Raw genomic sequence first — 42,565 nt, forward strand, 5'->3', positions numbered from 1 at the left:
CGCCGGCGGGCCATCAGGGCGGCGTTGGTCTGTTCGGTATGGTGCTGCATATCACTCCTGCAAGGTTGGTCGTTGATCAAGTGGCATGAATGTAGAAGCATTGCAGCGTCAGTACCATATACAGTTCAGTCTCTTTTGATGATGTACTGTGTCGCCACGTTCGCCTGTACATACAAACCCTAATACGCATCCATGTTCACGCTCAATCCGCAGAGTTCGACGCCACTGGTGCTGCAAATCGTGGCCGGCTTTTGCGCGGCGATTGACGAGGGTTCGCTGCGGCCGGGTGCCAAAGCGCCGTCCATCCGGCAGTTTGCCAATACCCACAACGTCAGCGTATTTACCGTGGTGGACGCCTATGACCGGCTGGTGGCGCAAGGCTATTTCACCTCAAGGCCGCATTCCGGGTTCTTTGTCAGGCAGCGCCCGGCGTCAAGCGCGGCGCCGCCAGGGCACGCCCCGAATTTCAGCTTTGACTCGATGTGGTACCTGCGCCGGATCTTCGAAAACCGGGCGCTGCGCATAAAGCCCGGCTGCGGCTGGCTGCCCGGCGACTGGCTGTTTCAGGAGGGGATGCGCCGCAGCCTGCGCAGCCTGGCCACGCAGGACGTGGACCTTGGTGGCTATGGCGAGCCCAAGGGCTACCCGCCGCTGCGCCAGCTGGTGCGCGACCTGCTGGCGGAGCAGGAGATTGCCGTCAACTCGGAACAGGTTCTGCTGACCCAGGGCTCGAGTCAGGCGATGGACCTGGTGGCACGGCGGCTGGTGCGCCCCGGTGATGCGGTCTTGGTCGATGACCCGGGCTACCCCAATCTGCTATTCTCCTTGCGCTTTTTAGGCGCCAAGCTGATCGGCGTGCCGCGCACCCCGACCGGCTACGACTTGCTGGCACTGGAGCGCCTGGTGATTGAACACCGGCCCAAGCTGTTTTTCACGCAGCCACGCCTGCAGAGCCCGACCGGCTCCATCGCCCAGCTGTCGCACCTGCACCGCGTCATGCAGCTGGCCGACAAGCACGATTTCCTGGTGGTGGAGAACGACATTTACGCCGATCTGGACCCCGAACCCCGGCCCTCGCTGGCCAGCCTGGACCAACTCAGCCGGGTGATCTACATCAGCAGCTTCTCCAAAACCATTTCGCCCAATATCCGCGTCGGCTACCTGGCGGCCAGCCCGGATTTGCTGGAGGACCTGACGCAGCTCAAGATGATCTCGGGCTTGACCTCGTCGGAGTTCAGCGAGCGCCTCGCTTATGGTGCGTTGCTGGACGGGCGCTGGCGCAAGCATGTGAAAAGTGTGCGGGAGCGCCTGGTCAAAGCGCATCTGGTCGCGGCATCGCGTCTGTTGAAGCTTGGTTTCGAGATTTTTTGCGAACCGAAAGCCGGGATTTTTCTCTGGGCCAAACACCCGGCGATTGCGGATTCCGCCGAGCTGGCCTACAAGGCCGCCGAGCAGGACATTTTTCTCGGGCCGGGGCATTTGTTCAGTCCGGATCTGCAACCCAGCCCGTGGCTGCGCTTCAATGTGATCTTTTGTGATGAGCCCGCCTTGTTTGACTTCCTGGCGGCTCAGTGCCAAACGACTTGATCACCTAAAATCAAAGCCTTTGACGCGCGCACCGCAAGGTGCTGTGAGTTTGTCGTTCACCGCTGTCATTCCCCAACACTGAAAACCAGGTCTCTCAAGCCATGAACTCAACCGTCGCCCCCGCCTCCGTCGCCGACATCCGCAAGATTTTCCTCGACTTCTTTGCGTCCAAAGGCCACACCGTGGTGCCGTCGAGCCCGCTGGTGCCCGGCAACGACCCGACGCTGATGTTCACCAACTCGGGCATGGTGCAGTTCAAGGATGTGTTCCTGGGCAGCGACAAGCGCTCTTATGTGCGCGCCGCGTCGGTGCAAGCCTGCCTGCGTGCCGGGGGCAAGCACAACGACCTGGAAAACGTGGGCTACACGGCCCGGCACCACACGTTTTTCGAGATGCTGGGCAACTGGAGCTTTGGCGACTACTTCAAGCGAGAGTCGCTCAAGTGGGGCTGGGAACTGCTGACCCAGGTCTATAAATTGCCCGCCGACAAGCTGTGGGCCACGGTCTACATCGACGACGACGAGGCTTATGACATCTGGACCCAAGAAATTGGCCTGCCGCCCGAGCGCGTGGTGCGCATCGGCGACAACAAGGGCGCCAAATACGCCTCTGACAATTTCTGGATGATGGCCGACACCGGCCCCTGCGGCCCATGCAGCGAAATCTTTTACGACCACGGCCCCCACATCCCCGGCGGCCCACCCGGCAGCCCGGAGCAGGACGGCGACCGCTACATCGAGATCTGGAACCACGTGTTCATGCAATACGACATGCAGCCAGACGGCTCGGTCAAGCCGCTGCCGGCGCCGTGCGTCGATACCGGCATGGGGCTGGAGCGCCTGGCCGCCATCCTGCAGCATGTGCACAGCAATTACGAGATCGATATTTTCGACGCGCTGATCAAGGCCGCGGCGCGCGAGACCGGCTGCAGCGACCTGGGAAACAAGAGCCTGCGCGTGATCGCCGACCACATCCGCGCCACCGCCTTTCTGGTCAGCGACGGCGTGCTGCCAAGCAATGAAGGGCGCGGCTACGTGCAGCGCCGCATCATCCGCCGCGCGATTCGCCATGGCTACAAGCTGGGGCAAAAGACGCCGTTTTTCTACAAGCTGGTGCCGGACCTGGTCGCATTGATGGGCGAGGCCTATCCGAGTCTGGCCGCCCAGTCGCAGCGCATTGCGCAGGTGTTGCAGGCCGAGGAGGAGCGCTTTTATGAGACGTTGCAAAACGGCATGGAAATATTGGAAACGACCGTTTACGGGATGGAATGGAATCGCATATCGGACGCGAAAATTGAGAAATTGCCTGGGGAAACCGCATTCAAGCTTCATGACACCTTTGGCTTTCCACTCGACCTGACTGCAGATGTCTGCAGAGAATGGGAAATTGAAGTGGACGAGGCCGGCTTTCATGCCGCCATGGAAAAGCAGAAAGCGCAGGGCCGTGCCGCGGGCAAATTCAAGATGGACCGCGCGCTCGACTACAGCGGCGATAACAATGATTTTGTCGGCTATGAGCGCCTCACGGAAGTTACAAAAATAGTAGCACTCTATATGGACAGCATGCCGGTCAATGAGCTCAAAGCGGGGCAAGCCGGCGTGGTGGTGCTTGCCGCCACACCGTTCTATGGCGAAAGCGGTGGCCAGGCCGGCGATCAGGGCAACATTTTTTCTGACGGCGCGATGTTTGAGGTCGCTGACACGCAAAGAATCAAGGCCAGCGTGTTTGGCCACCATGGCGTGCTCAAAAGCGGCGCGCTCAAGCTCGGCGATGAAGTCACGGCGCACGTCAACGCCAGCCTGCGCGCTGCCACCCAGCGCAACCACAGCGTGACCCACCTGATGCACAAGGCGCTGCGCGAAGTGCTGGGCGCTCATGTGCAGCAAAAAGGCTCACTGGTGACGCCCGAGCGCACGCGCTTTGACTTCGCGCACAACGCGCCGGTCACGGACGAGCAGATCCGCGAGGTGGAAGCCCGCGTCAACTTTGAGATCCTGAGCAACGCGGCAACCCAGTCGCGCGTGATGGACATTGACGCGGCGCAAGAGAGCGGCGCCATGATGCTGTTTGGCGAAAAATACGGCGAGTCGGTGCGCGTGCTCGATATCGGCAGCAGCCGCGAGCTGTGCGGCGGCACCCACGTTGCCCGCACCGGCGACATTGGCCTGTTCACGATCACGGCAGAGGGCGGCGTGGCGTCGGGCGTGCGCCGCATTGAGGCCGTCACCGGCATGAACGCTTTGAACTATGTGCAGAACATGGAAAACATGCTGGGCGGCGTGGCCGGCTCGCTGAAGGTCACGCCCCATGAGGTGCCCGCGCGCGTGAGCGCCATGCTCGACCAGGTCCGCACCCTTGAAAAGGAACTGACCGCACTCAAGGGCAAACTGGCGTCGACCCAGGGCGATGAACTGATGACGCAAGCGGTCGAGGTCAACGGTGTCAAGGTGCTGGCGGCCCAGCTCGTGGGCGCCGACATCAAGACCCTGCGCGACACCATGGACAAACTCAAGGACAAGCTCAAGACCGCCGTCATCGTGCTCGGCGTGGTCGAGGGCGACAAGGTCCAGGTCGCGGTCGGTGTCACGCCAGATACCACCGGCAAAGTCAAGGCCGGGGAACTGGTCAACTTCGTGGCAGCGCAGGTCGGCGGCAAAGGCGGCGGCAAGGCGGACATGGCCATGGCCGGTGGCACCGAGCCCGCCAAGCTGGCCGCGGCCTTGAGCAGCGTGCTGGGCTGGGTGTCGGCCAAGCTGTGACCAGATCGCTATTAATTACGTAGCTATTCATGCCCGCTACATGAGGTCTAGAGCTCGATTTAGCGTATAGACTTGAGCATCGACGGATCGCCCTGTGGCTCGCTGTCGCCGCCCTGCTGACGGGCCCGAGCGTGCAGGCCCAATCCGCCATCCATGCGCAACCGGGCCGGCGGCGCACTTTTGACGTCACCACCCGGGTTGACACCGCCACGCCGCACGGTGCCACCCAGGTCTGGCTGCCGACCCGGTGCGTCAACAGCAACTGGCGCCAACCGCTGCAAACCGGCTTCAATTACCCAATCAGTGCCAAGGCAATCTATACCTGACCAGGCAGTGCCACGGAGTTTGCGAGTTGTCACATTCTTGTCACATAATGTTCATATAGTCAGCGAGTGTCCAGAGATTCTCTTTCACTCAACATAGAAAGTATCCCGATGAAAACCAGTTTCAAAATTGCTTTGCTCAGTGCAGCCAGCATCACTGCCCTGTCTTACGCCGGCTCGGTCAGCGCCCAGGAAATCACGGGTGCCGGCGCCAGTTTCCCGGCCCCCGTCTACGCCAAGTGGGCGGCCGATTACAACAAGGCCACCGGCGTCAAGGTGAACTACCAATCCGTTGGCTCTGGTGCCGGCATCAAGCAGATTGACGCCAAGACGGTTGATTTTGGCGCGTCCGACATGCCGCTAACCGACGAAGTGCTGGCCAAGAAAGGCCAGTTTCAGTTCCCCACCGTGATTGGCGGCACCGTGCCGGTGATCAACATCAAGGGCATTGCTCCCGGTCAGATGAAGCTTGACGGTCAGGTGCTGGGTGATATTTACCTCGGCAAGATCACCAAGTGGAATGACGCCGCCATCAAGGCGCTGAACCCCACCCTGGCGCTGCCAGATGCTGCCATTGCCCCGGTGCGCCGGGCCGATGGTTCCGGTACGACCTTCAATTTCACCAACTATTTGAGCCGCGTTCATGCCGAGTGGAAGGCCAAGGTCGGTGAAGGCACGGCGGTGAACTGGCCTGTGGGCGCAGGCGGCAAGGGCAATGAAGGGGTGGCGGCCTTTGTCAATCGTTTGCCCAACTCGATCGGCTATGTCGAATACTCGTACGTCAAACAGAACAAGATGACTTACACACTGATGAAGAATCATGACGGTGTCTTCGTTGCGCCTGATGATGAAAGCTTCAAGGCTGCCGCTGCCGGTGCCGACTGGAACAAGTCGTTCTACCAGCTCATCACCGACCAGCCCGGGAAGAATGCCTGGCCCATTTCGACGGCCACCTTCATCCTGATGCACCTCAAGCAGGACAAGCCCGCCAATGCCACCGAAACGTTCAAGTTTTTCGCCTGGGCGTTCAAGAACGGCGGCAAGATTGCAGCTGATCTGGATTACGTGCCCATGCCCAGCAACGTGATCCCAACGATTGAGAAGGCTTGGGGCCAAGTGACCGACGCCGCCGGTAAGCCAGTGGCCTTGAAGTAATCGATTCAGTTATTTCAAAAGGGGTGGGCGTGTCAACTACACTTTCGGCGAACCAGATTCTTCCAAACCAGTCTGCCAAGTCCTCTGAACGTGCTATGACACCTCCTTCCCCGCTGAAAGTGGCCCGCTCCGGCCCGATGGCGGACCGCATCTTTGGCTGGCTGGCCAAGGGTGCGGCCCTATTTACGCTGGGCATGCTGATTGCCATTCTGGCGTCGCTGACGATCAGCGCCTGGCCCGCCATCGAAAAATATGGTCTTGGCTTTCTCACCAGCACCACCTGGGACCCGGTCACAGAAGAGTTTGGTGGCCTGGTGATGATTTACGGCACCTTGATGACCTCGCTCATCGCCTTGCTGATCGCCGTGCCGGTGAGTTTTGGCATCGCCCTGTTCCTGACTGAGATGGCGCCGGCCTGGCTCAAGCGCCCGCTTGGGACCGCAATTGAACTGTTGGCGGCGATTCCGTCCATTGTCTATGGCATGTGGGGCTTGCTGGTGTTCAGCCCGGTGCTGTCAACCTATGTGCAGCAGCCCCTGCAGGCCGCGTTTTCTGACGTGCCCTACCTGGGCGCTTTTTTTTCCGGTCCCCCGGTGGGCATCGGCATTCTGTCGGCCGGCATCATTCTGGCCATCATGATCATTCCGTTCATCGCCGCGGTCATGCGCGATGTGTTTGAGATCACGCCGACCCTGCTCAAGGAGTCCGCGTATGGCCTGGGCGCCACCACCTGGGAAGTGGTCTCGACCGTGGTGCTGCCCTATACCAAAGCCGGTGTCATTGGCGGCATCATGCTGGGCCTGGGGCGGGCCATCGGCGAGACCATGGCGGTCACCTTTGTCATTGGCAACTTCAACCAACTCGATTCGCTAAGCCTGTTTCAGGCCGCCAACAGCATCACCTCGGCCCTGGCCAATGAGTTTGCCGAAGCCGGTGAGGGCCTGCACCAGGCCTCGCTGATGTACCTCGGGCTGGTGCTGTTTTTCATCACCTTTGTGGTGCTCACCCTGTCCAAACTGTTGCTGGCTCAGCTCAAAAAGAACGAAGGGGCCAAGACATGAGCACCAGTGAACGGCTGCTGCAGTCGCAGGCGCTGGAACAGACCCGGCTGGCCCGTTATGCGCAGCGCAAATTGGTTAACCGGGTGGCGCTGACGCTGTCTCTGCTGGCGATGGCCTTCGGCTTGTTCTGGCTGGCCTGGATCTTGTTTGAAACCATTCGCCTCGGTGTGAGCGGACTCAACCTTGCCACGCTGACCCAGATGACGCCACCGCCCAACGACGTCGGCGGCCTGGCCAACGCCATTTACGGCTCGTTTCTGATGGTCTTGCTCGCCACATTTGTCGGCACCCCAATTGGCATCATGGCCGGCATTTACCTGGCCGAGTTCGAGCCCAGTGGCTGGCTGTCCAGCATCACGCGCTTTGTCAACGACATCCTGTTGTCGGCGCCCAGCATTGTGATTGGCCTGTTTGTCTATGCCGTGGTGGTGACGCGCTTCAAGTCATTCTCTGGCTACGCCGGCATCATGGCGTTGGCGCTGATCGTGATTCCGGTGGTCATTCGCACCACCGAGAACATGCTGCAACTGGTGCCATCGGGTTTGCGCGAAGCCGCCTATGCGCTGGGCGCACCCAAATGGAAAGTCATTATCAGCATCACCTTGCGCGCATCAAGGGCCGGGGTGTTGACCGGCATCTTGTTGGCGGTTGCCCGTATCGCCGGTGAAACCGCGCCCTTGCTGTTTACCGCCCTCTCCAACCAGTTCTGGACATCGAGCCTGAGTGGACCGATGGCAAGTTTGCCGGTCACCATCTTCAAGTTCGCCATGAGCCCGTACGAGAACTGGCAAAAACTGGCCTGGGCCGGCGTCTTCATCATCACCATGGCGGTGCTCGGGCTTAATATTTTGGCCCGGGTGTTGACCCGCGGCAAGCACTGAGCTCGTCCGTGTTAAAAAATTCCAGAATCGACCCAATACCATGACTGCTGCCACCGCAACCGCGGAGATACCCAAGATCTCCGTCAAGAACCTCAATTTCTTTTACGGCAAGTTTCACGCACTCAAGAACATCAGCCTGGAGATCCCGGAACACAAGGTGACGGCCTTTATCGGCCCGTCCGGCTGCGGCAAATCGACCTTGCTGCGTGTTTTCAATCGCATGTTCGAGCTGTACCCGGAGCAGCGTGCTGAAGGTGAAATCTTGCTCGATGGAGAAAATCTACTGACCAGCAAAAAGGACGTGGCTCTGTTGCGGGCCAAGATCGGTATGGTGTTCCAGAAGCCAACGCCGTTTCCAATGTCGATTTTCGACAATATTGCCTTCGGCGTGAAACTGTTTGAGTCGCTCAATACCACCGACATGGAAGAGCGCGTTGAGTGGGCCTTGCGCAAAGCCGCCTTGTGGGGTGAGGTTAAAGACAAGTTGACTCAGAGCGGCTCCAGTCTGTCGGGCGGACAACAGCAGCGGCTGTGCATTGCGCGCGGCATCGCCATCAAGCCCGAGGTGCTGCTGCTTGACGAGCCCTGCTCCGCACTGGATCCGATCTCGACCGCAAAAATCGAGGAACTGATCACCGAGCTCAAGAGCGACTACACCGTCGTGATCGTGACCCACAACATGCAGCAGGCAGCGCGCTGCAGCGATTACACCGCCTACATGTACTTGGGCGACCTGATGGAGTTTGGTGCGACCGAACAGATATTTTTCAAGCCCACGCGCAAGGAAACCGAAGATTACATCACGGGAAGGTTTGGCTAGACCTGAGATATTGTGGGACAGACCGCAGTGACACGACGTGAACAAGCGCTGTCCCCAACTGATCGTCGGCTGTCCGCAAGCGCTGTCCCCAACTGATTAGAAGGAACCACCATGCCAGAAAAACATCTCTCCACCCAGTTTGACAGCGAACTCAGCGCGGTCTCGACCCGCGTCATGGAAATGGGCGGCTTGGTGGAGTCGCAGATCCATCAGGCCATCTTTGCACTGTCTCAGTTCAGCGTGGAAGTGGCCAACCAGGTTTCTGCCACCGAGCCGCGCGTGAACATGATGGAAATCGAGATTGACCGCGAACTCTCCAGCATCATTGCCCGGCGCCAGCCAACCGCGCGCGATTTGCGCTTGTTGATCGCGATCTCCAAAACCACCGCCAACCTGGAGCGCGTCGGCGATGAGGCGGAAAAGATTGCGCGCATGGTGCGCTCCATCCTGCAAAGCGGTGGGCCCCGTTCGCTGCCGGCCAATGAACTGCGGGTGGCCGCCGACATGGCCTCGGGCTTGCTGCGCAAGGCCCTCGATGCCTTTGCCCGCCTCGACACGACTGCGGCGGTGGCCATCCTGAAGGAAGACGATCTGATCGATGAGGAGTTCAACGGCTTTGTGCGCAAGCTCATCACCTACATGATGGAAGACCCACGCATGATTTCGCCCAGCCTGGACTTGCTGTTTCTGGCCAAGGCGCTGGAGCGCATTGGCGACCACGCCAAAAACATTGCCGAGTTCATCATCTACGTGGTCAAGGGCGCTGACATTCGTCACACCTCGATGGAAGAGATTGAGTCGGTCGTGCGATGAGACAGCAGCTGATTGTGGAAGATGAGCCGGCGATCGCCGAACTGATTGCCGTCAATTTGCGCCACAACGGGTTCCGACCCACCTGGGCGATGGACAGCACCAGCGCCCAGCGCGAGTTGGATGACGTGCTGCCCGCTGTGATTCTGCTGGACTGGATGCTGCCCGGCGAGAGCGGCCTGACGCTGGCCAAACGCTGGCGCGCCCACCCGCGCACCAAGGCGGTGCCGATCATCATGTTGACCGCCCGTGGCGACGAGTCGGACCGGGTGACGGGTCTGGACGCTGGCGCCGATGACTACATTGCCAAGCCGTTTTCCACCAAGGAGTTGCTGGCCCGCATGCGCGCCGTGCTGCGCCGACGTGCCCCGGAGCAGGTCGCCAGTGCGGTCAGCGTGGGCGCCTTGTCGCTGGACGCCTCGACCTACCGCGTCACCTTTGCTGGGCAGCCGCTCAAGCTCGGGCCCACTGAATTCAAGTTGTTGACGTACCTGATGAGTCACGCCGAACGCGTCCACAGCCGCGGACAGCTGCTCGACAAGGTCTGGGGCGACCACGTCTTCATTGAAGAGCGTACCGTCGACGTGCATGTCAAGCGTCTGCGTGAGGCGCTGGGTCCCCAGGCCGGCCCAATGATCGAGACCGTGCGCGGCGCCGGCTACCGGCTGACCGCGCAATCAACACCGCCCGCGGCGGCGCGGGCCAGCGTGTGAGTCGACGCCAGTTCCGCGCAGTTCGTCGCTAGCGGCCCCAACCGTCATGTTCTGGCGTTTTTTTTCCTTCATCGCCTGGCAACTGCTGGGCGGCCTGGCCGGTTGGTATGCGACCTCATTCACGCGTGCGGCCACCAGTGAACTGGTGGGCACCCTGGCCGGTGTCGTGTTGAGCGGCGCCGCCTGGTTTCTGATGGATACGTCGCGCGGCGTGCGTTTGCTGCACTGGTTGCGCGTCGGGGATGCCTCCGAGGTGGCCATGCGTACCGGCTTGTGGGGGGAAGTGTCAGACCGGGCGCGGCGCCTGATTCGCGCCCGCGAACAGATGACGCAGGAGAGCCAGCGTCGGCTGCAGGATTTTCTCTCGGCATTGCAAGCCTCACCCAATGGCGTGCTGCTGCTCGATGCGAACGGGCAGATTGAATGGCTCAATCAAACGGCCGCCGCACATTTTGGTCTGGATGCGCAGCGCGACCTGATGCAGCACCTGGGCAACCTGGTGCGCGACCCCGGTTTTGCCAGCTACTTTGCCAAGCGCGATTTCCGCCATGTGCTGACCATGCCGGGGCGCGAAAGCACCCCAGCGCGGCCGGTCAAATTGTCGGTCCAGCTGCACCCCTATGGCGAGGGCCGTCTGCTGCTGCTCTCCAGCGACATCACCGCCGTCGAGCAGGCCGAAGCGATGCGGCGGGACTTTGTCGCCAATGTCTCGCATGAAATCCGCACACCGCTGACGGTGCTGGCCGGCTTTGTCGAAACACTGCAGACCCTACCCCTCAACGACGAGGAACGCCAGCGCTATCTGGCCCTGATGGCGCAACAAGCCGAGCGCATGCAAAGCCTGGTCAATGACCTGCTGGTGCTCTCGCGGCTGGAGGGCAGCCCGCTGCCGAGCGACACCGAGGGCATCGCCGTGTCCACCCTGATAAGTCAACTGGAGCAGGATGGCCGCGCCTTGTCAGCCGTCATGAACCCGAGTTGCGAACCCATGCACGAGCTGAAGTTTGAGAGTCTACTTTCGGGCGAGATCATCGGCGCGCCCAGTGAATTGCTCAGCGCGCTGGGCAACCTGGTGAGCAACGCCGTTCGCTACACGCCCAGCGGTGGAAAGATTGAGGTGCGAGCGAGGCTGCTGGCCGACGATCGGGCTGAATTTTCGGTCTCGGACACCGGCCCCGGCATTGCGCCGGAGCACCTGCCGCGCCTGACCGAGCGCTTTTACCGGGTCGACCGCAGCCGCTCGCGCGACACCGGCGGCACCGGACTGGGCTTGGCCATCGTCAAGCATGTGGCGCAGCGCCACGGCGGCGAGTTGATCATTGACAGCACACCGGGCAAAGGATCAGTGTTCAGGATCATCTTCCCGGCCAGCCGCGTCAGACTGCCAAAGGAGCTTCCTGCATCGCCTCCAGCTGCTCCTGGAGCATCTGCACCTGACCCTGCCAGTAGTCGCTAGAGCCAAACCACGGAAAGTTGATGGGAAAGGTCGGGTCGCTCCAGCGCCGCGCCAACCAGGCGCTGTAGTGAATCAGGCGCAAGGTGCGCAGCGGTTCAATCAGCGCCAGCTCGCGCCGGTCAAATTCGCGGAATTGTTCGTAGCCGTCCACCAGGGCACCCAGCTGGCGCGTGCGCTGCTGGCGGTCGCCACTGAGCAGCATCCACAGGTCTTGCACCGCCGGGCCGCTGCGGGCGTCATCCAGATCGACAAAGTGCGGTCCCGGCCCGGCGCCTGGGGCTGAGTCAAGCGGCGTCCACAGGATATTGCCCGGGTGGCAGTCGCCGTGCAGGCGGAGTTGCTTGATGGGCTCAAAATAAGGATCATTTTGGCCTCTAGCCCCCGTCAAACATGCGTGAGTAGCTATCACATCAAGAGCAACTTGCGAGGCCTTGGCCCACTGTGACTGCACATCCAACGGCACCTGGTCATGGCCCAGCAGCCACTCGCGCGAGTCGATGCCAAAGCTTTGCAGGTCCAGCGCCGGGCGGCTGACAAAGGGCTTGGCGGCACCCACGGTATGAATGCGCGCCAGAAAGCGGCCAATCCATTCAAGGACCTCCAGGTCGTCCAACTCGGGCGGTCGGCCACCCCGGCTTGGGGCTACGCTGAAGGCAAAGCCGCCAAAGTGATTGAGCGTGCGGCCGTTCAGCAGCAGCGGCCCGACCACCGGAATTTCAGCGTCCATCAGTTCGGCGGAAAACGCATGTTCTTCCAGGATTTGCGCCTCGCTCCATCGCTTTGGCCGGTAGAACTTGGCGACGACCACCGCGCCATCCTCCAGGTGCAGTTGATACACCCGGTTTTCGTAAGAGCTCAAGGCCAGCAGCCGGCCGTCGCCATACAAGCCGACGCTTGCCAGCGCGTCCATCACCACGTCGGGCGTGAGTGATTCATAGGCATGCGGTGCGACAGGTGAGGGTGAGGGTGCAGACATGCTGCCATTGTCGCGTCTGGCGCGGCGGCTCGCAAGGCTGAGTTTTCGGTCATGTCGGTGTGCCGGAAGGCACCGGCAAATGCCTGGGCGTCAGGGCGCGGCGACAACACCTACAGTGCAAAGCACAGCTGCTGGTCCAGCCAGAGGGCCGATTCTAATTAGCAGGGCCCAGATGAGATAAGGTATGCGACAGGCACGCCACCGGCAACCCCACCTGGAATCACCAAGTGCCGCGGAGAGTACACCCATGTTTGACTACATCATCGTTGGCGGCGGCTCGGCCGGCTGCGTGCTGGCCGCGCGGCTCAGCGAAAACCCCGACATCACCGTGGCCCTGCTGGAGGCGGGGCCGGTTGACAGCAGCGTGCTGATCCACTGCCCAGCCGGGCTGGCGGTCATGGCGCAAACCGGCCAGGCCAATTGGAAAGTTGCGACGGTGCCGCAGCCCGGCCTGAACGGCCGCCAGGGCTACTCGCCGCTGGGCAAGGTGCTGGGGGGTTCCAGCTCCATCAACGCCATGATTTACATCCGCGGCCAAGGCCAAGACTACGATCATTGGGCCGCCGAGGGCAACGCGGGCTGGGGTTATAACGAGGTACTGCCCTACTTCAGGCGTGCCGAGCACAACGAGCGCGGTGGCGACGCCTTTCATGGCAGCGAGGGTCCGCTGAACGTGATGGACCTGCGCTGTCCCAACCGCTATAGTCAGGCGTTTGTGCAGGCCGGCCAGCAGGCGGGGTATCCACACAACCCGGACTTCAATGCCGCGGTGCAGGAAGGCGTTGGCATGTACCAAGTCACACACAAGAATGGCGAGCGCTTCAGTGCTGCCAAGGCCTATCTGACGCCCAACCTCGCGCGCCCCAACCTGCAGGTGCTGACCGGCGCCCACACCATGCGCATCTTGCTGGAGCGCAAACGCGCCGTCGGGGTGGAGTTTCAGCACGAGGGCCACGTCAAGCAATTGAGATGCCACCGCGAGGTGTTGCTGTGTGCCGGTGCACTGCATTCGCCCCAGCTCCTCATGCTTTCAGGCATTGGCCCGCATACCCACCTGCTTGAAATGGGGATCGCCACGCAACACGACCTGCCTGGCGTCGGCCAGCACTTGCACGACCACGTCGACGTGGTGCAGGTGGTGAATGCACCGCGCGCCAAGGATTTGCCAGGCATTTCCCCGACTGGGATAGGGCGCATCCTCAATGGCATTTTTGATTGGCGCCAGCACCGCAGCGGCATCCTCACCACCAATTTTGCCGAGGCGGGGGGGTTCATCAAGAGTCAGCCGACTGAGGCAACGCCCGACCTCCAGCTGCACTTTGTGATCGGCAAGCTGCTCAACCACGGACGCAGCGTCGTGTTCGGCCACGGCTTCTCGTGTCACGTGTGCCTACTGCGCCCACGCAGCCGTGGCAGTGTCAAACTGGCCAGCAAAGACCCGCTCGCCGCACCCTTGATCGACCCCAATTTCTTGGGCGACCGCGATGACATGGATCGCATGGTGGCGGGCTTTAAATTGGCGCGCCGGATTCTGGCGCAACCGGCTCTGGCGGCCTTGGGTGGGAGGGAGCTCAAAGCCTCGCTCCACGCCCAAAGTGACATCCAGATCGAACAATTCATTCGTGACTACGCTGACACCATCTATCACCCCGTGGGCAGCTGCCGCATGGGTCACGGACCGCTGGATGTGGTGGATGCACAGTTGCGGGTGCGTGGCGTGGAAGGCCTGCGTGTGGTGGATGCCTCCATCATGCCCAGCGTGGTCAGCGGCAACACCAACGCGCCGGTGATCATGATTGCCGAGAAGGCGGCAGACATGATCAAAACGGCGCCGGCACCTTGATCACACCCGGTAACGATCGGCGGTGCCGCTCAATTTGGCGAGCAGCGCGGGCGCGATGGCCGTCAGTGGCAACACTTCGTCGGCGGCACCATGCAGAATCGCTTCACGCGGCATCCCAAAGACGATGCAGGACGCCTCGTCCTGCACGAAGTTATAGCTGCCGGCGTCCTTCATTTCGCGCATCGCCTTGGCACCATCGTTGCCCATGCCGGTCAGCATGACCCCATAGGCATTGCGGCCCACGACGCTGGCGACTGATTTGAACAGCACCTCAACCGACGGTTTGTGCCGATTGACCAGCTCGCCATCTTCCACCACCGCCACATAATTGGCACCACTGCGGCTGACCCGAAATTGCTTGCCGCCGGGTGCGATGTAGGCGTGGCCCGGCAAGATGCGCTCGCCGTTGACCGCCTCCTGCACGGCAATCTGGCACAAGCTGTTCAGGCGCGCGGCAAAGCTGGTGGTAAAGCCCGGCGGCATGTGCTGCGTGATGACGATGCCGGGCGAGTCGGCGGGCAGACGTGTCAGTATTTCCTTGATCGCCTCGGTGCCGCCAGTGGAGGCGCCAATGCAGATCAACTTCTCGGTCGAGACGCGGCCGATGGATGCGACCGGGGTGTGAACGGCCACCGTCCCGCCCGCCAACGTGGTCGAACCAGCAGGCGCAGCGGGCGCGCGTCTCACATGGGCGCTGGCGGCGATGCGTACCTTCTCCACAATTTGGTCCGACAACTCGCTCAAGCCACTGGCCACGCCAATTCTGGGCTTGGCCACAAAATCAACGGCACCGAGCTCCAGCGCCTTCATCGTGATTTCGGCGCCCCTCTCGGTCAGGGTCGAGACCATCACCACCGGCATCGGCCGCAAGCGCATCAACCGCCCCAGGAAATCAATGCCGTCCATGCGCGGCATCTCGATGTCGAGCGTGATGACGTCCGGGTTGAGTTCGCGAATCATTTCCCGCGCCACCAGCGGATCATTGGCCGTTCCAACACACTCCATGTCCTTTTGCCGATTGATGATCTCAGCCAGCAGGCTGCGCACCAAGGCCGAATCATCGACCACCACGACGCGAATTTTTTTCAAGTCAATGTCCTCAGAACAGATCCACCGAGCCACCCGACGTTGCCTTGACCACGGTGGCTGCATTGCCCTTGCGTTCTTCCACGGCCAGCGTTTCGGGGTGCGAATGGGCCAGCCGCTTGACCAGCACCTTGCCCGTCACCGGGAAGAAGCAGACCTTGCGTGGGTGAATATCCAATACATCCTGCGACACCACCGGGATGCGTTCCGTGGCCAGGTAGTCAAAGACAAATTTGGTGTTGCGTTCGCCCACGTTCATGGTGGTAAAACCCGCCATGACGGCCGCGCCGCCGAACACCTTGGCCTGCATCGACTCGCGCCGAGCGCCCTTTTTCAGCAACTCGTTGATCAGCAATTCCATGGCGTACGAACCATAGCGACCAAAACCGTCGACGCTGTCCCCATCAGGCAGCATGAAATGGTTCATACCCCCAGCGCGCACTCTCCCGTCCCAGATACAGGCCGAAATGCATGACCCCAAGACGGTCATGACGACCAAATCTTCGGTGGACACAAAATACTCACCCGGCAGGACCTTGACCGCGTCATATTGGAAATGATGATCACGGTAAAAAAAGGTCGCTTCGCCAGGGTTGCGGGCCTGCGCCTTGAGCTGATCAACGCGCGACATGGCACCGCCCGCTGAGACTGCGGACGCAGCAGCCACGCCTGAAGCGCGAAGCGACGAAGGAGCCATGCCAGATCCAAACATATTCATGTGTGCCTTGCAATCATTGGGCGTGGTCGCAGTTGAGGACGCCACCCTCGGAGCACGAATAGTTAACGACGTTCATAGACGGTCTTGCCTCTGAGAACGAACAAATCGCGCGACTCGCTGAAATTCTCAGCGTGTCCCACAAACAGCAAGCCCCCGGGCGCCATAACGCGATGAATGCGCTCTAACACCTTGCGTTGCGTTGGCGCATCAAAATAAATCATGACATTTCGGCAGAACACCACATCAAACGGCTGGCGAAACGGCCAGTCATCACGAATCAGGTTGACGCTGATAAATTCAATCATGCGCTGCAACTCAGGCTTGACGCGGGCCATGCCTGCGTTGCCACCCTTGCCGCGCAGAAAGAAGCGCTGGATTCGCTCCTCACTGAGGCCCTTGAGACCCTCCAGGCGATAAACCCCTTGCGCGGCAGAAGCCAGTACTTTGGAGTCAATGTCGCTGGCCGTCAGCATCAAATTCGCCTTGGGACCCAGCGACTCCAGGGCGGTCATGATGATCGAATAGGGTTCTTCACCCGTTGAGGCGGCATTGCACCAAACGCGCCAGGCCGCGCCTGCAGGCCTGGATTTCAAGTGGCTGTCGAAAATCTCAAAATGATGCTGCTCACGGAAAAAAGACGTCAGGTTTGTCGTCAGGGCATTGACAAACTCCTGCCATTCGGGGCCATCATTCGTCTCCAGCCAGCCCAGGTATTCTTTGAAGCTCTGGTAGCCGGTATCGCGCAGGCGCCGTGACAGACGGCTGTACACCATGGCATGCTTACCGTCATGCAGACTGATGCCCGCGCGTTGATAGATCAAGGCCTGCACCCGATCAAAATCAGCATCCGTCCAGGCGAATTCACGCCCCTGCATGTCGGCACCCGCGGTGTCCGAAGCACTCCCCACTGGCATGGGCACGGTGGCGTTCAGACGAGAAGCTGTTTTGACTAGCACCATGCGGTGAAGCACCCTAAAACACAAGGTGAGCGTTTTTCACGCGACATCAGGTGCCAGTTCCATGTCGACGCCAGACATTAATTTTTCGATATCCAGCAGTATCAACATGCGGTCGCCCAGCGACCCGAGCCCCAAGACGGCGTCGCTGTCAATCACACTGTCCACATCGGGTGCCGCCTTCAGGCTCTCGGCGGGCAGTTCCATCACATCGCTGACGGAGTCCACCACAATTCCGACGATGCGGCTGTGCAGATTGAGAATAATGACCACCGTGAAGGAGTCGTATTCAGCCTTGGAGCAATGGAACTTCAAGCGCATATCGACGATCGGCACAATCGTGCCGCGCAGATTAACGACCCCTTTGATGAAATTGGGCGCATTGGCAATGCGCGTAGGCGGCTCATAGCCGCGGATTTCCTGCACCTTCAGAATATCAATGCCATATTCTTCCTGGTCCAGCCGGAACGTCAAATACTCGCGCGCTCCCGCTGCTGTCATTTCACCCAATTTTTCCATTGCACCCATTGTGTTCTCCTGCTGTTTGCGCGTTCAATGGCGCGAGCGACGCACCAGCGCACCGGTATCGAGAATGAGCGCCACCTTGCCGTCACCCAGAATCGTCGCGCCGGATATGTTGGGCACCTTGCGATAATTGGATTCCAGGTTCTTCACCACCACCTGTTGCTGACCCAGCAATTCGTCGACCAGCAAGGCCACCCGACTGCCATCCGCCTCAACCACCACCATGATGTCGCTCGACTTGTCAAAATCAAAGCGCGGCACCTGAAAGACCTTTTCGAGCTCAATCACCGGCATGTATTCATCGCGCACTTTCACCAGGTGTGCGCCCTGCCCGACCGTGCTCACGGCATCCGACTTGACCTGGAACGACTCCACCACGGAGGACAGCGGCAAGATGTAAACCTCGTCACCGACGCCGACCGACATGCCGTCCATGATGGCCAGTGTCAGCGGCAGCCGAATCGACACCTTCATGCCGTAACCCTCAGCCGAATCAATCTCGACTGTGCCATTTAAAGCCGCAATATTGCGCTTGACCACATCCATGCCAACCCCACGACCCGACACATCGGTGACCACATCGGCAGTGGAAAAACCGGGGGCAAATATCAGCATCCAGACTTCAGCGTCGGTCATTTGATCCGACACATCCATGCCACGCTCGCGTGCTTTGGTCAAAATCTTCTCACGCGACATGCCATGCCCGTCATCGCGCACCTCAATCACAATGGAGCCGCCCTGATGGGCTGCTGACAGCGTGATCGTGCCAGTCTCAGACTTGCCGGCGCGCAGACGATCAGCGGGCATTTCAATGCCGTGGTCGCAACTGTTGCGCACCAGGTGCGTCAACGGATCGGTGATCTTTTCGACCAGGCCTTTGTCCAGCTCTGTGGCCTCACCCTGCGTGACGAAATCAACCTTTTTGCCCAGCTTGTTCGCCAGATCACGCAACATCCGCGGGAAGCGGCTGAACACGATCGACATCGGAATCATGCGGATCGACATCACCGACTCCTGCAAATCGCGGGTGTTGCGATCCAGATCAGTCAGGCCCGTCAGCAGCTGCTGGTACAGCGCCGGGTCAAGTGCCCGACTATTTTGCGCCAGCATGGCCTGTGTAATCACCAGCTCGCCCACCAGGTTGATCAACTGATCCACTTTGCTGATGGCCACCCTGATCGTCGCGGCTTCTGGCTGAACGGCTGGGCTTGCAGCTTTGGCCACCGCTTGCGCCGGAGTCGCCAACCCGCTGGGCCCGGCCGTCACACCCGTGGTGGCGGCGACAGGAACAGGGGCGCCAGGCGCACCATCAAAGAAACCAAAACCTGGCAGTGGGGCCAAGGGGGCTCCTGGCGGCGGATCATCATAGAGCGATGTTTCGGGCAAACCCGCTGCGCCATCGAACAATCCGTAGCCCGTCTCAAGTACGACAGCGGCGGCGTCCTCCAGCTCCTTGATAGACACCTGTTCCCTTGAAACGTGAAAGGCAAACAAATCCAGTAAATCGGCGTCGGTCGATGAGGTTTCAACGGCAAAGACCCGTACGTCAGCCTGGTTGCAGGCCACCACCGTGATCTCACCCAAGCCCTCGATATCACGAAACAGTTCCTTGATGGCATCGGCTTGGGCCGGGTGGTCCAGGGGGCCAATTCGAATTTCAAGCGAGCGTGCTGCGGTCGATGGCTGGCTGGTCGGCGCCAGCACCGCCATGGAGGGAACCGCCGGTATGACAGGCATGACCACCGGTGTCGGCAGCGGCTGCTGGAGCGCAACGCTCGGTATTGCCGGCACGGTCTCTCCGACAACCAGGGCCTTGATGCGGCGCACCAAATCGCCGGTGGGGGGTGCATCGCCTTCTCCCCCAGCTTGATGACGCGCCAACAACTCGCGCCCGGCATCCGCTGATTCAAGCAGCACGTCAACCATGGCAGCGTTTGGCTGCAGTTCATGGCGACGCAAGCGATCCAGCAACGATTCCATTTGATGCGTCAACTCGGCCACGTCCGAAAAACCGAAGGTAGCAGCGCCGCCTTTAACGGAATGGGCGCAACGAAAAATCCCGTTCAACTCCTCATCATCTGCCGTTTCAAGATTCAGGCTGAGCAGCATCTGCTCCATCAAATCAAGATTTTCTGCGGCCTCTTCGAAAAATATCTGATAAAACTGGCTGAGATCAAAATCCCCCGCCGGACTATTTGTTTCCTGGTGCGCTTCCGCCATGTGAATCTCCTGTGTTCCTTATGACAACCGAACTATCTATGAACGTCCGTGGACGCGTCACTTGATCACTTTTTTAATGACCTCAAGCAGTCGAGCCGGATCGAACGGTTTGACCAACCAACCGGTGGCCCCGGCAGCCCGCCCGGCCTGCTTCATCAGGTCGCTTGACTCCGTGGTCAACATCAGGATCGGAACGGTTTTGAACTGCGGATGATCCCTGAGCTTTCGGGTCAACCCGAGTCCATCAAGTCGGGGCATATTCTGGTCTGTCAGGACCAGATCGAACGACTGGGCCTGCGCTTTTTCGTAGGCATCAATACCATCAACCGCCTCCACCACTTGGTAGCCGGCCCCGGTTAAGGTGAACGACACCATCTTGCGCATGGACGGCGAGTCGTCAACAGCGAGTATTAAAGACATGTAAGGCTCCGACTATTTCAGTTTGGGGTAAATGGGGGGGGGAGACGATCAAAAAAGCTCAATGGAACCAGCGTCCATGGCATCCTGGGTGACCGGGTTGGGGCGTTCCGGAACATCCTCAACAAACGGCACCGCCTCGCCATCTTCGAGCCCCATGGACTCGGACGCCAGGCGGTAGGCACAACCTTGAAGTATCTTGGACGTATGAACGATCAACTGTGACGCCATATCCTGAAACTGCAACTCGGTCACCGCCGCTCGCAGGGCGCTGCGAACGGCATCGAGCGCCGCGGACTCGGTCAGCATGGGATCAGCAAGATTGGCGCTGGCACAGGTGAACCGCTCCATCAGGTTTTCCATCGTATGCACCAGCAGCCCGTCAAGACGGCTTAAATCATGCACCACCACCAGCAACGAATCCTGCACCTCTGCCACCAACATGACAGGTAACTGCACGGCGGGCACTGAATAGCTTGTCTGATTTGCTTGCATTCTTGTATCCAATCACTTCACCGAAGCATCGCGTTAGCCTCGATTGAGGTCACGGTTTTTGGCAGGCTCAACTTTCCGCATGGCGTGCATTAACGGGCGAGTCCAATATTAAGGCAATTTCAAGGCCAGTTCGGTCAAAATAGGCAACGAAGAGACACCCTTTTATGAATTTATACGTGCCTGTCAGGATCGCCGCGCATCTCAAACAATGATACCGTTCACCATGTCGCATGAATCTCTCCTCCCGAGCCCCTTGCGAATCTTGCATCTGGAGGACTCTGCGCTTGACCATGAGCTCGTCAAACGGGCGTTGCTCAGGTCACACGAGCCCTGTCAGCTTGAGCGGGTAGAGTCTCTGAACGAATTTGAACGCCTGGTCAGAGATGTTGAGTTTGATGTCATCCTGGCGGACTATCGACTGCCTGGCTTTACGGCGCTGGACGCCTGGCAGATCCTGCAGCAACAGACCGAACAACCGCCCTTTGTCTTGCTGTCTGGGGCCATCGGTGAGCAGGCGGCCGTTGCCGCCATCAAGACCGGCATCAGCGATTACCTGGCAAAAGATGATCTGAGCCGACTGGCGCAGGTCATCCGCCGTGCAATCGAGGTTCACAGCATTCGACGGGCCAAAGAACTGGCCGACAGCGAGTTGGCCCGATCAGAGAAGCGACTGGCAAATTTCGCCGAACACCTGCAAATGACGATAGAGCAGGAGCGCGCTGCGATTGCCCGCGAAATTCATGATGACATTGGTGGCGCGCTGGCCGCCGTACGCTTTGATCTTTCCTGGATTGGCCGTCACACAGCCGACCCCCTCACCCAGCAACACGTCACAGCGGCCACCGACATGCTGCAGCAGGCAATAGGGGCGAGTCAACGCATCATGATGAACTTGCGCCCCGCCATACTGGATCAGGGTCTGGTCGCCGCGGTTCAGTGGCTCGCCGGCAGTTTTACGAAACGTACGGGCATCAAAACTGTGGTGCATGCAGCACCAGAAACAGGCGCCTTGTCCAAGGCCATCCGGTTAGTCGCCTACCGCACGGCCCAGGAAGCTTTGACCAATATCGCCAAACACGCAGCGTGCAGCCAGGTCATGATCGACCTGTCAGATGCAGAAAATGTATTGACGCTTGAAATCAAGGACAACGGCAAAGGCATCTCGCCCGCCGAGCTCAACAAGCCACAGGCGTTTGGGGTCAGGGGCCTGCACGAACGCGCCAGAACCGTGGGCGGTTGGCTCGACGTCAGCACCCATCTTGGCCGCGGAACTTCAATCATTTTGTCCGTTCCCTTGGCGCAATCCGATTCAGAGACCCACGAGGAAGCTGCTCCAGATGATTCACGTTATTCTTTGTGACGACCACGCGATGGTGCGTCGCGGCATCCGCGACACGCTGGCAGAGGCGGTTGATATTCAAGTCACCGCCGAAGCCGCCAGCTATGCTGAAGTTCGCGAGGCCATGCGTCACTCGGCCTGTGACGTGCTGGTCCTCGACTTGAATCTGCCCGGTCGAGGCGGCATGGAAGTTTTGTCCAGCCTGAAGGAAACCAATTCAGCGATCAAGGTGTTGATCGTCTCCATGTACCCGGAAGACCAGTATGCGATTCGGTGTCTGCGCGCTGGCGCGCAAGGTTACCTGAACAAGGCTGGCGACCCAGCCGACCTGATCAACGCAGTGCGAACCGTGGCCCAGGGCCGAAAGTACGTGACACCCGCAGTCGCCCACATGCTGGTCGAAAGCCTGAGCACGCCCGACAACCAAACCCTGCATGCCGCATTGTCAGAGCGCGAACTGCAGACCTTGCTGAAAATTGCCTCGGGCAAGCGCCTCGCGGACATCGCCAAAGAACTGATGCTCAGCCCCAAAACCGTCAGCGTCTACCGGGCCCGGGTGCTGGAAAAACTCAAACTCACCAACAACGCCGAGCTCACGGTCTACGCCATTCGCAACGAGTTGGTCTGAAACCGCGCCCACCCCAAGCGGCACGGTCAGAGGCGGAACCAATCATGCGGCTATTTGCCGGCAAAGATGTCAATCGCCCGATCCATCAGCGCCATAAGGGGTTGATCCAGCATGGGCAAGGTCGCGGCAATGCCGATCATGCCAACGGTCAAGGTGACGGGGAAACCAATGGCAAAAATATTCATTTGTGGCGCCACCCTGGAGACGATGCCAAGCGCCAGATTGGCAAACAGCAGCATGCCGATCATCGGCAAGGCAATCCACAACCCGCTGGCGAACAAGTCCGTCCCGAAATCATAAATCTTCATTTGCCCGATGGCTTCAAGAAAATTCTGATCGACTGGAAATTTATCAAAACTTTTGATCACAGCCATCAAGACCATCAAATGGCCGTTCATCACGACGAACAAAAAAGTGGCCATTTGTCCAAAAAAACGTGCCACGGCGCTGGATTGGGTATTCAGGGCTGGATTGAAAAACGAGGCAAAGCCCAATCCCATCTGAAAGCCTACCACCTCGCCTGCCAGTTCCACCGCCGCGAAGACCAGCCGCACCGTGAATCCAATCGCCAATCCGATACCCACCTGCTGCGCGACCGCGCCCATGGCGTCAGGCCCAGCAATACTGATGATGGGCTGGCCTTGCAGACTGGGTTGCGCGGCAAAAGCAATGAAAAATGCCAAGCCGATCCTGGCGCGCAGCGGAAAAGCCTTCGAAGAAAAGAGCGGGGCAGCGGTAAAAACGGCCAGCACCCGCAAAAATGGCCAGATCATGGGTGACAACCACGCCACCAGCTGGGCTTCGGTGAATGTGATCACGAACGGGGCACCCGACTCACATCACGGCCGATGGGATCGCTTCGAAGGTGCGGCGAATGTAGTCAACCAGGACACTCAGCATCCATGGCCCGGCTATTGCAAAGACCGCCATCGCCGCCACCAGCTTGGGCACAAAAGCCAGCGTGGCCTCATTGATCTGGGTCACCGCCTGAAACAGGCTGACCAGCAAACCCACCACCAGCACCACACCCAGCACCGGCGCCGACACCATCAGCAGCATGATCAAAGCCTCCTGGCCCATCGTCAAAACCATTTGTGCGTTCATGGGCCTCCCTCAGGTGACAAAACTGGCGGCCAGCGAGCCAATCAGCAAATTCCAGCCATCGGCCAGCACAAACAGCATCAGCTTGAACGGCAAGGCCACCAGCACGGGCGACAGCATCATCATCCCCAGCGACATCAGCACACTGGCGACCACAATGTCGATCACCAAAAACGGGATGAAAATCATGAAGCCGATCTGGAATGCCGATTTGAGCTCGCTCGTGACAAACGCCGGCACCAGCACCCGCATCGGCACAGTCTGGGCGGTCGCGCCGGGCGCGAGTTTAGCCAGCTTGGCAAACAGGGCCAGATCCGACTGGCGCGTTTGTTTACTCATGAACTGGCGCAATGGGTCTTCTGCCTTGGCCAGCGCCTGCTCAAACGGCATGCCGCTGTTGGTGTAGGGCAGATAAGCGTCGTTGTAGACCTTGTCCAGCGTGGGCCCCATCACCAGAAACGTAAGAAAAAGCGACAGCCCGACAATGACCTGATTCGGCGGCGCCGACTGGGTGCCCAAGGCCTGGCGCATCAGTGACAGCACGATCACGATGCGCGTAAAGCCCGTCATCATGAGCAGGACGGCCGGCAAAAATGACAAGGCGGTAAAGAACAGCAGCGTCTGGATCGGCACTGAAAAGCTCATGCCCGTGGGCCCCGTCCCCATCAGCAAGGGCAACTGCCCGCCGCTCTGGGCCAGCGCCGCCACAGGGCTAACGAGTCCTAGCAGAACCACGGCCAACTGGCGCCGCAATCCTGTGCCATGCGCGCCAGACAGGCGTTGATCGCTCACCACAGACTCCCGCATCACAATGGCGCAGGCGGAAGTTGGACCACTTGCGCCATGCCTGCCTGCTTATGGGGGTCAAGCGCAGCACTGTGCAGGCAGGTGATGGCCTGCGCCGTCACACCCAGTGTCAGCCAGACACGGGCGCCCTCGGGCCCGACTTCAACCGTCACCACGCGCTGATGTGGACCGACCGCCACCGCGGAAATGACGCGCGAGCCGGCGACCACACCCGCACCCCCGGCTGCCGATCGAGCTTGCAGCCACTTGAGTCCGATCGGCACCAGTGCCAGCAAAAGCACAAACAGGCCTACGGACAACAGCGCTTGGGTCATCGGCTGCATTAGCCGCCCTTGCTGACGCGACGCAGTCGCTCGGACGGTGTCACGACGTCGGTCAAACGAATGCCGAATTTGTCATTCACCACGACCACCTCGCCCTGCGCAATCAAGTAGCCATTCACCAACACATCCATCGGCTCGCCAGCCAAGGCATCCAACTCGACGACCGAGCCTTGTCCTAACTGCAAAATATGCTTGATAGGTACTTTGGTTCGGCCCAGCTCGACCGACAGCTGAACGGGAATATCGAGTACCCGATTGATATCGCTGATCGGCGCATCCGTGGATGAAAATGAATGGGACGTGTCACCAGAAAGAACACCGCCTGGTGCTGCGGTCGGTTCCGAACTTTTTTGCTCCAGCAGAGCCTCGGCCCAATCGGCCATGCCGTCATCTTCTGCGGGTTTGTCATCAATTGCCATACGTTATCCCTTCCAATTGAGGTCATTACCTCTCAAGCTTTTGTCAATGCGAATTGCATATTTTGCGTTGTGGGTGCCATATTGACACTCAAATACCGGAACCCCTTCTACCGTCACTTCAATGTGTGTCGGACGATCGAGTTCAATAAAATCCCCGGCCTTCATAGCCAATAGCTGTTCAACAGTCGCGTCGGCACGGGCCAGTTCAGCCACCAACGTGACTTCAGCCGCCTGAATTTCCTGCGTCAAGACATTCACCCAGCGCTTGTCCACCTCGATGGAATCGCCCTGCGTTGATGAGTACAGTATGTCGCGAATCGGCTCCAGCGTCGCGTAAGGCATACAAAAATGAATGGAACCCGCAATCTCACCAATTTCCAGCTGGAAAGAGGTCGAAATCACGATCTCGCTGGGCGTGGCAATGTTCGCGAACTGCGGCTGCATTTCAGAACGCTGATATTCGAGCTCCAGCGGATAAACACCCTTCCAGGCTTTTTTATATTCATCCGTGATCACATTGACCAGCCGATTGATGACGCGTTGCTCCGTGGCGGAAAAATCGCGACCTTCGATGCGGGCTTGAAACTTGCCAATGCCCCCGTAGAGCGTATCAATGACGCCAAAAACGAGCGATGGTTCACAGACAATCATGCCACTGCCGCGCAAGGGCCGAATCGCCACAATGTTGAAGTTGGTAGGGACGGCCAGTTCACGCAAAAACGCGCTGTAGCGTTGCACCGTCACCGGCCCCACTGAAATTTCTGGGCTGCGCCGGATGAAGTTGAAAAGCCCCACCCGCAGGTTGCGCGCGAATCGCTCATTGACGATTTCCATCGTCGGCATGCGCCCGCGAACAATGCGCTCCTGACTCGAGATGTTGTAAGAGCGAATCTCACCCTTCTCGTGAACTTCCTCGACGAGCTTCTGGCTTTCGCCAGTGACGCCCTCCAGCAGGGCATCGACTTCTTCCTGGGAGAGAAAGGATTCACTCATGAGCCGGCCCCGTTTGCACCGCTACTGAACAATGAAACTGGAGAACAACACGCCCAACACGGGCAGCTCGGCGTGATCCGCCGCCTTGACGGCTTTCTTCTTGGCGCCGCCTGCGGCCGCACCTGCTGCAGCACCGCCAAATGGGATCAAGGTTTCACGCAAAATATCATTGGCCAGCTTTTGCTTGCCCTCTTGCGTTAAAAGCTCATCCGACGTGCGCTGAGCAATCAGCATCAGGACCCCACTGCGAATGACCGGCAAATAGGCTTTGACCGCATCCGAAGCATGCGCATCAAGCACCTGCAGGGTAATGCCCACTTGCGCCACCCTCTCGCCCCCTGGGTCAGCCAGATTCACCACCATATTGTCCATCGGCAAATAGACCGGCGGTCCTTTGGGTGCCTCATGGGCAGCAGCAACAGCCGCCGCCTCACCATCTGCGCCCTCCAGAGCGGCAGCGCGCTGCTTGCTAATGAAGAAAAACGCGGTTCCGCCCGCCAAAACCAGGACCAACACCAAGCTGGCAATGATGATCAGCATTTTTTTGCGACGGACTGGTTTCTTAACTGGCTCGTCCGCGTCAAGCTTGGCGTCGTCGGGCTTGGCTGCGTCAGGTTTGGTCGCCACTGGATTTCCTTGAACAAATTAAGTTGGAGAGCATTATTGAGCACATTCACGGCCACAAGCGTTAAATCAGTTGCTAGAAAGCATGGCTTTCAGCGGCTTCTTAACTTGCGTCTTATACAAAGAGATCCAGCGCCCGCCCCACCGCCAAATTGAGGCGCGGCTGACTTGGCACGGCTGCCTGATCCATCGTCAACACACTGGCCCGGCCTGGCTGGCGGATGTCCGCACGACTGCGCTGCTCCTGTGCCCCGGCCCCGTTCTGACCGGATGCGCCTACCGAAACGCCCGACAGCACCAATCCTTCACTCTTCAAGGCTTCCTTCAAATGGGCAAGCGCCCCTTCGAGCATCTGACGGATTTCCGGCTGGTCCGTGCGAAAACCAATGTGCGCCTGATCGCCCTTCAGCGATATTCTCACTTCAACGGGTTCGCCGCCGGGTCCATCCAACTTCAACTCAGCATTTTGGACCCCTTGTGTCACCCAATAGCTGACAGTGTCCGCCACCATCGACTCAAACGACGACGCCGATGCACCGGCCGGCACCGCGGACGCATTGGCACGACTTCCCGCCAGCAACGCCTGGTGACCCCAAGCACCTTCAGGGCCACCACCGCCCGGCACCACCGAAAATTTGTTGCCGGAGCGCTGCGCCGGCTTGAGCAAGGCGTCGCCGACTTCGCTGCTGACCAGTGCCCCCGACAAGGCCGGTTCGCTCGCCACAAGGTCCACACGCGCCGCTTGCTGGAGCGCGCGCGCGTCCACTACAGCGGCGGTAACAGCCGTCTGCATCCCAGCACCCTTGCCCTTAAGGGATAGGGCAGGCACGGTCTGCGCCGCCTGCTCTAGCATCGCATCGACGGCCTGACCGGCGTCGGCGGGCAACAGGGGCAACAGAGCGGCCGCCGATGACGCCAGCCCACTCGCTGGCAACGCCGTTGGTACCACCGGTTCATTGGCACCAGCAGCCTTCGAACCAACTGCCGCAGCACTCGCAGCACCCGCAGCACTCGCAGCACTCGCAGCACCCGCAGCACCAGCTTGCGCCAACAGCAGGGCCAATTCGCCAGGCCAACTTGCGGGCGGCAACTCTGCGGGGTCCAGGGTTGGGCCGGTCGCCACTTGAGGCGTCTCAGGCGCCAATACTTGAAGGGTAACGTCCGTATCCGGGTCCGCCACCTCCGTGCTCACATCGGCACCCGAATCGATGGACGTCATCAGCGCCAGGAAGCCGGCCCCGACGAGGCCTTGCGCCTCATCTCCGGGTTTGACGTTGCCCTTGCCCTTGGCGCCATTGCTCTCTGCTGCCGCCATTGTTTTGGGGCTGCTGGCCGTGCTGCTTGACTCAATGCTCATACGTGATCTCCACTGAAATGACCGGCTGATGTGCGACGCGTCTGCAGGGCGGCAAACTCATCCATTTGCTTCTGTTCGCGCCGCGTTTGAATGAGCGCCAAACCGGCCTGCTTCTTTTTCAACACTTGCTTCAAACTGGCCAACCGAAACTCCGCCTGCAGCACCAGCTGTTTGGCCTGCGCCACTTTACGGCTCTCGTGCGCAAGTACGCCTTGCTGCAGCCCAATGGCCTGCTGCAGACGATCCAGAAACTGGTAGTGATGACGCAGCAACTCCGGCGTGGTGCCAACTTGGGCGGCAGCGGTCCACCTGGACGCTGTCTCTGCTGCGTAAATTTCCAACTGGCTCATCTGGTCCTGGGCAAACAGGTGGGCACTTTGAACCCGCATCAAACCCTGTGCCACTTCATCACGCTTGCGCGTGGCCAGGTCGATTGCCAGCAAAAAACTTTTGACCGCACTCATGCCGCAAGCTCTTCGTAATCGATCGCCTTCGCCATGGCGCGCACGCTGGCATCCAAAGTGGCGGCCTCAAACATATCCTGCTGTAAGAACCGGGCCATGTCATCGTGCAACTGGATCGCCTCGTCCAGCGCCGGGTCGGAGCCGCCGACATAGGCGCCAATTTGCACCAGATCGCGACCCTTTTCATAGCGCGAGTTAATTGCGCGAAAGCGTCGCGCCATCTCAAAATGCGCTTGTGGTACCACGTTGTGCATGACACGCGAGGCCGACTGTTCGATGTCGATGGCCGGGAAATGACCCGACTCCGCCAACGCCCGCGAGAGCACGATGTGCCCGTCCAGAATCGCTCGCGCCGCATCGGCAATCGGGTCCTGCTGGTCATCGCCCTCCGACAACACGGTGTAAAAGGCGGTAATCGAGCCGATCCCATGCAAGCCATTGCCACTGCGCTCCACCAGTTGTGGCAACTTGGCAAAGCAGGACGGCGGATAGCCCTTCGTGGCGGGCGGCTCGCCGATTGCCAGCGCGATTTCACGTTGCGCCATGGCGTAGCGTGTGAGCGAGTCCATCAGTAACAGCACGTGCCTGCCCTTGTCCCGAAAGCTCTCCGCGATGGCCGTGGCGTAGGCTGCCCCCTGCATGCGTAAGAGCGGCGGCGCGTCGCCTGGGGCCGCCACCACCACCGAACGGGCGCGACCATCTTCACCCAGAATGTCTTCAATGAATTCCTTGACCTCACGCCCGCGCTCACCGATCAAGCCCACCACAATCACGTCGGCTTTGGTGTAGCGGGCCATCATGCCCAGCAAAACGCTCTTGCCCACGCCGGAGCCGGCAAACAGCCCAATGCGTTGCCCCCGGCCAATCGTCAGCAGCGCATTGATGGCGCGCACGCCCGTGTCGAGGGTCTCGCGCACGGGGGCCCGGTCCATCGCATTGATCGGTTGGCGATCGAGCGGCACCGCCGCGACGTCCTCAATCGGGCCACGGCGATCCATCGGCGCGCCTTGGGCGTCCACCACCCGCCCCAGCAAGCCGTCGCCCAGGGGCAGGCGCAGCGTGCCATAGCCCGCGGTGCGCTCGGTCTGGCGGCGCTCGCCCAAACGCGGCACCGCCACATACGCCGCCGCCGGCTCCACACTGGCGCCACTGGACAAGCCATGCACGTCGCCGGCCGGCATCAAAAAGGCGCGGTCGTTTGAAAACCCGACCACCTCGGCCAGCACCGGCGCTTGCGCCTTCATCGTCACCCAACATTGAGACCCTACCGGCACGCGAATGCCGGTCGCTTCAAGCACCAGACCGGTCAGCCGCGTCAGTGTGCCGCGCAGCGCCAGCGTGCTTCCGGTGCTGACGCGCTTGCGGGCATTGTCCATAAAGAGCTGCCACTTGACTGAGGTGTCACTGTTCACCAGCGGGCTCCTCCCAAGCGGAATTCAGCCCCAGATTGGCGACCGCCCGCAGCCACCGCTTTTCCAGGGTGCCATCCACGACAGTGCCGGCTGATTCGATCAGGCAACCGCCTCGGGTCAAGCTCGCATCCGCCAGCAGGGTCAAAGACAAAGAGGAAAACTCGGTGCGAATGACCTCTTCGAGCGCCTCCATATCCAGCGGGTTCAGCCGCACCACGGCAGTCTTGGTGTCGGCCGCCAGCAAGCCCAAGGCCTCGCGAATTACCGGCTGGACAGCCTTCGGGTCCACCCACAACTCACGGCGCAGCACCTGACGCGCCAACTCGCACGACAGCTCCAGCGTGCCCTGGGCCATCACCTGCTCGGCCTCGGCCAACTGCGCCTGCACCGTCGTGAAAAGTCGCGCGAACTCGCGCGCCGCATCGCTGCCCTGGTGGGCGATGAAGTCGGCCATCTGGCGCTGCGCCTCCACGGCCGCCAGCGCATGCCCCTGCGCAAAACCCTCCGCATAGCCCTCTTGCCGGCAGGACTCATTTTTGGACTGGTCGGCGGCTTCGTCGCGCACCTTGACCTGCGCTGCCAGCAACAGGGACGCGGTGTCCACGGCAGCAAAGTTCCACTGCTCAACCGCATCAATTTCTTCGCCGGGGATAAAACGCAAGTAGTTACGCATGTCTAGACCATCGCATCATCTGCGCCGCCACCGATCACGATGGTGCCTTCGTCGGCCAGGCGGCGCACCGTCTTCAGGATTTCTTTCTGCTGGGACTCCACCTCGGACAGGCGCATCGGGCCGCGCGACTCCAGGTCTTCACGCAGCGTCTCGGCCGCGCGCGACGACATATTGGCCAGAAATTTCTCTTTCAGCTCGGGCTGGGCGCCTTTCAGTGCGACGATCAGCACATCGGAAGACACTTCTTTCAGCACCATCTGGATCGCCTTGTCGTCGAGCTTCATGACGTCGTCAAAGACGAACATCTTGTCCATGATCTTCTGCGCCAAGTCCGGGTCATGGTTGCGAATCGATTCAATCACCGTGCCTTCAATCGCCGTGCCCATCAGATTGATCATTTCAGCGGCCGTCTTGATGCCGCCCAGCGACGATTTGCGCACCTTGTCGCCACCGGCGAGCACCTGGAACAGCACCTCGTTCAGGTCCTTCAAGGCGGAAGGCTGAATGCCCTCCATGGTGGCCACGCGCAGCATCACTTCATTGCGTTGGCGCTCGGCAAAAAACTTCAGCACATCGGCGGCCTGGTCAAAGTCCAGATGCACCAGAATGGCCGCCACGATTTGCGGGTGCTCATTGCGCAACAGCTCGGCCACGGACGACGGATCCATCCATTTCAGGCTCTCGATGCCGGAGACATCGCCACCCTGCAGAATGCGGTCAATCAACAAGGCGGCCTTGTCGTCCCCCAGCGCGCGCCGCAAGACCGAGCGAACATAGTCGCCCGAATTGGACACCAGCAGGCTCTGGGCAGCCGCCACGCCGGTAAACCGGTCCACCACTTCATCCACCCGTTCACGCGTGATGGCCTTGGTTTTGGCAATCGCCTCGCCCAGTTTCTGTACTTCCTTGGGCGACAGATGCTTGAACACCTCCGACGCCTCGGCCTCGCCCAGCGACATCATCAGAATGGCCGCGTCTTGTAGTCCGTCTGTTTGATTCATCTTGTGATCCCGAGCGAGCCCAATCAGGCCGGCGCCTCGCCATTGATCCAGGTCTTGACGATATTGGCCACCGCCGCCGGGTTGTCGCGCGTCAACTTGCGCGCATCATCCAAAGCCAGCTCACCACTGGTGGGACCGACAAGCTCCCCGCCTCTGGCCGGGGCTGCCAGTTGCGGCCGCTCAGGCGCCTCCGACTCAATTGCATTCAACTGGTGGGATGAGCCCGAAATCCTGGGTTGCGACTGCGCCAGGGTCTTGAGCGCCGGACGGATCACGCCCAGCAGTACCAAGGCGCCGAACAACAGCGTGCCCAGCGGCCAGGCAAAGCTGCGCGCCAGATCCTGCAACTCGGGCTGTTTCCAGAACGGCAAGTCCACGACGACTGCTTTTTCCATGGTGAACGGCGCATTCATCAAGTTCACCGAGTCACCACGCTCTTTGTTGAAGCCAACCGTCTCGCGCACCAAAGCCGTCATTTGCTCGATCTGCTGCGCGCTCAAAGGCGTGGTGGTGGTTTTGCCTTTGGCATCGGTCACCGACTGGTGGTTGACGACCACGGCGGCGCTGATGCGCTTGACGATGCCGGTGCCGCCGCGCACGATCTTGACCGTCTTGTCGACCTCGTAGTTGATGATGGATTCACGTCGACCCCCGACGCCGGCGCCGGCGCCAGCACCAGCACCAGCGGCGGTCAAGGCTTGGGGCGCGCCGTTGATCGGCGCCGAAGAAGGTCCCGGCGGCTGGTTGCTGGTGGCACCCGGCACGCCTGACGGCGGCGCGCTGAGGCCGCTGGCGCCGCTGGTTTCCGATACCTGCTGACTGCGGATCGCGGTTGAATCGGGCGTCTGATTGGGTTTGTGCGACTCTGACGTTGACTCAGTCTGTGAGAAATCAAGCTCGGCCGTCACCTGGGCGCGGGCATTGCCGCGCCCCACCACCGGCTCCAGAATGTCCAGAATGCGGCGACTGTAGAGCTGTTCCAACTGCTGCACATACTGCAGCTGCTGCGCATCACCGCCACCGGCGCCGTCCGCACCGTCGGGCGGCGTTGACAGCAGCTTGCCGGAATCGTCGAGCACGCTCACCGCCGTGGCGTTCATCTCGGGCACGCTGGACGACACCAAATGCACAATGCCCGCCAGCTGCGCCCGGTCCAGCGTGCGCCCGGCATTCAAACTGACCAGCACCGAGGCCGACGGCTTTTGCTGCTCGCGAAAGAACCCGTTTTGATTCGGCAAGGCCAGATGCACCCGTGCGCTCTGCACCGAGGACAGCGCCTGGATCGAGCGCGTCAATTCGCCTTCCAGGCCGCGCTGGTACGCCAGACGCTCCTGAAACTGCGTCATGCCGAAGCGGTTGGTATCCATGGTCTCAAAGCCGGCGACCGCCCCTTTGGGCAAGCCTTGCGAGGCCAGCTTCAAGCGCGTGTCATAGACCTTGTCGGCCGGCACCAGAATCGCGCCGCCGCCGTCGGCATACTTGTACGGAATGTTCATGGTGGACAGCTGGGCCACGATGGCGCCGCCGTCTTTGTCAGCCAGATTGGCATACAACACGCGCCATTCGGCCTGACGCCCCATCATCAAGCCGATGATGCCAATGGCAATGAACACCGCAAGACCCAAGCCCATGCGCAGCCGCTGACCTTGGTCCAGACCGGAGAAACGCTGCGACAGCGTGGGGTTGAGAGGGATGGCGGAAGCGGCAGACATATGGGTTCCAGGTCGGTGTGGCGCGATTTTGCACCACCAATGCGGACGATTATTCGACCCGGCTGCCAAAACATGAGTCCGATAAGCCGCGTTTTTACCCCCTACTTCAAATTAATGTTTTGCCGGGTGCGCCCTAGCATCACTCAACTCCCAATTTATCAGGCAAGACCGCCCCATGGAACTCCGACTCTCCCCCACCACCATGCCGACGACGGTGCGCCCCACGCTGGCACCGCGCCTGTCAGCCAACCAGGTCGCGGGGGGTGCCGACGGCGGCTTCTCGGGCGCGCTCAAAAGCGCCCTCAGCTCGGTCAGCGCCGCGCAAAACGACGCCACCCGCCTGCAGACCGAAGTGCAAATGGAGAACCCCAAGGTCAGCCTGGAACAAACCATGGTGGCGATCCAGAAAGCGCAAATCGGCTTTCAGGCCACGCTGCATGTGCGAAACCGCATGGTGCAAGCCTATACCGACATCATGAACATGCAGGTGTGAGGCGCATTTTGCGGCCGCAGCTTTCAAGAGACTTTTCAAGCCAAATCAGCCTCCAGCCCACGTAGATTCTTATTATATAGCTATTATTACAGTAGCAAACTGATGCCGGTGCTGGCGCGGCGCGTCCAGTGTGCGGGTCGCCGCCCCGCGCCCCAGTCCGCCTCACGCCAGCGTCAGGTCCTGACCGGTGAGCCGCTTGACCAAGCCTTGCGTCAACCGGTTGACGATGCCGTAGACCGAGAGCTGCGGGTTGGCCCCGATGCTGGTCGGGAAGATCGAGCCGTCATGAATCGACAGGTTGTTCAGCTGCCAATGCACGCCGTCGGGGCGCGTCACCCCCAGCGCCTCGGCGCCAGCCAGGCCGCACCCGCCCATCACATGGGCGCTCACCACCTTGGTCAGCAAAGGCTGCATGGCCAGCGCCGCCACCGCCTGCTGGCCCTCGGCCCAGCTATTGCAGGGCCGGGCCATTTCATGCATCGGCAACACCTGGCGTGCGCCGGCGGCAAACTGGATCTCCATCATGGCCAGCAGGGCCCGGCGCGCCCCGGCCATGACAAAGTCAGTCAGCGGGTAGTCCAGCTCGGGGGAGCCGTCACCGCGCAGCCTGACCTGGCCACCGGCCGCTTCCGCATGGAAACCGTCCCGTAAGAGCGCCAACAGCACATGGGTGTGCGGAAACTGCGCCAGCATCGCCGCCTGCTCCTGGCCATAACCGAACACGGTGGAGGCAAAGATGACCGGGTGCAGCGGCGGCGCCTCCAGCTTGAAGCCGATCGGGCCGTCAATCGGCTGGGTGCCCAGAAAATGGTCGGTGTAGATGGTTTGCGGCGCGCCCGCCCAAGCCTCAACCTTCTGGTTCATGATGGCCGCCGACATCACCACCGGGTGCAAAAAGGTGCGCCGCCCCAGGCGCGCGTGCGGGTCCGGCGCCTTGGAGCGCAGCAGCAAGGCGGCCGAGTTGATCGCGCCCCCGGCCAGCACAAAATGCTTGGCGACGATGGTGGTCGCAGGGGCGCCAGAGTCGTCTGGGGCACTGTTGGGCTTGACCGCGATGCAGCGCACCGACTGCACGCGCCCCTTGAGCAGCTCAAACTGTTCGGCCCGGGTTTCGACCAGCATCGTGGCACCCAGGTCCAGCGCCTTGGGTAGGGTGGTCACCAGCATCGACTGCTTGGCATTGGTCGGGCAGCCCAGGCCGCAGGAGCCCAGGTTCCAGCAGCCCTTGACGTTGCGCGCAATGGCCGCCGCCGGGATGCCCAGCCGGGCCGCGCCGCGGCGCAGCAAGTCGTTGTTTTCATTGGGCGCCACCAGCCAGGGGCCCATGCTCAGGCGCGTCTCGGCCTGCTGAAAATACGGTGCCAGCGCATCGTTGGTGTAGTCGGGCAAGGCAAAATTTTGCTGCCAAAACTTGAGCGTATCCATCGGCGTTCTGAAGGAGCTGGTCCAGTTGACGGTGGTAGAGCCGCCCACGCAGCGCCCCTGCAAAATCGTGACGCCCTTATCCAAGGTCTTGCGCCCCGCGCTTTCCTGGTACAGCGCGGGGTAGGCCTGGGCCTCTTTCTGGTTGAAGTCGCTGCTGCTCTTGAGCGGCCCCTCTTCAATGATCACCACCTTGAGACCGGCGCGCGCCAGCAATTCGGCGCTGATGCCGGCGCCGGCGCCCGAGCCAATGATGGCCACATCGCAGACTATTTTCTCGGGCCGCGCGCCATGCGGGCCGCCCAGCACTTTCCAGCCACGCTTCAATCCCTCGCGGATCGGATCCTGCAAACTGCTCATAGCGGGGAGACGCCTCGGTTAAGGGTTGGTTTAAATCTTCAGCGGGCCGGGGTAGCCCAGCGCGGGCCAGGTGCTGGCGTCTGAAAAGTAGGCCGCGCCCACAATCTCATGCAGCGCCTGGTAACTTTGCAGGCGCAAGCCCAGACGCGAGCTGCGCATCGACTGCAAGGCCTGCTGCACCTCGGCGACGCTGGCGCTGCGCCAATCGGGCGCCAGCCCAGCCAGCGTGCGCCGTCCAACGCCAGTACCCAGGATGCCGAGCAGTTGCGACAACTCCGCCTGTGCATGGGGCGCCAGCGCTTGCACCAGCGCATCAATGCGCTGCAGCAAGCCCGCCAGCGCCGCTTGGTTTGCCGCGGGTTCCTTGGGCAGGGTGCCGTCCAAAATGGCACGCCCCACGCTGGTGAACACCTCTTGCGCGCCCGGGCTCAAACGCCCCTGCTGCAAGCCGGGCTGCAGCAAGGCGACCGTACCACCGGCCAGAATGAGCAGCGTGGCCGATGCCGCCCCCAACTTCAACCAGGTTCTTCTTTGCATGCTTCGAATATGGCACGCAAAAGTGCGCAATTTTTAGAGCCTGGCACCTAGGTAGACTCAGGGTTTATATGGAAGCCACTCACATCATCCGCGACGCGGTCACGCGCGTCAGCGCACTTCGACAAAGTGCCATCGACAACCCCGAACTGGCGCAGGCCCTCAGCGCGGTCAAGCGATTACAGGCGCGCCGCTTTGCCGGGACTTATGCCGACCTGCTGCAGTCCGAACAATACCGGCCCGCGGCCACCTTCTTTCTGGAGGAACTCTACAGCGAGAAAGACTACAGCTTGCGCGATGAGCAGTTTGCGCGTATTGCCAGTGGCCTGGAACGGCTGTTCCCGCAGCAGGTGGTGCAAACCGCGGTGTCGATGGCGCACTTGCACCACCTGACCGAAGAGCTTGATCTGGCTATGGCGCAAAACTGGCTCAGCCACGGCGCGCTGGGCGAGGCCGCGCGCTATGTGGCCGCCTGGCGCACGGTCGGTCGGCCTGCGGACCGGAGCCTGCAACTGGCCACGGTGCTGGCGGTGGGCCAGGAACTTGACCGCCTCACGCGCACCCCGGGCCTGCGCATGATGCTCAAAATGATGCGCGGCCCGGCCCGCATGATGGGCCTGAGTGCGCTGCAGCAATTTCTGGAATCAGGCTTTGACACCTTCGCCGCCATGGGGCGCAAAGGCGACGGCGCCCGCTATTTTCTCGACACCGTGCGCGAGCGCGAGGCCGGGCTGATCGGGCGCCTGTTTGAGCGCGATGCTGTCGCATGTGAGACCGAAATCAGCCAGATACTGGGGCAAGCCCTGTAAGGCGGACGGCCACTCTGGCTCAAAATGAGAGCCCAGGAGAAACCGCATGGAAAATATTTGGCTCAAAAGCTATCCCCCGGGCGTCGCCCATGACGTCAACCCGCAGCAATACCAGTCATTGACGCAGCTGCTGGAAGAATCCTTCCATAAAAACGCCAGCAGCCGCTTTGCCGTCTGTATGGAAAGCTGGATGACTTATGGTCAGCTCGACCAATTATCGGGCGCGCTGGGCGCCTGGCTGCAGAGCAAAGGCCTGGCGCCTGATGCGCGGGTCGCGATCATGCTGCCCAATATCCCGCAGTTTCCAGTGACGATGGCGGGGGTTCTGCGCGCCGGCTACACCTGTGTCAACGTCAACCCGCTGTACACCGCGCGCGAGTTGCAGCACCAGTTGAACGACTCCGGCGCCACCGTGATCGTGGTGCTGGAGAATTTTGTTGCCACGCTGGCCGAAGTGATCGACCAGACCGCGGTTCAACATGTGGTGGTGGCCTCCATGGGCGACCTGCTGGGCTTTTGGTACGGCCAGTGGATCACCTTTGCCGTGCGCCATCTCGCCAAGATGGTGCCGCCCTACAAGCTGACGCTGTCCAATGGCCGCACCGCCACCTCGTTCAAACAGGCGATCGCGGCCGGGGCCGCGCTGCCCTTCAAGTCGGCGCCGAGCACGCTCGATTCCATCGCCTTTTTGCAGTACACCGGCGGCACCACGGGGCTGAGCAAAGGCGCCGTGCTGACGCACCGCAACATCGTGGCGGCGGTGTTGCAGGCTGAGGCCTGGTTCACCCCGGCGCTCTCGCGTATCGGCGACATCAGCCAGCTCAACAGTATTGCGGCGCTGCCGCTGTACCACATCTTTGCGCTCACGCTCTCCTTGCTGGCCATTCGCTGGGGCGCGCAGCTGACGCTGATTCCGAACCCGCGCGACTTTGGCGGCTTCATCGAGACGCTGAAGAAACGACCCTTTCACATGTTGCCGGGTGTCAATACCTTGTTCAACGCCCTGCTGGCGCACCCGCAATTCAAAAGTGTGGACTTCTCCGGTCTTTGTGCGACGCAAGCGGGCGGCATGGCGGCGTCTGAGGGCACCGCCCAGCGCTGGCTTGAGACCACCGGCTGCCCGATGGTCGAAGGCTGGGGCATGAGCGAGACCTGCGCCATTGGCACCAACAACCCGGTGCTGGCCAAGGAGTTTTCGGGCACGATTGGCCTGCCGCTGCCCGGCATTGACATTGCCATCAAGGACGACGAAGGCAACACGCTGACGCAAGGGTCATCCGGTGAAATCTGCATCCGCGGCCCCAATGTCATGACCGGCTACTACCACCAGCCCGAGGAAAACCGGCACGCCTTCACGGCCGACGGTTTCCTGCGCACCGGCGACGTCGGCATCATGGACGAGCGCGGCTACACCAAGATCGTGGACCGCAAGAAAGACATGATCCTGGTCAGCGGCTTCAACGTGTTCCCGAGTGAGCTGGAAAATGTGATCTCGCTGTGCGATGGCGTGCTTGAGTGCGCCGTCATCGGCGTGCCCGATGAGAAACAGGGCGAGGCGATCAAGGTCTTTGTCGTCAAGAACAAGCCGACGCTGGCCGAAGACGACGTGGCGCGCTATTGCCAGCAAAATTTGACCGGCTACAAGCAGCCCAAATACATCGAATTCCGCGACGAATTGCCGAAATCAAATGTGGGCAAAATACTGCGGCGCGAGTTGCGCGCCGGCAAATAAACGACTCAGCAGCGGCCTTTGCGCTCGCTCACTTCACCAGTTGATTGAGCTGGATGATCGGCATCAGCACCGCCAGCACGATCAGCATCACCACCACGCCCATGACCACAATCAAGAGCGGCTCCAGAATGGTGGCCAGCTGCATGGCGCGGCGTTGCACCTCGGTGCTGAGCTGCTTGGCGGCGCGCTGGAGCATGGCGGGCAACTGGCCGGTTTGCTCGCCCAGGCGGGCGAACATGGCAAGCAGCCCCGGAAAGCGCTTTTTTTGCGCCAGTGCCGCGGCCAGCGGCGCGCCTTCGCGCACCAGCACCAAGGCATCGAGCGCGTCGGTGCGCATGGCGCGGTTGGACAGGGTTTCCGCTGCGGCCTGCAAGGCTTTGAGAATCGGCACGCCAGCGGCGGCCAGCATCGCCAGCGTGCTGGCAAAACGCGCGGTGTTGTAGCTGCGGGACAGCTTGCCCAAAATCGGCAGGTTCAGCCAGGCGGCGTCAAACTTTTCATGAAATGCGGCGTTAGCCAGCGCCAGACGGGCGCCAAAAGCTCCAAAAATAATAGCAACCAGCATCAGCCAACCGTAACTGCGCACAAAGGCGCTGGTGCCAATCATGATCACCGTCAACAGCGGCAGCGCGCGCTTGCTGCCGGCAAACACATGCGCCACTTGCGGCACCACATAGGTCACCAAGAACAGCACAATCACAATCGCCACCAGCGACACGATGGCCGGGTACAGCGCGGCGCCGATCAGTTTTGACTTGAGCGCCTGCTGCTCCTCCAGGTCGTCCGCCAAGCGCTCGAGCACCAGGCCGAGGTTGCCGCTTTGCTCGCCGGCGCCGATCACGGCAACAAAAATGGGGGTGAACTCACGCGGATGCTGCGCCAAGGCCTTGGCAAAGGTCGATCCGCCGTTCACTTCAGCGCGCAACAGCGCCACCAGATGGTGCTCATTGTCACGCTCGGCCTCGTCCGACAGCGAGGTCAGCGCGCGCTCCAGCGGCAAACCCGAGGACACCAGACCGGCCAGCTGGCGCGTCCAGATCGCCAGTCCGGTCGCGCCAAACACCCGCCGCCTCAAACTGCGGCCGGAGCCGGTGCCAGCGGCGCCGGCCTGACCGGTCGCCTGTGCCCCGACGCTCTCCACCTTGAGCGGCACCAAGGCCTGCGTGCGCAACAGGCTGCGCGCGCTCTTGGCTGAGTCTGCCTCAATCACGCCCTTGCGGGCTTCGCCGTCGGCGGTTAACGCTTCAAAGGAGTAGACAGGCATGGCAATGCGGCAAGCTAGTCACGCGTCACGCGCAGCAACTCTTCGCGCGAGGTCACTCCCAGCGCGACCAGCCGTTCGCCGTCATCGCGCATCAGCGTCATGCCGGCGGCCAGGGCGGCGGCGCGGATGTCGGCCTCAGAGGCGCGGCTGTGAATCTGGGCCCGAATGGCGTCGTCGGTGACCAACAGCTCGAACACGCCCGAGCGCCCGGCGTAACCGGTTTGGCCACAGGCGGTGCAGCCCGTGCCCTGGCAACTCAGGCACAGCTTGCGCAGCAGGCGCTGCGCCAACACACCCAGCAGCGACGAACTCAGCAGGAAGGGCTCGACCCCCATGTCGGTCAAGCGGGTGACGGCGCTGGTCGCATCATTGGTGTGCAGCGTGGCGAGCACCAGGTGACCGGTCAGCGAGGCTTGAATCGCAATCTGCGCGGTCTCGAAATCGCGGATTTCACCGATCATGATGATGTCCGGGTCCTGCCGCAGAATGGCACGCAAGGCCTTGGCAAAGGTCAAGTCGATCTTGGGGTTGACCTGGGTCTGGCCGACGCCGGCCAACTCGTACTCAATCGGGTCTTCCACCGTCATGATGTTGCTGTGGCTGGCGTCCAAGCGGCTCAAGGCGGCGTACAGGGTGGTGGTCTTGCCCGAGCCGGTGGGGCCGGTGACCAGCACAATGCCGTGCGGCTGCGTCACCAGATGTTCAAAGCGCTTGAGCACCTCGCCCTGCATGCCCAGGGCTTCCAGACTGAGTCGCCCTTCCGACTTGTCGAGCAGACGCAGCACGGCGCGCTCGCCGTGCGCACTGGGCAAGGTGCTGACGCGCACATCGACGGCGCGGGTGCCGATACGCAGCGAAATACGCCCGTCCTGCGGCAGGCGGCGCTCGGCAATATCGAGCTCGGCCATGATCTTCAGGCGCGAAATCAGCGCCGCGTGCAATGCACGATTGGGCTGCACCACCTCGCGCAGCGTGCCATCGACCCGAAAGCGCACGCTCGAATGACGCTCGTAGGGCTCGATATGAATGTCACTGGCGCCGTCGCGTGCCGCTTGCGTCAAGAGCGCGTTGAGCATGCGGATGATAGGCGCATCGTCTGCGGTTTCCAGCAAGTCTTCGATCGCGGGCAGGTCCTGCATCATTCTGGAGAGATCGGCGTCGCTCTCGACCTCGCTGACCACCGCCGCGGCACTCGATTCGCCCTGGGCGTAAGCCGCGCTGATGCGCTGGATCAGCGCCTGGGCCCCGAGCGACTGCAGATGCCGCACCGGGTACTTGCGCATGACTTCGCTCACCGCGCTGGCCCCCGAGTCGGGGTGCACACACAGTGTCAGATCGCCCGCCTCATCCTCCAGCAGCAGCTGGTGAGTCCGGGCAAAGGCATAGGGCAGCGGGTAGCGCATGGCGTTCAGCGTCCGACGCAAAGTTAGGGTTGAACGGCGGGCGTTGGGCCAAGCGGCTGGACCCGCTGGATGGCCGGCTGGGTACCCGGCAGCGCGGGCAGTTGCGGCGCCTCGTTGATGGGAACCAACTGGCTGGGCACCGGTTGCGCAGCGCTCAAGCCCGAGCGCATCAAGTCGTAACGATCCATCGACAACTGGTCGCTGGCTTGTGCGTCGCGCACCACGACCGGGCGCAGGAACACCATCAGGTTGGTCTTGTTGCGGGTGCGCGCCTCGCTTTTGAACAGATTGCCGAACAAGGGCACATCACCCACGCCGGGCACCTTGTCCTGGTTGCCCGAATACTTGTCCTGCAGCAGACCGCCCAGCACCACAATGCTGCCATCATCGACCAGCACGGTGGACTCGATCGTGCGCTTGGAGGTCGTCGGTCCGTTGGCCGCCGTCTCCGTGCCGGCCTTGACCGCCGAAGTCTCCTGATAAATCACCAGCTTGACGGTGCCGTTCTCGTTGATTTGCGGCCTGACCTTGAGCGTCAGCCCGACGTCCTTGCGCTCCACCGTGGTGAACGGGTTGACCGAGTTGCCACTGGTGTTGTTGTTGGTGTAAGAGCCAGTCACAAACGGCACGTTTTCACCGATCACGATCTTGGCCTCCTCGTTGTCCAGTGTCAGCAAATTGGGCGTGGACAGCACATTGCCGCTGCCGCTGGTCTCCAGAAAATTCGCCAGGAAGCCGAGCACGTAGACCCCGTTGCTCCGCTGAACAGCGCCAAAATTAAAACCAGCGCCCGGCGCCACGGTGCCCGCACCGGTGGCCAGGTTGATGATGTTCTTGCCGGCGGCGCCAAAGTTGGTCCCCAACAGGCCAATGACGCCGTCGCCGGCCTTGCCC

General features: G+C 61.0%; 41 protein-coding genes and 1 pseudogene. 16 read left to right on the forward strand and 26 right to left on the reverse strand.

Going from position 1 to position 42,565, the window contains the following annotated elements; genetic code table 11:
* Positions 1-192: 192 nt before the first annotated feature.
* The 10 genes from GZ093_RS10595 to phoR all read left to right on the forward strand — a co-directional run bounded on the left by GZ093_RS10595 (position 193) and on the right by phoR (position 11,565).
* Positions 193-1,587, forward strand: a complete 1,395-nt coding sequence (locus GZ093_RS10595; RefSeq protein WP_296485678.1) for a PLP-dependent aminotransferase family protein — start codon at positions 193-195, stop codon at positions 1,585-1,587.
* A 101-nt stretch (positions 1,588-1,688) separates the two neighbouring features.
* Positions 1,689-4,346: an alanine--tRNA ligase gene (gene alaS, locus GZ093_RS10600; protein ID WP_296485681.1), complete on the forward strand. Its 2,658-nt coding sequence runs from the start codon at positions 1,689-1,691 to the stop codon at positions 4,344-4,346.
* 131 nt (positions 4,347-4,477) lie between these two features.
* On the forward strand, positions 4,478-4,672 hold the full coding sequence (locus GZ093_RS10605; protein WP_296485682.1) for a hypothetical protein: 195 nt from the start codon (positions 4,478-4,480) through the stop codon (positions 4,670-4,672).
* A gap of 108 nt (positions 4,673-4,780) precedes the next feature.
* Positions 4,781-5,824, forward strand: a complete 1,044-nt coding sequence (pstS, locus tag GZ093_RS10610) for a phosphate ABC transporter substrate-binding protein PstS (RefSeq protein WP_296485685.1) — start codon at positions 4,781-4,783, stop codon at positions 5,822-5,824.
* 95 nt (positions 5,825-5,919) lie between these two features.
* Entirely contained in the window at positions 5,920-6,885 is a 966-nt protein-coding gene (gene pstC, locus GZ093_RS10615; RefSeq protein ID WP_296485686.1) for a phosphate ABC transporter permease subunit PstC, read from the forward strand.
* Complete coding sequence (gene pstA, locus GZ093_RS10620; protein ID WP_296485688.1) at positions 6,882-7,766, forward strand: phosphate ABC transporter permease PstA; 885 nt, start codon at positions 6,882-6,884, stop codon at positions 7,764-7,766. The genes pstC and pstA overlap by 4 nt, the downstream gene beginning before the upstream one ends.
* Before the next feature lie 40 nt (positions 7,767-7,806).
* Positions 7,807-8,586, forward strand: coding sequence for a phosphate ABC transporter ATP-binding protein PstB (gene pstB / locus GZ093_RS10625; RefSeq protein WP_296485690.1), 780 nt, complete (start codon positions 7,807-7,809; stop codon positions 8,584-8,586).
* A gap of 111 nt (positions 8,587-8,697) precedes the next feature.
* On the forward strand, positions 8,698-9,399 hold the full coding sequence (gene phoU / locus GZ093_RS10630) for a phosphate signaling complex protein PhoU (RefSeq protein ID WP_296485692.1): 702 nt from the start codon (positions 8,698-8,700) through the stop codon (positions 9,397-9,399).
* Positions 9,396-10,109 (forward strand): phosphate regulon transcriptional regulator PhoB, encoded by a 714-nt coding sequence (gene phoB / locus GZ093_RS10635; protein WP_296485696.1) that lies wholly within the window; start codon positions 9,396-9,398, stop codon positions 10,107-10,109. Before phoU ends, phoB begins: the two co-directional genes overlap by 4 nt.
* Positions 10,110-10,155: 46 nt before the next feature.
* A complete protein-coding gene (gene phoR, locus GZ093_RS10640; RefSeq protein ID WP_296485697.1) occupies positions 10,156-11,565 on the forward strand; it encodes a phosphate regulon sensor histidine kinase PhoR in 1,410 nt (469 codons plus the stop codon).
* Here phoR and GZ093_RS10645 read toward each other — a convergent pair.
* Positions 11,486-12,541, reverse strand: a complete 1,056-nt coding sequence (locus GZ093_RS10645; RefSeq protein WP_296485699.1) for a serine/threonine protein kinase — start codon at positions 12,539-12,541, stop codon at positions 11,486-11,488. The two genes, phoR and GZ093_RS10645, sit on opposite strands and share 80 nt — an antisense overlap.
* 247 nt (positions 12,542-12,788) lie before the next feature.
* On the opposite strand from GZ093_RS10645, the gene GZ093_RS10650 reads away from it, so the two are divergent.
* Positions 12,789-14,384: a choline dehydrogenase gene (locus tag GZ093_RS10650; protein WP_296485701.1), complete on the forward strand. Its 1,596-nt coding sequence runs from the start codon at positions 12,789-12,791 to the stop codon at positions 14,382-14,384.
* Here GZ093_RS10650 and GZ093_RS10655 read toward each other — a convergent pair whose 3' ends face one another.
* The 7 genes from GZ093_RS10655 to GZ093_RS10685 form a co-directional block, all read right to left on the reverse strand.
* Positions 14,385-15,479: a chemotaxis response regulator protein-glutamate methylesterase gene (locus tag GZ093_RS10655; protein ID WP_296485752.1), complete on the reverse strand. Its 1,095-nt coding sequence runs from the start codon at positions 15,477-15,479 to the stop codon at positions 14,385-14,387.
* 4 nt (positions 15,480-15,483) lie between these two features.
* The gene (gene cheD / locus GZ093_RS10660) at positions 15,484-16,101 is read right to left on the reverse strand and encodes a chemoreceptor glutamine deamidase CheD (RefSeq protein ID WP_296485703.1); all 618 of its coding nucleotides are present in this window, start codon (positions 16,099-16,101) and stop codon (positions 15,484-15,486) included.
* Between the two features lie 149 nt (positions 16,102-16,250).
* Positions 16,251-17,102 (reverse strand): CheR family methyltransferase, encoded by an 852-nt coding sequence (locus GZ093_RS10665; RefSeq protein WP_296485754.1) that lies wholly within the window; start codon positions 17,100-17,102, stop codon positions 16,251-16,253.
* An 81-nt stretch (positions 17,103-17,183) separates the two neighbouring features.
* Entirely contained in the window at positions 17,184-17,672 is a 489-nt protein-coding gene (locus tag GZ093_RS10670; protein ID WP_296485705.1) for a chemotaxis protein CheW, read from the reverse strand.
* Between the two features lie 24 nt (positions 17,673-17,696).
* Positions 17,697-19,889 carry a chemotaxis protein CheW gene (locus tag GZ093_RS10675; RefSeq protein ID WP_296485707.1) on the reverse strand — a complete coding sequence of 731 codons (2,193 nt, stop codon included), beginning with the start codon at positions 19,887-19,889 and terminating at the stop codon, positions 17,697-17,699.
* Between the two features lie 57 nt (positions 19,890-19,946).
* Entirely contained in the window at positions 19,947-20,309 is a 363-nt protein-coding gene (locus tag GZ093_RS10680) for a response regulator (protein ID WP_296485710.1), read from the reverse strand.
* A gap of 48 nt (positions 20,310-20,357) precedes the next feature.
* A complete protein-coding gene (locus GZ093_RS10685; protein WP_296485712.1) occupies positions 20,358-20,801 on the reverse strand; it encodes a hypothetical protein in 444 nt (147 codons plus the stop codon).
* A 223-nt stretch (positions 20,802-21,024) separates the two neighbouring features.
* On the opposite strand from GZ093_RS10685, the gene GZ093_RS10690 reads away from it, so the two are divergent.
* Positions 21,025-22,161: a response regulator gene (locus GZ093_RS10690; RefSeq protein ID WP_296485714.1), complete on the forward strand. Its 1,137-nt coding sequence runs from the start codon at positions 21,025-21,027 to the stop codon at positions 22,159-22,161.
* A complete protein-coding gene (locus GZ093_RS10695) occupies positions 22,139-22,768 on the forward strand; it encodes a response regulator transcription factor (RefSeq protein ID WP_296485716.1) in 630 nt (209 codons plus the stop codon). Before GZ093_RS10690 ends, GZ093_RS10695 begins: the two co-directional genes overlap by 23 nt.
* Before the next feature lie 50 nt (positions 22,769-22,818).
* Here GZ093_RS10695 and fliR read toward each other — a convergent pair whose 3' ends face one another.
* The 13 genes from fliR to fliF all read right to left on the reverse strand — a co-directional run bounded on the left by fliR (position 22,819) and on the right by fliF (position 33,654).
* Positions 22,819-23,586, reverse strand: a complete 768-nt coding sequence (fliR, locus tag GZ093_RS10700; RefSeq protein WP_296485717.1) for a flagellar biosynthetic protein FliR — start codon at positions 23,584-23,586, stop codon at positions 22,819-22,821.
* Positions 23,587-23,602: 16 nt separating this feature from the next.
* Positions 23,603-23,872 carry a flagellar biosynthesis protein FliQ gene (gene fliQ, locus GZ093_RS10705; protein WP_296485719.1) on the reverse strand — a complete coding sequence of 90 codons (270 nt, stop codon included), beginning with the start codon at positions 23,870-23,872 and terminating at the stop codon, positions 23,603-23,605.
* A 9-nt stretch (positions 23,873-23,881) separates the two neighbouring features.
* Positions 23,882-24,535: a flagellar type III secretion system pore protein FliP gene (gene fliP / locus GZ093_RS10710; protein WP_296485756.1), complete on the reverse strand. Its 654-nt coding sequence runs from the start codon at positions 24,533-24,535 to the stop codon at positions 23,882-23,884.
* A gap of 140 nt (positions 24,536-24,675) precedes the next feature.
* The gene (locus tag GZ093_RS10715; protein WP_296485721.1) at positions 24,676-24,990 is read right to left on the reverse strand and encodes a flagellar biosynthetic protein FliO; all 315 of its coding nucleotides are present in this window, start codon (positions 24,988-24,990) and stop codon (positions 24,676-24,678) included.
* Positions 24,991-24,998: 8 nt separating this feature from the next.
* Positions 24,999-25,418 (reverse strand): flagellar motor switch protein FliN, encoded by a 420-nt coding sequence (gene fliN, locus GZ093_RS10720; protein WP_296485723.1) that lies wholly within the window; start codon positions 25,416-25,418, stop codon positions 24,999-25,001.
* A gap of 3 nt (positions 25,419-25,421) precedes the next feature.
* Entirely contained in the window at positions 25,422-26,411 is a 990-nt protein-coding gene (gene fliM / locus GZ093_RS10725; RefSeq protein ID WP_296485725.1) for a flagellar motor switch protein FliM, read from the reverse strand.
* Positions 26,412-26,432: 21 nt separating this feature from the next.
* Entirely contained in the window at positions 26,433-27,038 is a 606-nt protein-coding gene (locus GZ093_RS10730; RefSeq protein ID WP_363260600.1) for a flagellar basal body-associated FliL family protein, read from the reverse strand.
* Between the two features lie 112 nt (positions 27,039-27,150).
* Positions 27,151-28,392: a flagellar hook-length control protein FliK gene (locus GZ093_RS10735; RefSeq protein WP_296485727.1), complete on the reverse strand. Its 1,242-nt coding sequence runs from the start codon at positions 28,390-28,392 to the stop codon at positions 27,151-27,153.
* Positions 28,389-28,856, reverse strand: coding sequence for a flagellar export protein FliJ (fliJ, locus tag GZ093_RS10740; protein WP_296485729.1), 468 nt, complete (start codon positions 28,854-28,856; stop codon positions 28,389-28,391). Before fliJ ends, GZ093_RS10735 begins: the two co-directional genes overlap by 4 nt.
* Positions 28,853-30,232 carry a flagellar protein export ATPase FliI gene (gene fliI, locus GZ093_RS10745; RefSeq protein ID WP_296485760.1) on the reverse strand — a complete coding sequence of 460 codons (1,380 nt, stop codon included), beginning with the start codon at positions 30,230-30,232 and terminating at the stop codon, positions 28,853-28,855. The genes fliJ and fliI overlap by 4 nt, the downstream gene beginning before the upstream one ends.
* 25 nt (positions 30,233-30,257) lie before the next feature.
* The gene (locus tag GZ093_RS10750) at positions 30,258-30,941 is read right to left on the reverse strand and encodes a flagellar assembly protein FliH (RefSeq protein WP_296485731.1); all 684 of its coding nucleotides are present in this window, start codon (positions 30,939-30,941) and stop codon (positions 30,258-30,260) included.
* 2 nt (positions 30,942-30,943) lie between these two features.
* A complete protein-coding gene (gene fliG / locus GZ093_RS10755; protein ID WP_296485733.1) occupies positions 30,944-31,942 on the reverse strand; it encodes a flagellar motor switch protein FliG in 999 nt (332 codons plus the stop codon).
* Between the two features lie 23 nt (positions 31,943-31,965).
* Positions 31,966-33,654: a flagellar basal-body MS-ring/collar protein FliF gene (fliF, locus tag GZ093_RS10760; RefSeq protein ID WP_296485735.1), complete on the reverse strand. Its 1,689-nt coding sequence runs from the start codon at positions 33,652-33,654 to the stop codon at positions 31,966-31,968.
* A gap of 175 nt (positions 33,655-33,829) precedes the next feature.
* Here fliF and fliE point away from each other — a divergent pair, with 175 nt between their 5' ends.
* A complete protein-coding gene (fliE, locus tag GZ093_RS10765; RefSeq protein WP_296485736.1) occupies positions 33,830-34,147 on the forward strand; it encodes a flagellar hook-basal body complex protein FliE in 318 nt (105 codons plus the stop codon).
* Positions 34,148-34,309: 162 nt separating this feature from the next.
* On the opposite strand, the gene GZ093_RS10770 is transcribed toward fliE, so the two are convergent.
* Positions 34,310-35,929 (reverse strand): GMC family oxidoreductase, encoded by a 1,620-nt coding sequence (locus tag GZ093_RS10770; protein ID WP_296485739.1) that lies wholly within the window; start codon positions 35,927-35,929, stop codon positions 34,310-34,312.
* A gap of 30 nt (positions 35,930-35,959) precedes the next feature.
* Positions 35,960-36,466 (reverse strand): hypothetical protein, encoded by a 507-nt coding sequence (locus GZ093_RS10775; protein ID WP_296485741.1) that lies wholly within the window; start codon positions 36,464-36,466, stop codon positions 35,960-35,962.
* A 68-nt stretch (positions 36,467-36,534) separates the two neighbouring features.
* On the opposite strand from GZ093_RS10775, the gene GZ093_RS10780 reads away from it, so the two are divergent.
* Entirely contained in the window at positions 36,535-37,272 is a 738-nt protein-coding gene (locus GZ093_RS10780) for a hypothetical protein (protein WP_296485744.1), read from the forward strand.
* A 46-nt stretch (positions 37,273-37,318) separates the two neighbouring features.
* The gene (locus GZ093_RS10785; protein ID WP_296485746.1) at positions 37,319-39,004 is read left to right on the forward strand and encodes an AMP-binding protein; all 1,686 of its coding nucleotides are present in this window, start codon (positions 37,319-37,321) and stop codon (positions 39,002-39,004) included.
* Between the two features lie 28 nt (positions 39,005-39,032).
* Here GZ093_RS10785 and gspF read toward each other — a convergent pair whose 3' ends face one another.
* The 3 genes and pseudogenes from gspF to GZ093_RS10800 form a co-directional block, all read right to left on the reverse strand.
* Positions 39,033-40,268: a type II secretion system inner membrane protein GspF gene (gene gspF / locus GZ093_RS10790; protein ID WP_296485748.1), complete on the reverse strand. Its 1,236-nt coding sequence runs from the start codon at positions 40,266-40,268 to the stop codon at positions 39,033-39,035.
* Positions 40,269-40,282: 14 nt separating this feature from the next.
* Positions 40,283-41,671 (reverse strand): ATPase, T2SS/T4P/T4SS family, encoded by a 1,389-nt coding sequence (locus tag GZ093_RS10795; RefSeq protein ID WP_296485750.1) that lies wholly within the window; start codon positions 41,669-41,671, stop codon positions 40,283-40,285.
* 23 nt (positions 41,672-41,694) lie between these two features.
* Positions 41,695-42,565 (reverse strand): annotated as a pseudogene (locus GZ093_RS10800) (type II secretion system protein GspD); the annotation flags it as partial.

Origin of the sequence: Rhodoferax sp. (assembly GCF_010365055.1) — a bacterium.
In the GTDB taxonomy this organism is placed as follows: domain Bacteria; phylum Pseudomonadota; class Gammaproteobacteria; order Burkholderiales; family Burkholderiaceae_C; genus Rhodoferax.

Coding starts and splice junctions, on each gene's coding strand:
- GZ093_RS10595 (WP_296485678.1), top strand. CDS start 193: ATGTTCACGCTCAATCCGCAGAGTTCGACGCCACTGGTGCTGCAAATC.
- alaS (WP_296485681.1), top strand. CDS start 1,689: ATGAACTCAACCGTCGCCCCCGCCTCCGTCGCCGACATCCGCAAGATT.
- pstS (WP_296485685.1), top strand. CDS start 4,781: ATGAAAACCAGTTTCAAAATTGCTTTGCTCAGTGCAGCCAGCATCACT.
- pstC (WP_296485686.1), top strand. CDS start 5,920: ATGACACCTCCTTCCCCGCTGAAAGTGGCCCGCTCCGGCCCGATGGCG.
- pstA (WP_296485688.1), top strand. CDS start 6,882: ATGAGCACCAGTGAACGGCTGCTGCAGTCGCAGGCGCTGGAACAGACC.
- pstB (WP_296485690.1), top strand. CDS start 7,807: ATGACTGCTGCCACCGCAACCGCGGAGATACCCAAGATCTCCGTCAAG.
- phoU (WP_296485692.1), top strand. CDS start 8,698: ATGCCAGAAAAACATCTCTCCACCCAGTTTGACAGCGAACTCAGCGCG.
- phoB (WP_296485696.1), top strand. CDS start 9,396: ATGAGACAGCAGCTGATTGTGGAAGATGAGCCGGCGATCGCCGAACTG.
- phoR (WP_296485697.1), top strand. CDS start 10,156: ATGTTCTGGCGTTTTTTTTCCTTCATCGCCTGGCAACTGCTGGGCGGC.
- GZ093_RS10645 (WP_296485699.1), bottom strand. CDS start 12,541: ATGTCTGCACCCTCACCCTCACCTGTCGCACCGCATGCCTATGAATCA.
- GZ093_RS10650 (WP_296485701.1), top strand. CDS start 12,789: ATGTTTGACTACATCATCGTTGGCGGCGGCTCGGCCGGCTGCGTGCTG.
- cheD (WP_296485703.1), bottom strand. CDS start 16,101: ATGTCGCGCGTTGATCAGCTCAAGGCGCAGGCCCGCAACCCTGGCGAA.
- GZ093_RS10665 (WP_296485754.1), bottom strand. CDS start 17,102: ATGCCAGTGGGGAGTGCTTCGGACACCGCGGGTGCCGACATGCAGGGG.
- GZ093_RS10670 (WP_296485705.1), bottom strand. CDS start 17,672: ATGGGTGCAATGGAAAAATTGGGTGAAATGACAGCAGCGGGAGCGCGC.
- GZ093_RS10675 (WP_296485707.1), bottom strand. CDS start 19,889: ATGGCGGAAGCGCACCAGGAAACAAATAGTCCGGCGGGGGATTTTGAT.
- GZ093_RS10680 (WP_296485710.1), bottom strand. CDS start 20,309: ATGTCTTTAATACTCGCTGTTGACGACTCGCCGTCCATGCGCAAGATG.
- GZ093_RS10685 (WP_296485712.1), bottom strand. CDS start 20,801: ATGCAAGCAAATCAGACAAGCTATTCAGTGCCCGCCGTGCAGTTACCT.
- GZ093_RS10690 (WP_296485714.1), top strand. CDS start 21,025: ATGTCGCATGAATCTCTCCTCCCGAGCCCCTTGCGAATCTTGCATCTG.
- GZ093_RS10695 (WP_296485716.1), top strand. CDS start 22,139: ATGATTCACGTTATTCTTTGTGACGACCACGCGATGGTGCGTCGCGGC.
- fliQ (WP_296485719.1), bottom strand. CDS start 23,872: ATGAACGCACAAATGGTTTTGACGATGGGCCAGGAGGCTTTGATCATG.
- fliP (WP_296485756.1), bottom strand. CDS start 24,535: ATGGGGACGGGGCCCACGGGCATGAGCTTTTCAGTGCCGATCCAGACG.
- GZ093_RS10715 (WP_296485721.1), bottom strand. CDS start 24,990: ATGACCCAAGCGCTGTTGTCCGTAGGCCTGTTTGTGCTTTTGCTGGCA.
- fliN (WP_296485723.1), bottom strand. CDS start 25,418: ATGGCAATTGATGACAAACCCGCAGAAGATGACGGCATGGCCGATTGG.
- fliM (WP_296485725.1), bottom strand. CDS start 26,411: ATGAGTGAATCCTTTCTCTCCCAGGAAGAAGTCGATGCCCTGCTGGAG.
- GZ093_RS10735 (WP_296485727.1), bottom strand. CDS start 28,392: ATGAGCATTGAGTCAAGCAGCACGGCCAGCAGCCCCAAAACAATGGCG.
- fliJ (WP_296485729.1), bottom strand. CDS start 28,856: ATGAGTGCGGTCAAAAGTTTTTTGCTGGCAATCGACCTGGCCACGCGC.
- fliI (WP_296485760.1), bottom strand. CDS start 30,232: ATGGACAATGCCCGCAAGCGCGTCAGCACCGGAAGCACGCTGGCGCTG.
- GZ093_RS10750 (WP_296485731.1), bottom strand. CDS start 30,941: ATGCGTAACTACTTGCGTTTTATCCCCGGCGAAGAAATTGATGCGGTT.
- fliG (WP_296485733.1), bottom strand. CDS start 31,942: ATGAATCAAACAGACGGACTACAAGACGCGGCCATTCTGATGATGTCG.
- fliF (WP_296485735.1), bottom strand. CDS start 33,654: ATGTCTGCCGCTTCCGCCATCCCTCTCAACCCCACGCTGTCGCAGCGT.
- fliE (WP_296485736.1), top strand. CDS start 33,830: ATGGAACTCCGACTCTCCCCCACCACCATGCCGACGACGGTGCGCCCC.
- GZ093_RS10770 (WP_296485739.1), bottom strand. CDS start 35,929: ATGAGCAGTTTGCAGGATCCGATCCGCGAGGGATTGAAGCGTGGCTGG.
- GZ093_RS10775 (WP_296485741.1), bottom strand. CDS start 36,466: ATGCAAAGAAGAACCTGGTTGAAGTTGGGGGCGGCATCGGCCACGCTG.
- GZ093_RS10780 (WP_296485744.1), top strand. CDS start 36,535: ATGGAAGCCACTCACATCATCCGCGACGCGGTCACGCGCGTCAGCGCA.
- GZ093_RS10785 (WP_296485746.1), top strand. CDS start 37,319: ATGGAAAATATTTGGCTCAAAAGCTATCCCCCGGGCGTCGCCCATGAC.
- gspF (WP_296485748.1), bottom strand. CDS start 40,268: ATGCCTGTCTACTCCTTTGAAGCGTTAACCGCCGACGGCGAAGCCCGC.
- GZ093_RS10795 (WP_296485750.1), bottom strand. CDS start 41,671: ATGCGCTACCCGCTGCCCTATGCCTTTGCCCGGACTCACCAGCTGCTG.